Origin of the sequence: Acinetobacter sp. YH12131 (assembly GCF_013418635.1) — a bacterium.
GTDB classification, from domain to species: domain Bacteria; phylum Pseudomonadota; class Gammaproteobacteria; order Pseudomonadales; family Moraxellaceae; genus Acinetobacter; species Acinetobacter towneri.
On record NZ_VPBQ01000004.1, the window covers coordinates 173,014 to 214,105 of the forward strand.

General features: G+C 40.7%; 35 protein-coding genes and 8 tRNA genes (1 of these 43 cut by a window edge). 30 read left to right on the plus strand and 13 right to left on the minus strand.

What is annotated here, in order from left to right:
- The 3 genes from FTU66_RS05085 to FTU66_RS05095 form a co-directional block, all read right to left on the minus strand.
- On the minus strand, nucleotides 1-1,422 hold the beginning of the coding sequence (locus tag FTU66_RS05085; protein ID WP_180112423.1) for an efflux RND transporter permease subunit. It extends 1,683 nt beyond the left edge of the window; the window shows 1,422 of its 3,105 coding nt (coding positions 1-1,422); its start codon is at nucleotides 1,420-1,422; its stop codon lies off the left edge, out of view.
- Nucleotides 1,423-1,485: 63 nt separating this feature from the next.
- Complete coding sequence (locus FTU66_RS05090; protein WP_180112424.1) at nucleotides 1,486-2,619, minus strand: efflux RND transporter periplasmic adaptor subunit; 1,134 nt, start codon at nucleotides 2,617-2,619, stop codon at nucleotides 1,486-1,488.
- Between the two features lie 49 nt (nucleotides 2,620-2,668).
- Complete coding sequence (locus FTU66_RS05095) at nucleotides 2,669-3,313, minus strand: hypothetical protein (protein ID WP_154320463.1); 645 nt, start codon at nucleotides 3,311-3,313, stop codon at nucleotides 2,669-2,671.
- 275 nt (nucleotides 3,314-3,588) lie between these two features.
- On the opposite strand from FTU66_RS05095, the gene pilG reads away from it, so the two are divergent.
- The 6 genes from pilG (at nucleotide 3,589) to FTU66_RS05125 (ending at nucleotide 12,241) form a co-directional block, all read left to right on the plus strand.
- Complete coding sequence (gene pilG, locus FTU66_RS05100) at nucleotides 3,589-3,972, plus strand: twitching motility response regulator PilG (RefSeq protein ID WP_004975524.1); 384 nt, start codon at nucleotides 3,589-3,591, stop codon at nucleotides 3,970-3,972.
- Between the two features lie 32 nt (nucleotides 3,973-4,004).
- Nucleotides 4,005-4,373: a PleD family two-component system response regulator gene (locus FTU66_RS05105; RefSeq protein WP_004975526.1), complete on the plus strand. Its 369-nt coding sequence runs from the start codon at nucleotides 4,005-4,007 to the stop codon at nucleotides 4,371-4,373.
- A gap of 3 nt (nucleotides 4,374-4,376) precedes the next feature.
- Nucleotides 4,377-4,913, plus strand: coding sequence for a chemotaxis protein CheW (locus tag FTU66_RS05110; RefSeq protein ID WP_004975527.1), 537 nt, complete (start codon nucleotides 4,377-4,379; stop codon nucleotides 4,911-4,913).
- 46 nt (nucleotides 4,914-4,959) lie between these two features.
- Nucleotides 4,960-7,035, plus strand: a complete 2,076-nt coding sequence (locus tag FTU66_RS05115) for a methyl-accepting chemotaxis protein (protein ID WP_180112425.1) — start codon at nucleotides 4,960-4,962, stop codon at nucleotides 7,033-7,035.
- A 169-nt stretch (nucleotides 7,036-7,204) separates the two neighbouring features.
- Entirely contained in the window at nucleotides 7,205-11,779 is a 4,575-nt protein-coding gene (locus FTU66_RS05120; RefSeq protein WP_180112426.1) for an Hpt domain-containing protein, read from the plus strand.
- A gap of 3 nt (nucleotides 11,780-11,782) precedes the next feature.
- Nucleotides 11,783-12,241, plus strand: coding sequence for a hypothetical protein (locus tag FTU66_RS05125; protein WP_167846162.1), 459 nt, complete (start codon nucleotides 11,783-11,785; stop codon nucleotides 12,239-12,241).
- Between the two features lie 83 nt (nucleotides 12,242-12,324).
- On the opposite strand, the gene dapE is transcribed toward FTU66_RS05125, so the two are convergent.
- The 3 genes from dapE to FTU66_RS05140 all read right to left on the minus strand — a co-directional run bounded on the left by dapE (nucleotide 12,325) and on the right by FTU66_RS05140 (nucleotide 14,752).
- Complete coding sequence (dapE, locus tag FTU66_RS05130; RefSeq protein WP_180112427.1) at nucleotides 12,325-13,458, minus strand: succinyl-diaminopimelate desuccinylase; 1,134 nt, start codon at nucleotides 13,456-13,458, stop codon at nucleotides 12,325-12,327.
- Nucleotides 13,459-13,600: 142 nt separating this feature from the next.
- Nucleotides 13,601-13,747 (minus strand): entericidin A/B family lipoprotein, encoded by a 147-nt coding sequence (locus FTU66_RS05135; RefSeq protein ID WP_096901466.1) that lies wholly within the window; start codon nucleotides 13,745-13,747, stop codon nucleotides 13,601-13,603.
- A gap of 120 nt (nucleotides 13,748-13,867) precedes the next feature.
- Nucleotides 13,868-14,752 (minus strand): DUF1853 family protein, encoded by an 885-nt coding sequence (locus FTU66_RS05140; RefSeq protein ID WP_180005966.1) that lies wholly within the window; start codon nucleotides 14,750-14,752, stop codon nucleotides 13,868-13,870.
- Between the two features lie 87 nt (nucleotides 14,753-14,839).
- Between FTU66_RS05140 and FTU66_RS05145 the strand changes: the two genes are divergently transcribed.
- From FTU66_RS05145 to FTU66_RS05195, 11 genes are all read left to right on the plus strand, one after another.
- Nucleotides 14,840-15,220 (plus strand): YbaN family protein, encoded by a 381-nt coding sequence (locus FTU66_RS05145; RefSeq protein WP_004968265.1) that lies wholly within the window; start codon nucleotides 14,840-14,842, stop codon nucleotides 15,218-15,220.
- Between the two features lie 9 nt (nucleotides 15,221-15,229).
- The gene (gene elsL / locus FTU66_RS05150) at nucleotides 15,230-15,754 is read left to right on the plus strand and encodes a cell wall-recycling L,D-carboxypeptidase ElsL (RefSeq protein ID WP_004968267.1); all 525 of its coding nucleotides are present in this window, start codon (nucleotides 15,230-15,232) and stop codon (nucleotides 15,752-15,754) included.
- Between the two features lie 273 nt (nucleotides 15,755-16,027).
- Nucleotides 16,028-16,103: transfer RNA gene (locus tag FTU66_RS05155), tRNA-Val, on the plus strand.
- 26 nt (nucleotides 16,104-16,129) lie between these two features.
- A tRNA-Asp gene (locus FTU66_RS05160) sits at nucleotides 16,130-16,206 on the plus strand.
- A gap of 51 nt (nucleotides 16,207-16,257) precedes the next feature.
- Nucleotides 16,258-16,334 (plus strand) — tRNA-Asp (locus FTU66_RS05165).
- 21 nt (nucleotides 16,335-16,355) lie between these two features.
- A tRNA-Val gene (locus FTU66_RS05170) sits at nucleotides 16,356-16,431 on the plus strand.
- Nucleotides 16,432-16,445: 14 nt separating this feature from the next.
- Nucleotides 16,446-16,522: transfer RNA gene (locus FTU66_RS05175), tRNA-Asp, on the plus strand.
- A gap of 101 nt (nucleotides 16,523-16,623) precedes the next feature.
- Nucleotides 16,624-16,699: transfer RNA gene (locus FTU66_RS05180), tRNA-Val, on the plus strand.
- A 64-nt stretch (nucleotides 16,700-16,763) separates the two neighbouring features.
- A tRNA-Asp gene (locus FTU66_RS05185) sits at nucleotides 16,764-16,840 on the plus strand.
- A gap of 101 nt (nucleotides 16,841-16,941) precedes the next feature.
- Nucleotides 16,942-17,017, plus strand: a tRNA-Val gene (locus FTU66_RS05190).
- Nucleotides 17,018-17,111: 94 nt separating this feature from the next.
- Nucleotides 17,112-17,573: a DUF2750 domain-containing protein gene (locus FTU66_RS05195; protein WP_004977378.1), complete on the plus strand. Its 462-nt coding sequence runs from the start codon at nucleotides 17,112-17,114 to the stop codon at nucleotides 17,571-17,573.
- Nucleotides 17,574-17,598: 25 nt separating this feature from the next.
- On the opposite strand, the gene FTU66_RS05200 is transcribed toward FTU66_RS05195, so the two are convergent.
- From FTU66_RS05200 to yccS, 4 genes are all read right to left on the minus strand, one after another.
- Complete coding sequence (locus tag FTU66_RS05200) at nucleotides 17,599-18,417, minus strand: YdcF family protein (protein ID WP_154320468.1); 819 nt, start codon at nucleotides 18,415-18,417, stop codon at nucleotides 17,599-17,601.
- A gap of 167 nt (nucleotides 18,418-18,584) precedes the next feature.
- The gene (locus FTU66_RS05205; protein ID WP_180112428.1) at nucleotides 18,585-21,203 is read right to left on the minus strand and encodes a sulfite reductase flavoprotein subunit alpha; all 2,619 of its coding nucleotides are present in this window, start codon (nucleotides 21,201-21,203) and stop codon (nucleotides 18,585-18,587) included.
- 155 nt (nucleotides 21,204-21,358) lie between these two features.
- Nucleotides 21,359-21,919, minus strand: coding sequence for a YcxB family protein (locus FTU66_RS05210; RefSeq protein WP_004977388.1), 561 nt, complete (start codon nucleotides 21,917-21,919; stop codon nucleotides 21,359-21,361).
- 147 nt (nucleotides 21,920-22,066) lie between these two features.
- Entirely contained in the window at nucleotides 22,067-24,241 is a 2,175-nt protein-coding gene (gene yccS / locus FTU66_RS05215; protein ID WP_131261543.1) for a YccS family putative transporter, read from the minus strand.
- 251 nt (nucleotides 24,242-24,492) lie between these two features.
- Here yccS and FTU66_RS05220 point away from each other — a divergent pair, with 251 nt between their 5' ends.
- The 3 genes from FTU66_RS05220 to gltS all read left to right on the plus strand — a co-directional run bounded on the left by FTU66_RS05220 (nucleotide 24,493) and on the right by gltS (nucleotide 29,209).
- On the plus strand, nucleotides 24,493-25,677 hold the full coding sequence (locus FTU66_RS05220) for a multidrug effflux MFS transporter (RefSeq protein ID WP_131261542.1): 1,185 nt from the start codon (nucleotides 24,493-24,495) through the stop codon (nucleotides 25,675-25,677).
- A gap of 401 nt (nucleotides 25,678-26,078) precedes the next feature.
- The gene (locus FTU66_RS05225; RefSeq protein ID WP_180112429.1) at nucleotides 26,079-27,353 is read left to right on the plus strand and encodes a DcaP family trimeric outer membrane transporter; all 1,275 of its coding nucleotides are present in this window, start codon (nucleotides 26,079-26,081) and stop codon (nucleotides 27,351-27,353) included.
- Nucleotides 27,354-27,967: 614 nt separating this feature from the next.
- Complete coding sequence (gene gltS, locus FTU66_RS05230; protein WP_180112430.1) at nucleotides 27,968-29,209, plus strand: sodium/glutamate symporter; 1,242 nt, start codon at nucleotides 27,968-27,970, stop codon at nucleotides 29,207-29,209.
- A 92-nt stretch (nucleotides 29,210-29,301) separates the two neighbouring features.
- On the opposite strand, the gene chrA is transcribed toward gltS, so the two are convergent.
- The gene (gene chrA / locus FTU66_RS05235) at nucleotides 29,302-30,528 is read right to left on the minus strand and encodes a chromate efflux transporter (protein WP_180112431.1); all 1,227 of its coding nucleotides are present in this window, start codon (nucleotides 30,526-30,528) and stop codon (nucleotides 29,302-29,304) included.
- A 269-nt stretch (nucleotides 30,529-30,797) separates the two neighbouring features.
- On the opposite strand from chrA, the gene FTU66_RS05240 reads away from it, so the two are divergent.
- The 3 genes from FTU66_RS05240 (at nucleotide 30,798) to FTU66_RS05250 (ending at nucleotide 33,177) form a co-directional block, all read left to right on the plus strand.
- Entirely contained in the window at nucleotides 30,798-31,772 is a 975-nt protein-coding gene (locus FTU66_RS05240) for a patatin-like phospholipase family protein (RefSeq protein ID WP_179989456.1), read from the plus strand.
- Between the two features lie 355 nt (nucleotides 31,773-32,127).
- A complete protein-coding gene (locus FTU66_RS05245; protein WP_004977313.1) occupies nucleotides 32,128-32,298 on the plus strand; it encodes a hypothetical protein in 171 nt (56 codons plus the stop codon).
- 357 nt (nucleotides 32,299-32,655) lie between these two features.
- Entirely contained in the window at nucleotides 32,656-33,177 is a 522-nt protein-coding gene (locus FTU66_RS05250) for an acyl-CoA thioesterase (protein WP_004977311.1), read from the plus strand.
- 184 nt (nucleotides 33,178-33,361) lie between these two features.
- Here the strand turns inward: FTU66_RS05250 and FTU66_RS05255 are convergent, their stop codons facing one another.
- Nucleotides 33,362-33,574 carry a hypothetical protein gene (locus FTU66_RS05255; RefSeq protein WP_004977309.1) on the minus strand — a complete coding sequence of 71 codons (213 nt, stop codon included), beginning with the start codon at nucleotides 33,572-33,574 and terminating at the stop codon, nucleotides 33,362-33,364.
- A 521-nt stretch (nucleotides 33,575-34,095) separates the two neighbouring features.
- Between FTU66_RS05255 and FTU66_RS05260 the strand changes: the two genes are divergently transcribed.
- The 4 genes from FTU66_RS05260 (at nucleotide 34,096) to FTU66_RS05275 (ending at nucleotide 38,144) form a co-directional block, all read left to right on the plus strand.
- Nucleotides 34,096-35,118: a GTP-binding protein gene (locus FTU66_RS05260; protein ID WP_180112432.1), complete on the plus strand. Its 1,023-nt coding sequence runs from the start codon at nucleotides 34,096-34,098 to the stop codon at nucleotides 35,116-35,118.
- Nucleotides 35,119-35,210: 92 nt separating this feature from the next.
- Complete coding sequence (locus FTU66_RS05265) at nucleotides 35,211-35,741, plus strand: YaeQ family protein (RefSeq protein WP_004977306.1); 531 nt, start codon at nucleotides 35,211-35,213, stop codon at nucleotides 35,739-35,741.
- A 58-nt stretch (nucleotides 35,742-35,799) separates the two neighbouring features.
- Complete coding sequence (locus FTU66_RS05270) at nucleotides 35,800-36,141, plus strand: FKBP-type peptidyl-prolyl cis-trans isomerase (protein WP_004977304.1); 342 nt, start codon at nucleotides 35,800-35,802, stop codon at nucleotides 36,139-36,141.
- A 161-nt stretch (nucleotides 36,142-36,302) separates the two neighbouring features.
- Nucleotides 36,303-38,144, plus strand: coding sequence for a GGDEF domain-containing protein (locus tag FTU66_RS05275; protein ID WP_257222055.1), 1,842 nt, complete (start codon nucleotides 36,303-36,305; stop codon nucleotides 38,142-38,144).
- Between the two features lie 24 nt (nucleotides 38,145-38,168).
- On the opposite strand, the gene FTU66_RS05280 is transcribed toward FTU66_RS05275, so the two are convergent.
- Complete coding sequence (locus FTU66_RS05280; RefSeq protein WP_004977299.1) at nucleotides 38,169-38,489, minus strand: co-chaperone YbbN; 321 nt, start codon at nucleotides 38,487-38,489, stop codon at nucleotides 38,169-38,171.
- A gap of 152 nt (nucleotides 38,490-38,641) precedes the next feature.
- Here FTU66_RS05280 and FTU66_RS05285 point away from each other — a divergent pair, with 152 nt between their 5' ends.
- The 3 genes from FTU66_RS05285 (at nucleotide 38,642) to FTU66_RS05295 (ending at nucleotide 40,934) form a co-directional block, all read left to right on the plus strand.
- Nucleotides 38,642-39,634: an NAD(P)H-quinone oxidoreductase gene (locus FTU66_RS05285; RefSeq protein WP_179996988.1), complete on the plus strand. Its 993-nt coding sequence runs from the start codon at nucleotides 38,642-38,644 to the stop codon at nucleotides 39,632-39,634.
- 300 nt (nucleotides 39,635-39,934) lie between these two features.
- Complete coding sequence (locus tag FTU66_RS05290; RefSeq protein WP_131262037.1) at nucleotides 39,935-40,114, plus strand: hypothetical protein; 180 nt, start codon at nucleotides 39,935-39,937, stop codon at nucleotides 40,112-40,114.
- Between the two features lie 313 nt (nucleotides 40,115-40,427).
- A complete protein-coding gene (locus FTU66_RS05295) occupies nucleotides 40,428-40,934 on the plus strand; it encodes a hypothetical protein (protein ID WP_180112433.1) in 507 nt (168 codons plus the stop codon).
- The last annotated feature ends 158 nt before the right edge of the window (nucleotides 40,935-41,092 follow it).

Below are 41,092 nucleotides of genomic sequence, written 5' to 3' on the forward strand. Positions count from 1 at the left end.
CATGGAAATCAGTACGGCAGTACTGACGGTTACACCAAATTGATAGAAAAAACGTCCGATAATCCCGCCCATAAATGCTACAGGTAAAAATACCGCAACAATGGTTAGCGTGGTGGCTAAAACCGCCAAGCCAATTTCTTTGGTGCCATCTAAAGCAGCCGTAACGTGGTCTTTGCCCATATTGGCATGACGCACGATATTTTCACGAACAACAATTGCATCATCAATCAATAAGCCAATACTAAGCGAGAGTGCCAGTAAGGTCATCATGTTGATGGTAAAGCCAAATGCCCAAATAAAGGTGAGTGTACCGAGTAGGGCGATGGGCAGGGTCAATCCTGTAATGGCGGTAGAACGGAATGAACCGAGAAACAATAGTACAATCAGGACGGCTAGAATCGCACCCTCAATAATGGTGCGCGCTACATCTCGGATACTGCCTCGAATCCCTTTAGAAGAATCCGCCACGACTTTTGCAGTCATGCCTGCAGGCAGTTGGGTTTGAATACGTTCCAAGGTTTTGTAGGTGTTATCGACCACTTCAATGATATTAGAGTCTGAGCTACGCAAGATATCGACAGCAACCGCAGTTTGCCCATTTAAAAATGCACTGGTTTCCAGCTCTGCCTGACTGTCTTGAATTGTGGCAACTTGTTTTAAAAAGATTGGCGCACCATTTTTATTGGCAATAATTAAATCGCCAAAAGCCAGAGGATGAATGACTTTGGATTGGATTTCGACCACCAATTCACTATTGGCTTGTTTGAGTGTGCCGCCAGGTACTTCAATATTTTCAGCTTTGAGCGTGTTGATGACCTGATCTACACCTAAGCCAAAACTCATTAACTTTTGTGGATCTACCTCAATCCGAATTTGTCGCTGTGCATCACCCAATAAATTAACAGTTCCGACACCAGACACAGTGCGCAGTTGCGGTACAACTTGTTGATCTAAATAGGAACTTAAATCACGCAAAGACATTTGTGAGGATTCAAACACAATCGACATGACTGCATTGGCAGTTGGGTCGTAGCGCTCCACCACTGGGTCTTGAATTTCATCTCGAAAGCCTGCACTGACAGACGAAATTTTATCGCGTACATCTTGTGCCGCCACTGCCGAAGGAACATCTAAATTAAACTCGGCAATAATAGTAGATAGCCCTTCACTGGATTGTGAAACCAGTTGTTTGAGTCCAGAAATGGTGTTGATCTGATCTTCCATTTTCTTGGTGATTTCAGATTCAACTGTTTCAGGTGATGCACCCGGATAACTGGTATAAACCACTACAAACGGAAAATCGACGTCAGGAAATTCTTCCACGCCCATACGTTGCCATGAAGCCAAGCCAAGCACCATTAGACAAAACATCATCATGATGGTAAAAACGGGATACTTGACGCTAACTCGGGTAAACCACATAACAACGATCCTGATTTTTTATTTATTGGACATCTGCACTACTGCATTGAGATGAAATTCAATTTATTGAGGGTTATTTTGAATGATCACCTGCTGCTGAATTTGATCGGGGTTGAACACCACTCGACTGACTAGATCACTGCTCTGTAAGCCTTGAATCACAGCAGTATTGTCACTATAGCGCTGTTCTAAAACTGTGATATCCACGCGGGCAATTTTTTGATCTCGAATCACCCAAACATAAGGTTTGTTTTGGATATCGTGAATGGTATTGAGTGGGATGATTTGCCCTGAAATTGTCGTGTTCGCTAAAATATAACCATCCACAAATGCCCCAATACTTAAAGAGGGAAGACGCTCAAGCGGGGTCGCAAAAAATTCAATTTGACGACTGGCTAAATCCGCAACAGGAGAAACACGGCTAATTTGTGCATTAAATGTGTTTGCTTGTCCTTGGAGTTGATATTCAATTTTTTGACCAATTTTGAGTGCGGCTTGTAAGTCGCTTGGTAATTTGGCTTGAATTTCTAATTGGTTCGGATCGACGACTTCAAATAAGGTTTGTCCTGCAGCCACAGTTTGCCCAGGCTCAACCTGACGTTGGGTAATGACACCGTGAATTGGACTGGTAATCGTGCCATCCTGATCGGCTTTTAGTGCAATATCGACATTGGCTTGTTGGGCGCGTACATTTTCCATTTGCGCACGATAATCTAACTGACTTTGCTCATATTCCACTTGTGAAATAAAACCCTGATCGAGCAAACGTTTTTTTCGTTGCATCATGTTGTGGGCTTGGTTGGCTTGCGCTTGCGTTGCAGCTAAATTGGCGCGAGCTTGTGCTAAACGCGCAGCATTATCCTGATTATTTAAGCGTAGCAAGGTTTGACCACGTTGTACGCTATCGCCCACTTTGACATAGACTGAGGTTGCTGTGGCAGTCACCTGTGCTTGAATACTGCTTTGATTCACAGCACGCACTGTGCCTGTAAAGGCAGTTTTACTGATTGCGCTGCCTTGTTGTGGTGTCACTAAATCTTGCTGAATGAGTTCAATTTTTTCTGATACTGTTGTTTTATTTTCAGTTTCTGTTTTTTGGCAGGCACTCAGCAAAATACATAAACCGATTGCACCGATACGAAAAATGGGTAAATGCTGCCGATTAAACCTAACTGCGATACGCTGTGCAATGTGCATGCATATTTGTCCTTATTGATTGCCAAAATGACAAGGTAATTCAAATCAACTATTCAAGTGCTTTTAAGCGAGTAATAATTCTGTCGTATTCTGCTTGTGTATTTCGATAGCTTGTTTGTAAAGATTGAATCATATCTTTTTTAAGCTCGATGTTTTTTAAGTTATTGTCCAAATTGGTTTTTAGTTGTGCAGGCACAGGTTTGACCTTGCGTAAATATTCCATTTCTTGACGTTTAAAAGTAATACGGTCGTTTTGCAACTGTTTGAGTTGTTCTTGTTGGAAAATAATTTGCTTTTTAATATGCGCTAAAGCGTTATTACGTTTGGTGATTGCAGTTTGACTATTGGTATAGGCTTTTTTTAAACGCTGATCAGATTCCATTTGATACGCTTGAGCAGCACGTTGTGGGGCTTTTTTAATATCCATTTCAGTGTTGTATGGACGTGCGCGCTGAATCACTTGCATGTTACGGTCTAATGCTTCATAGCCATGACGAATATGATTAGGTGTCACATTACTACTAATATTTGCAACGCCATGTTGATCATAATAGCGATACCACACCGCTTTGTTCTGGCTGTCAGCCATGAGTGGGGCAGAGGACAAGAGCAGTAAAGCAAGCATGCCCAATTTAAGTGACTGCTTATTTTGTTTTAATTTGACAGCGAGTGATTTTGCAAAAAAAGTGCTCACGTTGTCCCCCACAATAAAGTTGACTAAATTACTTAAATTACACGTAATAATAGTGTTATATTAGATCAAAATTAGGAATTAAAAAAATACAACCGATAAAAAATATCAATGGTCACAAGAAAGTGTGAGCGGTTTGGTGATAATGGTGTAAAAGTGTAGATTTACACTAAATATGTTCATTGAAACTACAAGTAAAGATATGTTAAAAATACGATCAATGTGTAAGATTTTTCTACTCAGTTGCTTGTACAAACAAAAATGGGAAGGGTCATTGAATGGACGATAAATTCCAAAATCTAAAAGTCATGGTGATTGATGATTCAAAAACCATTCGCCGTACAGCTGAAACACTTCTGCAGCGTGAAGGTTGTGAAGTGGTTACCGCAGTTGATGGATTTGAAGCTTTATCCAAAATTGCAGAATCAAATCCAGATATCGTATTCGTAGATATTATGATGCCACGCCTAGATGGTTACCAAACGTGTGCCTTAATTAAAAACTCGCAAAACTACCAAAACATTCCTGTCATTATGCTATCAAGTAAAGATGGTTTATTTGACCAAGCCAAAGGACGTGTAGTAGGTTCTGATGAGTATCTGACTAAACCATTTAGTAAAGATGAATTATTAAACGCCATTCGTAACCACGTGACAGCATAATTATTAGTTAGTTAGATTTATTGGGGAAAATAATGGCTCGTATTCTTATTGTAGATGATTCACCTACAGAAACATTCCGCTTCAGAGAAATCTTGACCAAGCATGGTTTTGAAGTCATTGAAGCAGCGAATGGTGCAGATGGCGTGACCATGGCGCAAGCTGAATTACCAGATTTAGTATTAATGGATGTGGTTATGCCAGGCGTGAATGGCTTTCAGGCAACACGTCAAATTTCGCGTGGTGATACCACTAAACACATTCCAATTGTAATTGTGAGTACCAAAGATCAGGCAACTGATCGTGTTTGGGGGAAACGCCAAGGTGCAAGCGATTACTTAACCAAACCTGTTGACGAAAAACAATTAATTGATGTGATTAATCAACATCTAAATGCAGGATAAGCTATGGCTGCAAATGGTTTTATTGAATTACTTCGGTTATCTAAACGTGGTAACAAAAACTACGTTAGTACCGAAAATGAGGTAAACCGCTGGTCAGGCATTGCTTTTGAGATGATGGGGCAATATTTTGTTGCTCCATTGGGAGAGGTTTCTGAGGTTATTTACCCACCGAAATACACACCAGTTCCGAACACCCAACCTTGGGTGGTCGGTTTGGCCAATATTCGGGGTAGATTGCTCTCAGTTTCAGATTTGGCACATTATGTTTCTGGGCAAAGCAGCCAATATTCACCTACTCAAAAAGTAATGTGTATTAGTCATAATGACCATTATGTCGGTTTAGTTGTAGATCAAGTTTTGGGTATACAGCACTTTAATAAGAAAAGTTTCTTTTCTAAACACAATGATTTAGATAGTAATTTACAAGAATATTGTCAGGGGTATTTTCACCAACATAACCAACAATGGCATGTTTTCTTATTTAGTCGTTTATTGCAAAACCCAAAATACATGAACGCATCTATAAAATTTATAAATTAACTGTCGCGCACCTAAAAAATGAAGGCGTCAATCGGGGAGAAGCTGCATGGGCTTTAAACTTAAAAAGAAAAATTCAGGCGAAGAAACCGTTCGTAAAGCAAGTGGTCCAGGTTTTTTTGCAAAATTACAGGCGCGAACAGAAGAGTTTGCGAGTGTATTTGGCGAAACAGAAAAATCTAAGCCACTTATTTTAGGCGCAGCTTTTTGTATCATCTTATCGCTTTTCCTGTTGTTATACCTTTTTTATAGCGTGCCGCGTAATAACGATTTTACCCGTAGTTTGGGTGATTTACGTCTGTTGTCACAAACCATTTCACGTCAAGCAACCGAAGCGACTGCATCAGGTACGCCTGAATCTATTAAAAACTTAACAGATTCACAAAAAGCCTTTGCTGCTCACTTAGAAACAGTGAAGGATATTCATGCCAGCACAGATACACTGCGTGAAGTGGAAACACAGTGGAAATCGGTTTCTGAAAATATTGATTTGATTGCTTCGCAACAAAAAATCATTAACCAACTCTATGACACCAACATTGCAATTGGTGAAACCATTCCGGGTATTCAGGCTGAATATAACTTGATGGTTGACCAAATGGCACGTCAAGACATGCCAAGTAGCCAGGTGGTTATTGCAAAGAACCAAGTATTCATTGCAGAACGTATTTTACGTTCAATCAGTTCTGTATTAACAGGTACAGACAGTTCACGTGAATCTGCAGATGACTTTAGTGCCGATACCGAAACGTTTGGTGCTTACTTGGCAGCACAGTTAAATGGTAGTGCGGAACTTGGTGTACAACGTATTACTCAAGAAGATTTACGTAGTTCATTAGAAGGTATTCAAGCAGAATATGAAGATGTATTGAAATCTGCTGCTGCAACGGTTTTAAGTAACTCAACACAAATTGTAAAAGTACGTCAGGCATCATCTTCTATTTTTGATCAGTCAGATAAGCTTTTAACCAATTTAAATAAATTGTCTAGCGGTTCAGGTTGGTCTATTGCAATTCCTGCAATTGGCTTAATTGCAGCATTACTTGCGTTCTTATTCTGTGTATTCAAACTCTTGAACTTACGTGGTGAAGCCGATAAAACTCGCGTGGTTCGTCTACAAGATGAATATGACCGTAACCAGAACGCGATTTTACGTTTACTCGATGAGATTGCCGACCTTGCAGATGGTGACTTACGTTCATACGCAACAGTATCGGAAGACTTCACGGGTGCAATTGCAGACTCGATTAACTTCGCAATTGACCAATTACGTGACCTTGTATCGCGTATTCACGAAACATCGCACGAAGTTGCACAATATACGGCAACCACACAGAACATTACCAACCAGCTTGCTGAAGCATCTGAGCATCAGGCGCAAGAAATTGCAGGTGCATCTGCCGCAATTAACGAAATGGCAATGTCAATTGACCAAGTATCTGCCAACGCTGAAGAATCAGCAGTGGTAGCAGAACGTTCAGTACATATTGCATCGAATGGTGCAGACGTTGTAAACCGTTCAATTGAAGGTATGGATATCATTCGTGAGCAGATTCAAGAAACCTCTAAACGTATTAAGCGTTTGGGTGAATCTTCACAAGAGATTGGTAACATCGTTGCCTTGATTAACGATATTGCCGACCAAACTAACATCTTGGCATTAAACGCAGCAATTCAGGCGTCTATGGCGGGTGAAGCAGGTCGTGGTTTCGCAGTCGTAGCCGACGAGGTACAGCGTCTAGCGGAACGTTCAGCATCTGCAACTAAACAGATTGAAACACTGGTTAAAACCATTCAGACTGATACCAACGAAGCCGTAATTTCGATGGAACAAACCACATCGGAAGTTGTACGTGGTGCGAACTTATCTAAAGATGCGGGTGTTGCACTGGATGAAATTCAAACGGTATCGACCAACCTTGCGAAATTGATTTCTAACATTTCGGATGCTGCAAAACTTCAGTCTGCTTCTGCAGGTCACATTGCAACCACGATGAACGTTGTACAGGAAATTACCTCGCAAACGACCAGTGCAACTTTCGATACTGCACGTTCGGTATCTGAGTTGGCCAACATGGCAGAATCATTACGTGAATCTGTAACTGACTTTAAACTACCTGAATAAGCGGGATTCCAGCTTGGGGAAAGGTGTACCTATACACAGTTATGGGTACACCATCATTCAGAGATAAAGCATCGCAAAGATGAACTTAACTTTTGGGTTAGGGGCATTCAGGATGGTTACAATTAAGTTGAAGTGCCTTTTGGTGCTGAAAACGTAAGAAGCCTTAGCTATGAAAGAAATATTAAAAAATTTAGTCGAAACAATGACGCTTCCTGAAGATAGTTATCTTGAGCAAGATGCGGAAATTCTTGAAATTTTTGTCGAAGAAATTGAAGAAATCTTCGAAGAATTAAATCCATTATTTACTACTTGGTTTGCGAACCCAACAGATCAAGAAACTTTAGTGACTATTCGTCGTCACTTTCACACTTTAAAAGGCTCGGGTCGCATGGTGGGTGCGAAGTCTGCGGGCGAATTGGCATGGACGGTTGAAGATACTTTAAACCGTGTGCTTTCGGGTGCGGTAACACTCAATACTGATATTCAAAAATACGCAAAAACTGTTTTAAATATTTATCAATACAAGCTTTATCCAATTTTTAAGCAAGTCGGTTTAATTGATCTTGATTTACGCCCATTGGTGCTTTTAGGACAACAATTACAGCAAAACCAAAGTCCTGAACCTGCATTGGAAGAGTTGCTGGTTTTAGCAGATCAACTGACTGCCACTGATATGCCGACAGGACTAGAATTGACGGATGCTGCAGTTGAAACAGCAGCTGTCGCAGCAGTTGAATCATCAGAAGATGTAATGACTGCTGAAGAAATGCCGCAGACAGAAGTTGCACAAGAAGCGGCTGCTGATGCGAGTCTATTGGCTGAAACTCTGGCTATTTTTGTAGAAGAAGCTGAAGAGCATTTAGCGACCATTGATCAGTTCTTGGCACAAGATCAGATTCACTCACAAGACTATAATGGCTTAATCCGTGCATTACATACACTGCGCGGCAGTTCGTCTATGGCGCAAATTGATCAAGTTTTTCAAGCCAGTTCTAAAGTTGAAAACTTGTTTAAAGCGTTTGTACAAGATGAAATTGAATCCACCTCTAAAGAAACTGCGCTGTTGGTGCAATATGCAGAATTTGTCCGGGATTATCTGCATGTACTTCGTCAAGGTCACTGTGATGGTTTAGATGTAATCTATGCAACTTTTAATAAAGCATGGGATAGCTACGGCTTTAGCACCAGCGATACAGAAGACTCTAATCCTCAAGGTTTAGTATCGAAGCTAATCGAACTGAATATTGATCGTTTACTTGATGCCGAATTTGAATTTGATAAATTGGCGCAAGCGCAATTCCCAAGCTATTTAGAAGAACTCAGCGCACAAGCGCAATTGTTGGTAGAGCATACCGATAACCGTGCGTCTGTGGGTATTCATCAATTTACTGAAGAACTTAAAGCTGCTTACGACAGTGTTTTAGCCAAACCAATTCTGCTTAACTCTGAATATGGTTATGAGTTATTTGCACAGGCACACCAAGAGTTTATTCATTTATTCGATACCTTGGCTGCGGGACAGCGTGTTACGGTTACAGAAGACATTCAGAAAACCTTAAATGACTTAACTGCATTTGTGCAGCAAGACATTGATGCAATTGCACTTGAAGCTGCTGAAACATCAGTGAGCGACAATGCTGTAGAAACAACAGTTGTTGCAGAACCTGAAGCGGTGCCTGCTGCAGTTGCTAGCGAAAATTCGGGCACAGTGAATTTGGCGCAATTGTCACAACGTATTGCATCAGATCAACAAAACATGCATGCCGATGATGCCAACAAAGACTTCGATCCTGACTTGCTGGATATCTTCTTGGAAGAAGCAGAAGAGCTTTTGGTGGGTATGGATGAAGATGTCAATACTTGGTCAAAAGACGCCAGCGATACTTCGGCTTTAAACAACTTAATGCGTTATTTGCACACTTTAAAAGGTGGTGCAAATATGATTTCTGCGACGCATATTGGTTTAATTGCACACAACCTTGAGTCGATTTACGAGCGTATCATTAACAACCAAATTGTTGTTTCACCTGCGTTAATTCAAATTATTCGTTTGGTGCAAGATGATATTGCAGACCGTATTCAGACCATTCGTGATGAGCGTGTGGACTATGCTGCGCCAGAGTCGATTGCAATTTTAGGCAACATTGTTAGCTTGGCACAAGGCGATGCAGATGTGTCAGTTGCAAGTGCGACAACCGCAGCGCAGCCTGAACAGACTATTGAGGCAGTAGAAGAGGTTGATGCACAGCCTGAGTTGGCGGTAGAAGCGTTGCAAGATACAACTGCAGATTTAGCTGAAGATGACGCAGTTATTGCTGATGATGCACATTTTGAAGACGCTGCTGCTGCGGCATTTGAGCCGATCACAGAAACTGTAAGTCTTGAAGCAAGTGCTGAATCTGAAGATGAGCAATTACATTCAATTGTGGTTGAGACTTTCAGAGAAGAAGCGGAAGAAATTTTGGATGCTGCAGATCAGCGCTTGAAACAATGGTTTGAACAGCGTAGTGACCGAAGTATCTTGCTTCAATTACAACGTGCGGCGCACAGCTTAAAAGGCGGTGCACGTATGGCTGAAATTGAGTCTGTTGCGCAAATCGCCTATCAACTTGAAAGTGCCTTTGAACAGTTTGCTGTGCATCAATTTAACTCAAATGTTTATGATGCTTTATTGCAAACCACGTTGGCGTGGTTGCGTGATGCAATCTTCAAAGCAGATTACAGCAATTATGACAGCTTAAAATCTAGCTTGTCGGCGATGCAGTTTGTAGATGTATCTGCGCAATTGCCCGAGCGTTTAACGCATACCGACTTGTTATCGCCAAGCCGTAGTTATGAGTTTGTTCAGGGTGATGGTACAGAGCCACCTGCAATGTCGGGTGAGTGGGGCGAAACCACACAGCTGGATAATAGCAATGAGATGATTCGTATCTCTGCCGATTTAGTCGAGAAGATGATTGACTTGTCAGGCGAGAACTCGATTAACCGTTCACGTATTGAAATGGAGCTTGGGCAACTAGGCGGTACGTTGAATGAGATGGAATTGGCGATTAAACGTCTTGCCGATCAGTTACGTCGAATGGAAGGCGAGCTGGAATCGCAAATTATTGCCAAGCACGGTTCTGAAAACTCACGTTATGCAGACTTTGACCCATTAGAGATGGATCAATATTCATCGTTGAATCAGTTGTCTAAATCTCTGGCGGAATCTGCATCGGACTTGGTGGACTTTAAGAGCACCTTGGCTGAAAAAATTCGTGATGCTGAAGGTTTGTTATTACAACAATCACGTATTCAGGCCGAAATTCAAGAAAGCTTGATGCGCACACGCCTTGTACCATTCTCACGTTTATTGCCACGTTTACAACGTATTGTGCGTCAGACTTCATCGACCTTAAACCGTCCAACAGAATTGGTGGTTTATAACACTGAAGGTGAATTAGACCGTACCATTCTAGAGCGTTTGGTGACACCGTTTGAACACATGCTGCGTAATGCGGTCGACCATGGTATTGAAGACCCTGCACAACGTGCTGCAGCCAATAAACCTGAAGTTGGTAAAATTGAACTGAACATTACCCGTCAAGGCACAGATGTTATGGTGACTTTTGTGGATGATGGTAAGGGTATTGATGATGCCAAGATTAAAGAAAAAGCATTGAGCTTAGGTTTAATCAAAGCCGATCAGAATTTAGATAAAAATGAAATTCTGCAATACATTTTCCACCCAGGCTTTACAACAGCGCAATCAGTTACACAAATTTCAGGTCGTGGTGTTGGTTTAGACGTGGTGCAAAGTGAGATTAAGGCGCTCGGCGGTCACGTTTCTGTAGATTCAACATTAGGTCAAGGCACAACCTTTAGTATTCGTGTACCAACGACGGTTGCGGTATCCGATGCCTTAATGGTTAAAGTTGGTGATCAACAATTTGCTGTACCGTTGGCGCAAATTGACCGTATTGTACGTATTGCACCAACCACTTTGGAATCTTACTTCAACAGCAATGAAGATTTCTTCCAAATTGACAACCAGAACTACAAGTTACGTTACTTATCTGAGTTCGTTGGCAATCAGCCATTACCGCGTTTAAGCCATGTGGGTCATTCACTACCTGTTCTGTTAATTAAAGGCAGCACAGGTCAAACCATTGCTTTACTAGTCGATCAGTTGATTGGTTCGCGTGGTCAAATTGTTGTGAAACCAATTGGACAACAGTTCTCAAGCATTGGTGCAATTGCAGGCGCAACTATTTTGGGTGATGGTCAAGTTTGTTTGATTTTGGATGGTCAGAACATTGCCCGTCAAATTCTTGCAACGCAACGTACTAAACAAGCCAGCGATCAACGTGATAGCCAACGTCGTGATACACGCCGCTTAATTATGATTGTGGATGACTCAGTCACCGTACGTAAAGTAACTTCACGTCTGCTTGAGCGTCAAGGTTATGACATCGTGACTGCCAAAGATGGTGTCGATGCCATGGAGCAGCTTGAAAACGTCAAACCTGACTTGATGTTACTGGATATTGAAATGCCACGTATGGATGGTTTTGAGGTGACTAACCTTGTACGCCACCACGACATGCATAGCAATCTGCCGATCATCATGATTACGTCACGTACAGGTGAAAAACACCGCGAACGAGCGTTTAGCTTGGGTGTGACGCACTACATGGGTAAACCGTTCCAAGAGGCAGAATTGCTTGCCAATATTGAACAATTATTAGCAGTTAGTCAGGGGTAAACGATGAGTCAGACGAATAGTCCAAATTTACTCGGGCAAATCAGTCAGCAAGAGCTGCAACATTTAATTACCGTATCTACCGGTTTTATTGATGCTTATATTGTTGAATGTCATGGTAAACAACCAATGCTGATACCTCAAAATATTGTGTTGTCAGCGCTGGATAACGCCACTCAAGTTAAAACTGTGGAATGGCACGAATCGCAATTGCCTGTTTATGCGGTCAATGACCCAGAGAAAAAAATGGGCGTGGCACTGGTCATTGAAGGCGATGAAATGGAGCAGCGTTTTGCTTTGATGTGCAATGAAATGCCTAAAACCCTGCGCTTGCGTATTTCTGAAGTGGTAGATGATGACCAGCAAACCACGACTGATCCTGCGGTATTCCAATATGTCCGTATGGGTGAGCAGGTCTTTCATGTACCAAATTTACAATACATTCAAGAAAACTTGACGGCTTAAACGCAATTTTTCTCCGTTGTAAAATAGAAAAGGAACTCAAAATGGAGTTCCTTTTCTGCTTCATGCAACTAATCTTATAGGGTTTAAGTCAATAACCCTTCCAAAATCTGTTCATAAATTTCTGCTAATGGCTCTAAATCAGCCACATCAACATGCTCGTTAATTTGGTGAATGGTGGCATTGAGTACGCCTAATTCCAACACTTGCGCACCTGTTGGCGCAATAAAGCGACCATCAGATGTACCGCCACTGGTCGATAATTCTGTTTCAACACCTGTGACATTGCGAATGGCTTGACGTGCAGCATTAACCAATTCACCTACAGGGGTTAAAAATGGCAAACCTGAAAGCGTCCAATCGATTTCATAATCCACTTGATGGCGATCTAAAATTTCCAAGACGCGAGCTTTTAGTTCATCTGCAGTCACTTCAGTCGAATAACGGAAGTTAAAGGTCACCGTCATATTGCCAGGGACAACATTGGTCGCGCCTGTTCCTGCTTGAATATTTGAAATTTGAAATGAGGTGGCAGGGAAGTATTCATTGCCATGATCCCACACCGTTTCACACAGTTCCGAAATCGCTTTAGACGCGGTATGAATCGGGTTAATTGCCAAGTGTGGATAAGCCACATGACCTTGTTTACCCTTTACCGTTAAGACACCATTAAGCGAACCGCGACGCCCATTTTTAATAATATCGCCTAATTTATGGGTACTTGAAGGTTCACCCACCAAACACCAAGTCATTTTTTCATGACGTGCTTCCAACGTTTCTACAACTTTTACGGTGCCGTTAATAGAGGGGCCTTCTTCATCTGAGGTGATTAAAAAGGCAATTGAGCCTTTGTGGTCAGGATGTTTGGCGACAAAGCGTTCAGAGGCAACGACCATGGCTGCCAATGCTGTTTTCATGTCGGCACTGCCACGACCATAAAGTTTGCCATCACGAATTTCAGGTACAAATGGATCGGTATTCCATGCGTCTAAATTGCCTGTCGGTACAACATCGGTATGACCTGCAAAGCAAAAGACAGGTGCTTCTGTACCTTTACGCGCCCAGAGGTTATCTACATCGTCAAAACGCATAGATTCAATCTTAAATCCAATTTTTTCTAAGCGTTCTGCCATGAGGTTTTGACAGTTGTGATCGACAGGAGTGACAGACGGTTGGCGTAAAAGCTGAAGGCTTAAATCCAGAGTAGCAGAAGAGGTCATGAGAGTTTCAGACGTTTATCAAGAGTAAGTGCTAATAATAGGGGAATAATGCAACAAAAGTGAAATTTTAGCGTGAAAAAAACCTTGTCCGAGAACAAGGTTTTTTGTGGTTTTTGTGAAGATATTCCTGAAATACTCAGAATTATTTGCGAATTTCTTGTTGGGTTTTTTCAGCAGTATTACTCACCGCATGACCTGCAGAAGATACGTCTTCGCCCACGCCTTTAATTGTATTACAACCCGTTAAAACAAAGGCTAATAGTAGTGAAGTCGCTAGAATTTTTTTCATGATCATCTCCAATATGTTCTAGATAGATTATTTTGATGTGTTTTTTAGCTTAGGAAATAAACAGAATAATAAATAGGCAACTTTTATGGTGCTTACGTAATAAAATGTTGAAACAGTTATTCAGCGTGTTAATGGTGGATAGCTAATCAGCGGTGCAGCACGATACATATAAAATTGTGAATGTGCCGCCCGATAATACAAGCCATCTCCCCACCATTGATTAGGATGGCTACTGGCTTGAGCATTTTGACAAATCCATTCATGACGTTGCAGGCGATAAAACTGTTCTGTTTGTGCAGGAATATCACTCCCCCAAAGACCTAAACGACGAGCGCGATTAACCCAGTATGGCACAAGTGTTGTAGATGATTGTGCCAAGTGATGTATGGCGAAATACAATTGTCCTTTGAGTACTGCAAAACGGCGTTGAATCGGCACATCCAAGGCTTGCTTAAATTGAAATTGCTTTTGACTAAAATGATTCAGTTTACGCGCTAAAGTATCGGAGCGGTTTAAACCATACCAGTGTGCCAAAGAGCAATCCGCTTCGGCTAAGTAGTATTTTAATGCGACTTCCCAGTGTTCAACCTGCTGCGTGTCATGGTTGTGCAGTAAAAAATCCAGTTCACCCACAGTTTTAGCACCATCAATAATTTGAATACTGTGCCCCAATAATTCGAAGGGATGATAGTCACGATCACGCAGCCAAAACCACATCAACATTTCAAAGCGTAAGCCTAAACGGGTACTTTTCAGTTGATTTAAAAAATCGTAAACCGCTTCGGGATGTGAATCTAAATAGGCTAAACGTGATTGATAAGCGTGATAATGGTGTTGCCAAAAAGTATCTGAATGGAATTCAAAAGTATGTTGAATGGGCAATTGCTCAGGCACAGCACATAAAATATTCGGACTTGCCACACTAAAAGCCAACTGACGGATAAGCGGGGTTTTGTAGGTCAGCCATACTTCGGGCAGAAGCTCGGGTTGATGCAACTCAATCATTATGAATCCATGCTGAAAAATGCAGAATTACAACGGAAAATTAAAAAACGCTTTATACTACCGCAATTCGTAGTTTAGGACAGTGGTATGCAAAGCTTGTTATGGCGAAGTTTAGTGGTGATCTTTGTCATCCTTGGCTTTATTGGTGCATTGTTGCCGGGTATGCCTACTACAGTTTTTTTGATTTTAGCAGCTTGGGCATCGTCACGCGGTTGGCCGCAAATGGACAACTGGTTACTGAATCATCCTAAATATGGCAGTACACTCAGAGATTGGCGCGCCAATGGTACTGTACCGCGTAAAGCCAAATGGTTTGCAACGATCATGATGAGTATTAGTGCCGTGATCATGCTGTTCACAACTGCGCCCGTTGCGGTCAAAATTTTTACCAATACCACCATGTTGGTGGTGTGTATTTGGTTGTGGTTACGTCCTGAACCACAGCCGCCCACGAAAGAAGAAGAATAGGGTAGCGCAATGTCTTTTTTATACACACAAGCAGATATTTTGATTGATTTAGCCGAGCAAACTTTATATTTGCCGAAGCATCAGAAACTCTACGTCATCTCGAGTGGTGTGAATGGCATTGGTGAAACTGAAAATAGTGGTAAAACACCACGTGGCTGGCATGAAGTCGCTTTAAAGTTTGGTGAAAATGAACCTGAAAATGCAGTGTTCATTGCACGTCAACCGACAGGGGAAATTTACAATTTAGATTTAGCTGAACAATTTCCTGAACGAGACTGGATTTTGAGCCGCATTTTATGGCTCAGTGGTTTGCAAGAAGGTTTTAATCAAGGCATCGGCTGCGATACTTTTCAGCGTTATATTTATATACATGGCACACCAGACACAGAACCGATGGGCATTCCTGCATCGCATGGCTGTATTCGGATGCGTAACCACGATATTTTAGAATTGTATGAACTGATTCCAGAAAAAGCCTTGGTTTATATTTCTGAACACAAGCTAGATTTAAATAGCTTAGGGTTGCTTGGTTGATGGTGCGTTGATGGTGCGAGTTAATTGAATAAAGTTGTATCTATCACAACATAAAAAACCAACATATTGAGCAGATAGATTGCAGAGCTAACAAGTTGAAAAGCACATTAATTTTGCTTGAAAACTAAAATAACTTGCAGAATTTGTTTGTTTTTATAGCGGATCACCTATTTTTTAATCACTCAGTCACAAAAAACTGAAAACAAGCCGAAAAGCGTTTGACAGGCGGTAAAGATTCTCTATAATGCACCTCACAAACGATAAAGACGTTAAGGGCGCTTAGCTCAGTTGGTAGAGCGTCTGCCTTACAAGCAGAATGTCGGCGGTTCGATCCCGTCAGCGCCCACCAAGCCTTTACGTTATAGATTCTTACGTGCAGCGGTAGTTCAGTTGGTTAGAATACCGGCCTGTCACGCCGGGGGTCGCGGGTTCGAGCCCCGTCCGCTGCGCCACTTAAGATTCTTTAACCATTGTTTGTACCACAATAGTGACTTTGTGTAAGTGCAGCGGTAGTTCAGTTGGTTAGAATACCGGCCTGTCACGCCGGGGGTCGCGGGTTCGAGCCCCGTCCGCTGCGCCATTTACATAAAATTGCTTTTGAGGGCGCTTAGCTCAGTTGGTAGAGCGTCTGCCTTACAAGCAGAATGTCGGCGGTTCGATCCCGTCAGCGCCCACCAGATTCTTTTGCGATGCAGCGGTAGTTCAGTTGGTTAGAATACCGGCCTGTCACGCCGGGGGTCGCGGGTTCGAGCCCCGTCCGCTGCGCCATTCAAAAGAAAAGTTTAGGTTGCCTGATAGACTTAAACTGAAATGATGCAAAGTTTGACAGTTTTGCAAAATCAGAACAAAATGTTGTTTTGATCTTATCAGGGCGCTTAGCTCAGTTGGTAGAGCGTCTGCCTTACAAGCAGAATGTCGGCGGTTCGATCCCGTCAGCGCCCACCATATTTTAGTATTTATGCTTGGCATACATACAAAAAAGACCTTAATTGCTTACGCAATTACCGTTGCAGCGGTAGTTCAGTTGGTTAGAATACCGGCCTGTCACGCCGGGGGTCGCGGGTTCGAGCCCCGTCCGCTGCGCCATTTTTCATTCCCTGATGTGAAAAATGTATTTCAAAGTTCAAGACGACGTTCTTTGCTTGTCTTGCATCATAAAAAATAACGATGTTATTTTTTAATCTTCAGGGCGCTTAGCTCAGTTGGTAGAGCGTCTGCCTTACAAGCAGAATGTCGGCGGTTCGATCCCGTCAGCGCCCACCATATCCTTTCATCCTCATTTATCTTATATTACTTGCGTATTGCAATAAATTCGCCTAAAATTTTTATTTAATAATAATACTAATATCCGTGACTTATGCGAAATCCTTATCAACGTAAAGCTGCATCTAAGCAAGCAACGCAAACTTATAATGCACAAGATATTTACAAGCAATTTATTGAGACCATTGTGTCTCAGGGGCATGTTTTTGCATTGTATGAAGATGGCTGGGCGCTCTGTGCCACGCCTACAGGGCAACGTGCTTTTGCAATGTGGCAAAATAAAAGTCTGGCAAAACTGTTAATTAAAGACAATTGGGCCAATTATCAAGTCGAAGAAATTTCACTGAAAGATTTTATTGAAAAAGTGATTCCATTTTTACGTCAGGAAGCCACCAATATTTCGATGAATCTAAGCCCAGAAGGGCAGAATGTATTGGTTGCCCCTGAAAAGTTATTGCTTGATCTAAAAAATTATTTGTATCAGGTGTATATGCAAAAACCTGAATTTTTTAAAGATATGCAAATTCCTTTACCACGCTCGATACGTTTGAATTAAGCGATCTGCTTGCTAGATTTTATTTTTAATACTCATTCAGCAGCCAACCACTGATATAAGCAAAATACTCGCGTAACCATGCGTTATAGCGGGTATAGAGTGGTGTCGTTGCACTGAGCATGCTGAACTGTGTGTATCCTTGTCGTTTGGCAATGGCTGCTGCACGTGGTGTGTGAAAGTCGCTGGTGACAATTATAATCGGTTGGGTTTTATCTGTGCCTAATGTATGCAGCAAGGGCTGACTGTTTTTCAAATTAAATGCCGTACTGGTGCTTTGGGTTTCCAAGATAATGTGTGATGCTGCAATTGCATAACGTTGTTGCAAATAATTAGACATCACCTGTGCTTCAGTGAGTTGTTCCGCAAATGCAGGGCCACCACTAACAATGAAATAACTTTGAGGATGCTCCAAGGCATACGCGGCTGCTGTATCCAGTCGTTTGGCGAGCGTGGGCGATGGTTGTCCATTTTCAATGCCACTGCCGAGTACAATCACCACTTTAGCATTGTTGGTTACAGTATTTTGCTGCTGTGTACTGAAATGAATATAAGTAAAAAAGATCAGCAGGCTGATGCACCACAGCCAAAATACGCCCCAACCGAATTTCCACAGCCAATCTAAGCGTGTATGTTGTTTTAAGTAGCTTTGAATCCAAGTATAGAAAATGGCATAACACAGCAGCATCATGCCTATTAAAACAGGTAAAACGGTGCCGAAATGAATTTTCTTTAAGCTGATGAGATAGGCACCATCCAATACTAAAATTAATCCAATTAGGCTACTCAATATTCTTTTAAATAGACTAAATTGTGTTTGTACGTGACTTGCTTGCATGCCTTGCATAATTTTATTGTACTGTGATGCTGTACAAACAGTATAGCCGAAGCTGCTGAAAAATTTTGCCTCAACTGAATTATGTTTCGGCTGAGGCTATGGATAAAACTTGGGTGAATTGCCAAGTTTTAGCTATAGAGCTACAGCGCAAGCCATTTAAAAAGTGTCAACAAATCCTAATACACATCTCGGCGATAACGTCCTTGCTGACGTAATTGTTCCAGTTGAGTTTCACCTAGAATATCTTTTAAGGCTTGGTCGACATCACTGGCCATGCCTTGAATGCTACCGCAGACATAAATCACGGCATTTTGTTCAATCCAGCGTTTTAATTCTTCAGCCTGTTCGCGTAACTTATGGTGTACATAGACTTTTTCGGCTTGATCACGGGAAAAGGCCAAATCAAGGCGTTGTAGCATACCTGTGCTTTGCCAAGCCTCGATGGTGTGCTGATAAAAGTAATCGTGCGCTTGCTGACGTTCACCAAAAAACAACCAGTTTTGGGTGTAATTCAGGCGGGTACGTGCATGCAATAAGCTCATTAATCCTGCAAGCCCTGTACCGTTGCCAATACAAATAATTGGGCGGTCATCATCAATTAAATGGAAAGATGGATTATTGCGAATGCGTAATGCGATATTTTGCCCAAGTGCAGCATGTGCAGTTAACCAACCTGAACCTAAGCCAAGCTCGCCTTGAGCATCGAATTTTTGACGCACCACAAGTCTTAAAACCTGTTGTGAAGGAATACTGGCAATTGAATATTCACGACTAGGCAAGGGTGAAAGTTGTGCCAATAATTCATCCGCAGTTTTAAATGTCTGAATTGGCGCGGTGAGGTCTTTATCTGCCAAAGCCTGTACTAAGGTTTGCTGACCATCAGCAAGAATTGTATTGGCATCGAGTTGATGCTGTTTTAAAAAGGCGTGAATCCGTGCAGTGCTGTTTTCAGGCTGAATTTCTGCAATATCACCTGCAGACCAATGTACATCATGTTGTGCTAACAGTTCAATATTGAAGGCGGGTGCGCCTAAACTGTTGGGATTTAGCAAGTCACGTTGCTGTAAGGTCCATGTATCAAAAGTTTTTTCGATATGCATACTTGGTAAGTCAAGTTGTGTGACCTGTACCAAAGCCTGATTCCAACGCTGTATGTCTGCAGGATTGGCATTATTTACTTCAATGGTATTGAACAAGGCATGTGCTTGATTACGTTGCAGCCATGCAGCAATCGTATGTCCAAAACGGCAGTAATGATCTGCATATTCACGTGAACCTAAAGCCAGTACTGCATAACGCAAATGACTCAGGTCACAGGTTTGCGGTAGGATTTTTTTCACAAAACTTGAGGTCAAATCGGGTGCATCACCTGTGCCATAAGTGCTAGCAATACATAACAGTTGGGTGGTGTTTTTAAGATCTTCAAGGCTGAGATGTTGCAGGGCTTTGACTGTGACAGGCTGATGTGCTTCTTGCAGACTAGTAGCGGTGCGCCATGCCAATTGTTCGGCAGTACCTGTTTGGCTGGCATAGACAATGAGCCAGTGTGCAGCATTTGGGTCGATTTGAAATTGAGTCTGGTTTTGACGTGCAGCAAGAGTCAAACGCTTTTGTTTACGACGTTTTAAATACAGCATCCAACCTGTGACGAAAAACAGCGGCATCATCAATGCAGAAAGCATGGCCAAAAATTGATAAACAGGTCCAAAGAAACTACCGCGATGCACAGGTAGCATACTGCTCATGATTTTTTCATTAAGCTGTTTGTTTGCATATAATTCAAGTTGAGTAATACGCGCTTGTTGATAATTAAAAGTTGCGCTATTGCGGGCACGTTCATGTTGTGGAATGACATCGACAAAGTTAATTTCAATTTCACTATTGGCATGTTTAGGCACGTTAAAAGTGATACTGGAATAATCCTGCCCCAATTGCTGCGGGAAATGTTGCCATGCCTGGGTCAAAGCAAGATTAATTTGTGCCTGATCCAGCGTATTTTTCTTGGCTGGTTTTTCTGTATTTGGGCGATCTTTAGCAGTCTGCATTTGCGTTGCTTGATGAGGTACTTGAGCGTTTGGATTTGCAGTTTTATTGCGCCCATCTGCTTGCAATTGTGCTTGTGGTCTTTCCACGCCCATGACTTTAAACATACCATTGCGCCACCAATCATACGACCAATATAGCCCTGTGCATGCCATAACAAGATAGAAGATCACTACCCATGTACCCACCACAGCATGTAAGTCCCAAATAAAATTGCGACCTTTGAGTTGTGGTTTAATCGCAAACCATTGTTTGAATGAATGGCGTTTTGGCCAGCGTAGGTAAATGCCACTTAACACAAAGAACAACAACATGAGGGTACATGCAGCGGTTATTTGTTTACCAATAGGCCCTACGGTTAAGTTGCGGTGTAATTGCTGAATAAACTGGAAAAATTCACGTCCCCGAATTTCAGGCAACACTGCTGCCGAGTAAGGATTAATCAGGATATTTTGTCCACGTTTTGCACCTTCTTTCGCAATATTGATGGTTGAAGATGCAGCCGGGTCTTTTGCAACGGTGATGCTATTAATTTTATAGTCAGGTTGGGTACGCTGAAAATGTTGATAAATTTCTGCAGGGCTTAGTTTGGCTTTCTGCTCAACTTGTACCTGATAACTGTTCGGATTCATCCATTTTAGAATTTCTTGTTCGTAGGAATAAATCGCACCTGTCACGCCCATGAGTGACAAGATCAGTCCTGCAGTAATACCAAGGAACCAGTGAATTTGGAAAAAGGCTTTCTTCAGCATAAACGTTGGTTGTTGAGTATGAATTGTGATGCAGAATAATGCAGAGATGAAGTTAATGCAAATGCTATTTATTCTCATTATCGTTCATTGTTTTAATTTTAAGCAAAAAAAACCTCCATCACAGGGGATAGAGGTTTATTTTTAAATAGGGATATTTAGATTTGCTTGGCTTCACCTGCAGCTTCAGTCAAATGCTTGCGAATGGTGTTGAACGAAAAGTTCTTGCTGTCCATACGCTTAGGCAGAATATAAGCACCTTGCTGACCTTTTACTTTGAAGTTCATCAAGATAAACTCAGGGGTATTGTACCATTCATACACATCTTTCCAGCCAATTGCACCCACGCCTTCTTGAGCGCCCATTTGCTGACGCATCACGATACCGTGCGGCTGTACGCCTAAACGAATCCCTTTAATTTCTTGAACAGGAAATTCATTCATTTTTCGCTTAACGTACCATTCCAAGCCGTATTTACGCACGAGCAGGTAGAGCACCACACAGACAATGGCAACCCAGCAGAAAATTGTCGAATAATTTTTTAATAGCAGAATGCCTAAAATGGAAAGGGCAACAATCACACCCATAATAATCCATGCTTTCATGCCAATTTTATTGGTACTGCGCCAAATTACCAGTTGTGCGTGACGTTGTTCTTCTTCAGAAACTTCGTAGATCACAGGCTGTAGGGTATAGGCGTATAAACTTTTCGCGGTCATAGTGAAACTAACAAATTTAAAACTATAAAAAGTTTAGCATTAATTGCTGTCATGCAGTGAGTATATTGTCGCAAAATCATGCTAAGGTCGGTGAATACTTGTGCAGCTTAGGGCGAATAAGTAGGCACTGACCGTTTGCAGGATTGTTTATAAAGACGCCAGTTCAGTTGCGTCCTGATCATGTTCGTGGCTTAAACTTTGTTTTAAGCGACTTAATTGTTGCAAGATACTCATCATCAAAGATAATTGCTGCAAAATAATTAATGATTTTTGATCTTCTTCTTTGTTTTGGCTTAAACGCTGACGAATGGTTTGCAACATGTTGTGTGCACTTAAATCTGGCGTTTCATCTTTCAGTAAAGCACCTTGAATATCGTCCATTGCTTGATCGAGCAGTTGCAAGACTTCCTGATCGTCAATTTTGTCACGATGCGCACCAAGTGCAGCAATATAGCTAATAAAGGTGTGATTTAGACACAAGAACTCAAAGGCTTGAGCTTTTTGATTGGGGTCAAAATCAGGTTCGGTGGCGAGTGTTGAAATCAGTGAAGCAACTTCTGCATCGGTATTATGAGCAGCACGGCGCACGACACGATAATTCAAACCGTTGTTGCGTCCATTTTTATATTGTTCAATCACTTCTGCCAAATAGCCACATTGCGCGGTGAGTGAGCGGCGAATCGTGCGTGATAGACGGCGGAATTTCCAATCGGGGAAGATAAAACTCACGCCAAACCATGCTAGCGCACAACCAATTAAGGTATCGACCATACGTGGTACGGCTGCAGCATAGCCTAAACCCTCTAGGTTAAAGTTCATCAGCGCCAAAATGGTCATAAAGGCAGTGGCTTGTGCATATTGTTTACTACGCAATTCAAAGAACAACATGCCACTAATCACTAAAACCAGTAATTGTCCTTCTACAGATGGTACAAAATATAAAATGGTGTAGCCGACTACAATCCCTGCCAACGTCCCAATAATACGCAAACGTAAACGTCGTTTGGTGGTGTTAAAGTTGGGCTGCATCACAAACAGGGCGGTCAGTAAAATCCAGTAGCCATATTGAATATTGGTGACTTGCACAAAAATATAGCCAATCAATAGTACAATCGACAAACGAATGGCGTGGCGGAACAAGACCGATTCTGGGGTTAAATGCTGCTTGATCCGAATGACAATATCATCCCAACTTTTTAAGTCGTCATCTTTCAGTTGTTGTTCAATATGTTTTGATTTATCCAGTTTAATATTGCGTTCGGTTTCAAGGTTACGCAATTGAGCATCAATAGATTTCAGGTTTTGGTATAGGGCAAACAATGCATTAATCCAGACTTGGTCATATTGCTGTTCACTGCGCAGTTTTTCTAAAGACTGTTTAAGATTTTCAAAAGCATGTTTAAAACGCTTGTTATGCACATAAGGTTTACGGTGCAAAATGCTTTCGCTTAAATCTTTACAGGCTTTGCCCTGAATCGACAAAATGCGTTGGAAGCGAAATAAAATATCGCTGTGCTGAAATATTTTCGCCAGTTTTTGATAATCAATATGTGCAGAGTCGGCACGTTCGTGAATGTCTTGTGCGACAAAGTAATACTGTAAGCTACGTCGGGTATCTTTTTGCCCGCGGTCACCTTTTAAACGGGTCAGTAAAGCGGTTTTTAAGTCGTTAAAAATCGCAATTAATTTGCCATTTTCAAGTGATAAATCAATGATACTTTGTTGATAACTCGGTGCAGTCATATCCACATCAAATAGATTTGATTTGGCAAATAAAAAATCACCCAAAGAAGAATAACTGAGTGAAAGTTTGTCTTGTAAGGCACGAACAGGGAACAGTAAAAAGCTGATGGTCGAAATTAAGCCGTACCAAATTGCGCCCGAAACCAAAAGCAGCGGCTGCATGTACCAGTCATCAAATAGGTTGACGCCAAGCATGGAATAGACTGACACCACCAAACAGCCATAAGAAATGGTGGCATAACGTCGTCCGAGCGAACCGAGCAAAATTAAGACAATACACGACAGGATTAAGCCTGTAGCAAATAAAATAGGATGCGGAAATAAAAACTGAATTGATGTGGCGGTAACAAAGAAACCAATATAGGTATAGAGCTGATTGACAATACGCACCGAAAAACGGTCATCAATATCACTCAAACCTGCGGCAAGCACACCTAAAGTTAAAGGAATAGTGGCAAGCTGCATCCCCATAAAATAGGGAACAAAAGCAGTTCCCGCAAATGCAATGAGCATGCGGATGTTATACATAAATGTGGTGTTATAGGTCGCTTGTTTGAGCTTTATCAGCCAAGGTTTCAACATCATTCCTTTAAGTAAACTTTTCTGTCTAAACAGAGATTTATGCTGCAAGATGAAGGTTTGCGTACATTGTAACTGTAGATGAGATGTTTAGAGTGCCTAATATGTGAAAATTCATCTTTGATCACAACAAATCATACTATGGAGCGTGTAAGCTTGTCTGTACATCTGTCATTTCATCATAAAATATGAGCATATCGAAAACGCTGCCAAGTTCAAGCAGTACGCCACCATCTAGGCAACAACCCAACATGCGGCAATATTCGACTGCGTGGATTTTATTGTTGGCGTTATTGACTTCGCTTGGGCCTTTATCGATTGATATGTATTTGCCTGCCTTGCCCGTTATGGCAAGCGAGTTTGGCGTATCGACCCAAATGGTCGCAAACAGTTTGCCTGCCTACTTTTTAGGTTTGGCATTGGGTCAACTGATTTACGGGCCGCTGAGTGATCGGATTGGACGTAAGCCGCCTTTATATTTTGGCTTGGCACTATTTTCACTCGCCAGTATGTTGTGTGTGTTTGCACAAAATGAATGGGGACTGATTGCTGCACGTATTTTGCAGGCTTTGGGTGGCTGTGTGGGTGTGGTAATTGCACGAGCAGCTATTCGTGATCGCTTGGATTTGCAAACATCCGCTCAAGCTTTTTCGAGCATGATGATTGTGATGACCATTGCGCCCATTATTGCACCTACGCTGGGCGCATGGGTACTTAGATGGATGAATTGGCAAGCTATTTTTGTAGTGCTGACCTGCGTTGGAATTATTTGCTGTTTATGTGTGCACTTCTTTTTTAAAGAAACTTTGGCGAAAGAACGTCGTTTAAATTTGAACTTTCAGCAAGTACTGACCTTATATTTTGCCATTTTAAAAGATCGTGATTTTCGTTTTCCAATGTTGGCAGGCTGTCTGACTGGTGGGGCATTGTTTTGCTATATCAGCGGTTCAAGTGCAGTCATGATGGATCAATATGGCTTGAGTGAAACAGCTTTTGCTTATGTGTTTGGTGCCAATGCGATTGGTATTATGCTGTTTTCGACCCTGAATAAAAAAATCAGTGGCAAATTGGGTGTGTTACAACGCTTAAAATTGGGCAGCATGATTCAACTGAGTGGTGCGGTCATTCTACTGCTTGCAGGTAGTTTGGGGTATGCACCTTTGGCATTGGTGATGGTCGGTTTATTTCTTGCTGTGTCTGGGATTGGTTTTACAGGCCCGAATGCTATGGCACTGGCAATGGCAAAACAGGGCGCACGTGCAGGAACAGCCAGTGCGGTCATGGGCAGTGTGCAATTCTTTTGTGGCTTGATTGGTGGGGTGTTACTCAACTTTTTAACAGGCAGTGCTTTGCTGAATATGGCTGTATTAATGCTGCTATTTATTGGGTTTGGGATGTTTGCCGTTTTTCATATTTTGCAACCTCAATCAGACTGAGTTGGGGTCAATACTTTTTCAAATGGTGATTTTTTTCGAAAAAATCGGGCTTTTAGACAGAACTGAAATATATACAATAGTCTAATGGTGGTGTAAATACTTGAATAATCAACCTATTTAAAGTATTGAATTTTATATGGTTTAATTGTTTGAATCTGTAATTATGATTAATTGTGATTTCTTATTCGGGAAAACTGATTTTAATAAACGTCATAACTTGATAGATTTAAGCCTGTAATAAATGACACAAATTGTAATATTTTTAATATTGATGTGTCTTTGTCTATTGGGGCAAAAGTGTGTTGATTTTTAAGCCATTTTTATAATTCGAAGTGAAATCGATAGATGACGAACAAAATCATCATGCACGGATGCAGCGTTGTTTTATTTTGGAGAAATGAATGAGTCAATTATTCAACGGTCAGTTTATGATCAAAGGTTTGGCGATTGCCGTTACAACATTAATGGTGGGTACTGCTCACGCAGCAAAAACTGAGCAACAACAAATTCAAGAACTTCGTCAAGAAGTTGAAGCGTTGAAATCGTTAATTCAGCAACAACAGCAAGTACAACAACAGCAGCAAACTCAAATTGCCCAAGTACAACAGGCGAAACCTGCTGCACCTGCAAGTGCATTAAGCAGCTTAAAGTCTAAATCTGGTGCAGACGTATCTATTTATGGTTCGATCCGTGGCGATGCGAACTATATTATTGATGGTGCGGATAGTGACTTTAACAGTACTCATACTGTGGGTAATGCAACAACTAAATCTACAAAAGATAAATTACGTGCTACACCAAAAGTTACTCGTTTTGGATTAGATTTTAATACGCCAATGGGTGACAACAAGCTAGGTGGTAAAATCGAAGTTGATTTTGCAAGTTCTGATAATGACAAATCAGAAAACTTACGTATCCGTCATGCTTATTTGACTTTAAACAACTGGTTATTTGGTCAAACTACATCGAATTTCTTGTCAAATCATGCACCAGAAATGATTGATTTTGCGACTAACATTGGTGGTGGTACAGCACGTGTGCCGCAAGTACGCTACAACTATAAATTAGCGCCTGCGACACAATTATTCGTTTCTGCTGAAGAAGGTAATAGTTCTGGTACTGATATTACTTATCGTGTACCAAATTTAACGGCAAAAGTGACTCAAGCTTATGCAGAAGGTAAAGGTTCTGCTTCTGCACGTGCATTGGTAGAACATTATAAAGCTACTTCTGGTGATGATAAAACAGGTTGGGGGGTGGCTGCAGGTACCAACTACCAAGTTTCAGAACCATTAAAAGTGTCTGCTGATGTATCTTATGTACAAGGTAACAGCAACTACTTATATGGCAATAACTCTGCGTATGTACTTGATGCTAATAAGAACATTGAGCAAAATGAAGCGATTGGTGTACAAGTGGGCGCAACTTATAAGTTCTCACCACAACTGCGTTCAACTTTAGCTTATGGTGCTTTATTTGCAGATGATGGTACAGACTATGCGCGTTTAAATGATGGCGCTAACGAGAAAGTACAACAAGCGTGGATTAACTTTATCTATTCACCTGTAAAACCAGTCGATTTAGGTATTGAGTATATCAACGGTGAGCGTGAAACTTTCAAAGGTCAAAAATTCAGTGATGATCGTGTAGGTTTCATGGCACGTTATAGCTTCTAAGTCGCTACTTTTGAGCAAAATCCAAAACAGAGCTTAATTTTAAGCTCTGTTTTTTTATGTATAAAATTTATAGCATTAATTCAATAACTTAAATTTTATCCAGTTTAAAGGAATGTTGTAACTTTCTCTTATAGCTGAAAACAATCATTAAAAATTATAGAAAAAACGCAGAAAATAGCAGCTTTTTGTCAAAAAAAATGCATAATGATCGACCTTTAATCTTGCTGTTTTTTATCAAGTGGTTGATTATCTTTAACGGAAGGTATTTATCCACCTCAGATATTTTGGAGCTTATATGAGATTACCTCTCAGTGTTAAGCCGATTCAGTTGTTTGCACTCGAAGTCACCCCGAAAGTGAAAATGCTGTCTTTTGTCTTTCTTTTCTTCTGTTCTAGGCAAACGCAGATGATAACGCTTGAGTGAAACCAAAGGATGGGTTGGTTGAGCGAAATGCATACCTCTTAAACTTCGGTCAAATACGATACTGTTTACATACTTTGTATTGCGGCATTTTTTAGTTGATTTAGAGTCATAGTGATGCAAATGCTTTGGTTTGCATAGACAGTTCTTCATCATATTAAAAATAATCTGCAATCACTATATGGATATTGCCATGGAATTTACTTTTAATGCGTTTTATACGCTGATTGCTGCGGTCATCGTCCTGCTCTTAGGGCGACTTTTAGTCAATAAAATTGATTTTTTAAAACGCTATAATATTCCTGAACCTGTTGCAGGTGGTTTGGTTGCCGCTATTGTTTCATTGTTGGTGAATCAATTTTGGGGTTATAGCATTACCACCAGTAGCGCATTGCAAACTAGCTTTATGCTTATTTTCTTCGCCTCGATTGGTTTAAGCGCGAACTTCACAAAATTGCGTCAGGGCGGAATCGGTTTAATTATTTTCTTGATTGCAATTTCCATATTTATTGTGTTGCAAAACATTGTCGGCATTAGTCTTGCAACATTGTTAGGTATTGATCCACTAATTGGTTTAATTGCAGGTTCAATTACCTTAACTGGCGGTCATGGTACGGCAGGTGCGTGGGGTGAAATTTTAGAAACCCAATATGGTATTCAAGGTGCTTTGGCACTGGGCATGGCAAGTGCGACCTTTGGTTTAATTATTGGTGGTTTAATTGGTGGTCCACTGGCTAAAACTTTAATCAACCGTCATCAATTGGCTGTACCACGTACCGACGAACAAATTGAAAAACGCGATAATACGCCTGCGGATCAAGATTCCAATGAGTTTATTCCATTTGAATATCCGCATCAGGTTCGTTTAATTACAGCAGATAATGCAATTACTACTTTGGGTTTATTTGCTGGATGTTTGGCATTTGCCGAATTTATGACAGGCGCTGCCAAAGGCAGCATGTTTGAATTACCAACTTTCGTTTGGGCATTGGCGGGCGGTGTGGTTCTGCGTAATGTCTTAGAAAGTATTTTTAAAGTTAATATTTTTGACCGTGCGATTGATGTGTTTGGGAATGCATCTTTATCGTTATATTTGGCGATGGCGTTGTTGTCACTCAAACTATGGCAATTGGCCGATTTGGCAGGTCCGTTGATGGTGATTTTAGGTGCGCAAGCACTCACAATGGCGTTATATGCTGCCTTTGTAACCTTTCGTATTATGGGGAAAAACTACGATGCAGCCGTGCTGGCAGCAGGACACTGTGGTTTTGGGATGGGGGCAACGCCAACAGCAGTCGCCAATATGCAGGCCATTACCAATATGTATGGTCCATCTTATAAAGCGTTCTTGATTGTGCCGCTGTGTGGTGCATTCTTTGTCGATTTAATTAACGTTGCGGTGATTCAATCTATTCTAAAATTCTTTGGTGGCTAAGCTCCAAAGCATTCAGGCTTGATTCAATCATCCACAAAAAAATGCCAGTTCAATTGAACTGGCATTTTTATTTGATCGATAGCATTTTTAATTTAAGCCATGAAATGCAAGAATGCTGTATAGACCAGAAAACTACCAATTAGACTGAGCCAAACAGGTAGTTTGGATTTTAATAATCCAATCACCAAAACAATAAACAGCAGATCAACAATACTCAAAATATGACGCTGTGCCATTTCGAGCACCATATACAGCAGCAAACCGACTACCGCTGCATTAATCCCTATAACCGCATGACGAATATAGGCTTGCTGCATCAACCAAGACCAATAAGGCAAAGTCGAAAATACTAAAAAGAAAGATGGCAGAAAAATCGCCAACGTGGCTAAAGTCGCATTCAGCAGCATAGATTCTGTCATTGGAATCAAACTGCCCAAATATGTTGCAAAGCTGAACAGTGGGCCAGGCACCAATTGCGCCATGGCATAACCCAAATCGAACTGTTCTGCACTGACTAAGCCTGTGCTAACAAAATCTTGATGCAATAAAGGCAAAATGACATGCCCACCGCCAAAGACCAAAGATGCGGCTTGATAGAAACTTAAATTGGCTGCATAGAGTAATTGAGGTTGCAGCCAGTTTAGACCTGACAGCACAATAAAGGGTGCAACAAAAAGTACTGCCCAAAATACAGCATAACGACGATGTTTGAGTAAATGTGCCGCAGTAAAATGCGTATCTGTCGCCGTTGTATTGGTGGATGATTGTGCAGCAGTTGGTGCTGCGCGTTTCGCCATCCAAATGCCAAAACAAGCGGCAATCAGAATCACTAAAACTTGATTGAAGCTCAATGGCACCAGATAAATAAATAGGGCAGAAGCAAACATTAAGGCATATTGCCAAACCGTTTTACAAAAACTGCGCAACATTTGCCAAAATGCCCAAGCCACCACGGCCAATACGATCAGTTGAATACTGTGAAAGCTATTTGACGACAGTACATCTAAATATTGATGTCCCAAAACTGCAACCAATGCCATAAACAACGCTGAAGGTAGGGTGAAACCCAACCAAGCTAGGACTGCACCCCAATAGCCTTTTTGCAAATAACCAATCGCTAACCCCACCTGACTACTAGTTGGGCCAGGTAAGAGTTGTGCAAGTGCGACAATTTGTGAATACTGGGATTCATCTAGCCATTTGAGTTGTTGCACAAAACGCTGATGGAAAAACACCAAATGCGCTGCAGGCCCACCAAAAGACAGACAGCCTAATTGCAGAAAAATCCAGAATAATAAGGAATAAGAAGGTGTTGGCATATAATTTTAGACAGATTCGACTTGTGCGCCACTGTAGTGGCTAGACGTGACAGTTTAACGAATTACTACAAGGATCGGTTAAAATAATAGATAGACTATGGGCGGTCATGCAAGGCGAAACAAATAGCATCAGTGGCATGGTTAAGATGGTTGCTGTATCAAGTTAGCTGATCAACCTTGTCACGATTGGCGGTGAAATATCGACTGAAACCTATGGATTCAAGAAGGTCATTATGAAAATTGGGTATGTATCTCTTACAGCATTATTGATGGTGGGATGTCAGGCAGTGCCATCACAGCAGCAATTTTCGACTCAAACTTTACTTGAGTCGCAGCCCGTGGTTGAAGCAGAGTCACGCCTGAATCAAATTGATTTTCGTCAGTTAAAACAACAAAAAAAACGTCCAATTGTTGCATTGGTTTTGGGCAGTGGTGGTGCTCGTGGTTATGCACATATTGGAGTAATTGAAGTACTTGAGCAGTACGGTATTCATCCTGATTTTATTGTGGGCAGCAGCGCAGGCAGCATTGTCGGTTCAATTTATGCCAGTGGTAAAAATGCACAGCAATTACGTGAAATTGCCATGAATATGAAAGCCAATGATGTGCGGGATGTGACTTTAGATTTAAAAGGCTTTTTTGATGGTAAAAAAGTTGAAAATTATGTCAATGCACAAGTCGATCAACTCCGTTTGGAGCAATTTAAAATCCCGATGTACGTGGTGGCGACTGAATTAAAAGAAGGCAAAAAAGTTGTATTTAATTATGGCAATACGGGTCAAGCGGTGCGTGCGTCAGTGTCTATCCCAAGTATGTTTGTACCTACTAAAATTGCAGAACATGAATATGTCGATGGTGGTTTAGTGAGCCCTGTACCTGTCAAGGTTGCACGCGATTTAGGGGCAGATATTGTGATTGCCGTGAATATTTTGGCGCAGCCTATTCATACTGAAACCAGTAATGTGTGGGGATTGTTTAACCAAAATATTAATATTATGCAAAAGCATTTGGCCAATGAAGAATTGAAACTGGCAGATGTGGTCATTCAACCCGATTTACGTGAAAAAGCCCATATTTTTGATGTGAAAGGGCGCGAAGCGACCATGTTGGCAGGCGCAGAAGCAACTGCAGCGCAATTAAATAAAATTGATCAGGTCTATCAACAGCATCATTATGCGCATGGGCATAGAATTGTAGACTATAAAGTGAGTAATACTTTTGGGCTTTATGGACAGTTTAAATAGCTGTCCAGATCCTTCATTTAGGTCAATTCAATGAAATCAACAGATTTAACTTAAGTCTAATTAGGTGCTTGATAAAAATAACTTTAATGTTAGATTGCTTAGATTTATTCTTTGTAAGTATTTGATATTATAGTTTAAAAATAAAGATACCCTAAAGATATCTAAATACTGAGATGAGGTGTTTAGACTTAAAATCAATTTTTTAGCGTGTTCTTTCGCACTGTTTCCATTTATTCTATGCAGCATTTACTGAATTCGTTTTTTAAGCAGTTTACCAATTGAACATGCTTCCAAGACGGCCTAACTTTTGTGCTTCAGGACTTTAAAACTTTATAAAAAATCGAGGGGATACTTCATGCACGGCTTTGAAATTGGACAGCAGGTGAAACTTGCTACTATGGAGCAAGTTATTTTTACAGTGACGATGATTAATCCAGATGGTTCTTATGTGATTGAAGCTGCACTGAGTACCGAACAAACTTTGACTTATAGCAATGTGTCGCAGGAAATGCTGCGCTTGGTTTAAATGTCGCAGCGAAGTTTGAAAATTTACGGGGAAATTGAACTTTTTTTGTGTAAATTCGCCGAAATTTGCTTGAATAATCCATTGAATAAAAGATTTTAGATTGTTTTTTGAACACTTGAATCAGGGGGATTCACGTAATATTCAATTTGAACAAATATTCTAAAAAATCAGAAATGGATTAAAAAATAACAGCTTGGGAGTCTTAGTCTTTAGTCTTATAATTTTAAATAAATGTTATCATAAACAATATAAATAATAATGATGCAGTTGTTGCCGAAATGAACATTCAAACTTTTATAAACGCGATATAATAATAGGCTCATATCTTACTGTCTTTAAAAGAGTCTAGAGAACGCGATGTCACCATTAGATCAAATTGCCCCAGTGTTAGATGACCAGTCAGAATTAACCATGACCGTGTTAATGACACCCGACATGGCAAATTTCTCAGGGAATGTACATGGTGGAACAATTTTAAAACTATTAGACCAAGTGGCGTATGCATGTGCAAGCCGCTATTCGGGTAGTTATGTGGTGACCCTTTCGGTTGATAAAGTGAACTTTAAAGAGCCGATTCATGTGGGTGAATTGGTGACTTTCCTTGCTAGTGTGAACCATGTCGGTCGTACTTCAATGGAAATTGGGATTCGTGTAGAAGCACAAAATATTCAAAAGCGTACAGTGCGCCATACCAACAGCTGTTACTTCACTATGGTTGCTGTCGATGAAAATGGTAAACCAAAACAAATCCCTGCGTTGAAATTAGACAATGACTGGAAGCGTTGCCGTTTTGAAGCAGCAGAGCAGCGTAAAGTAGCACGTTTGCAAGAAAATCATCATCCATCTTGCAGCATTTATAAGAAAACTGAACAAAACTAAGTTTTCATCAAATTTAGCTGAAAACCTGTTTGCAATTGTAGACAGGTTTTTTTGTGCCTATTTTTTAATTTTGTCCAAGGCAATATTGATTAGTTATGCAGATAAACAAAAACTGAGTAAACCGAGAGAGTGGCGGAAAACTCAGTTTTTGTATTCGATTTACATTTTTAAATGTATCTAAGTTTTAAGGCTGTTGCGTCGATGCAGCAGGGGTTTCAGTGCTTGCTTCAGATGCAGGTTGTGCAGCAGCTTGTTCTGAAGCTGGTTCAGCCACAGTTTCCTGCGTTGAAACAACCACTTTTTCCTGTTCTGTTGCTGTCGATTCAGCCTTTGCAGCAAAAGTAGTTGCAGTGGCAAAAGCAAAAGTTGATGCGAGTAAAATTTGTGTCAATTTCATGGTTTGGCATCCTTATTTAAAGTTTTTCATGAGTAGTAGGGAGTGCTCAGCACAAGCATTAAGTAAAAAAACTTATTGCGGCTAAAGTGTTCAAGTCAGTCATCACCTGATTTGAACGGGCTGAACAGGAACTCATGCTAAAGAGCCAAAGCTATGGGATCAATGCTTGCAACAAAGCAAAACAATGACGGTTACTTGAACCGCACAATGATGATGAATAGGTCGTAGTTTGGTAATTTTTGTTTTAAATATGCAGTCAAATCCAATCAAAATGGCTGTGTTTTCCGCAATAAAATTGCGTGGTTGGCAATAAAACATAACATCAAGCGGCTAAAACTCGTGTATTTCCCCAAATAAGTTGCAGATCATCACGTAATAAATGTAAGCGAATTTTTCAAATCATGATGGTGATAGATGTGCTGAAATGAATAAATTTCAGTGTGTTTAGATTCAGATTGAACTAATCGCTAAACTTGCTTAGCATGCTTGAGTTGTTTGAAATTCAATAAAGTGAGCTTATTTTGAAATTAATTGCACCACAAAAAGCAGTCCCGACGCATATTATTTCTGGTTTTCTCGGTGCAGGAAAAACCACCTTATTGAAACAGTTACTCAGCCAAAAACCAGAACATGAAGTTTGGGCGGTGCTGATGAATGAATTTGGACAAATCGGGGTCGATCAACAACTCTTACCTCAGCAACAGGGTTATCAAGTCAAAGAATTATTGGGCGGTTGCTTATGTTGTAGCAGCCAATTGCCTATGCAAATTGCTTTGTCGCGTTTATTGTCCGAAGCGAAGCCTGACCGTTTATTCATCGAGCCGACAGGTTTGGGGCATCCTGCGCAACTCTTGGAACAACTGACCGAACCACATTGGCATACGCATTTATCGATGCGCGCCTTGGTGACGGTAGTAGATGGTTCGCGTTTGCATGATCAGGCGTGGACGCAGCAAAACCTGTATGCCGATCAGCTCAAAGCTGCACAAATTATTGTGGTGTCACATGCAGACCAAATGCAGGCGGCAGATGAGCAAGCCCTCATACAACTACAACAGGAATATCAAGCCTACGCGCAAAAATGGTTGAAAGCAGAACAGGGTCATCTGGCTTTGACCGAAATGGATATACCGTATGTCGGTACACAGCGTAAAATTCAGCCGTTGCTAAAATTGCAACAGAAGGTCAGCTCTACAAATCTGCAAGAGTCTGCAGAAATCAAACAATTGCCATATCACTATGTCGAAACTGCACAAGGATATGCAGTCGCAGGTTGGAAATTGCCTAAACGTTGGCAATTCGACTTTTATCCCTTATTAGATTTACTCTGTGAACAGCAAGATTGGCTGCGTATTAAAGGAATTTTTTATACCAATCAGGGTTGGAAAAGTTTCAACTTCAATCCGCAGCAATTTAATTATCAATCTACCGATGAAGGCATAGACAATCGGTTGGAAATTATTTATCAAACCGCGCGGGATTGGGAAAAATTTGAGGCTGAACTATTGGCGTATCGGGTCGATGCTGCTGCGGTTCTAGACTGAAATCTATACGTTATCGGGCAAACGATACAGCAAAATCACAGAAAATCCATTATGCTTAGTGGCAAATTTAAACATAGTTTTAGGAATAGACAATGGCGCTGAAAGCGACAATTTATAAGGCAGATTTGAACATTGCCAATATGGATGTGCATCAATACGGTGACTATCAGCTCACCATGGCATTGCATCCTTCTGAAACTATTGAGCGATTGATGGTGCGTATTTTGGCATTCGCACGTTATGCAGATGAAGCTTTGGAATTTACCAAAGATTTATTTGAAACCGATGAGCCTGCTTTGTGGGAAAAAGACTTAACAGGGCAGTTAATTAAGTGGATTGAAGTCGGTTGCCCAGATGAAGACAAAGTCAAAAAAGCCAGTTCGCGTTGTAAGCAAGTTGCGATTATTGCTTATGGTTCATCGGTAGATGAATGGTACAAACGTAACAGTAAAATCAAAACTTTAAATAATGTTGAAGTGTGGCAACTATCGCCAGCGAGTACCGAAGCCGTTCAAGCTTTATGCGAACGTACCATGCAATTGCAGTTGAATGTAATGGATGGCGAATGGACATTGATTGGCGATCAGGCACAGGCTCAGATTGAGTGGACACAGTTGCAATAACACTTGCACGAGCTGGAAATTATCTTAAACATCGAAGTGTAAATATTTGGAGATGAACATGAGTGCAGAATTAGAAATTATTGATTTGGTGGTGGGTGAGGGGAAAGAAGCGGTTAAAGGCGCTTTAATTACTACGCATTACACAGGCTGGTTGGAAGATGGCACCAAGTTTGATTCATCCTTAGACCGTGGTAACTATTTTGAAACCGTGATTGGTACAGGTCGTGTCATTAAAGGCTGGGATCAAGGCATCATGGGGATGAAAGTGGGTGGTAAACGCAAACTGATCGTACCTGCGCATTTGGCTTATGGTGAGCGCAAAATGGGCAATATCATTCCTGCTAATTCTAATTTGATTTTTGAAATTGAATTGTATGATGTGAAAACACGCGATCAATAAACACCTTTCAACTTAGCCAAACCGCTAGAATTTAAGTCATTCATCCGATGCCAGTAAGGTCTAGCATAAATGACTTAATTTTTTACTTCAAATTTAGTGCAAGAACGATTAGATTAAAAAACAAGCACAATAGGACTTTTGCATTTTTGAATTTCACTCGGATGTGGCACAAGTGTGCATTACTCTTCTTAATTTTACTGTGCAGTGTACTCACACCACCGCGTGTGTTGGCGCAGTATGAGTCTGCACCTGAATCTTACTATCTACATCAACAACTGCTCAATTCTGTTCAATTTACTGAAGATCAATCGAGTATTTTGACTGGGCGATGGTTGTTTTATCCGCAACAATTGATTCAAGAACCCAGTGCGGTACTGGCATCGAATACCGTTGAATTGCCTGCTTCATTTGAAGATTTAATGGGCAATGCCAATACTTACGGCACTTTTATTGGGCACTTTCAAATTCCAAAAGAATTTCTAGGCAGACGTATTGCGATTTGGATTCCCAACCAATATGGCGCCTATCGGGTATTTTTAAATGGCGATCCACTGGTGCGTGTTGGCACAGTCGGTGCAGATGCGAGTAGTCACCAAACCGAAAATGCCCCACGAATTGCATATTTTGTTCCTGAAAGTGAATATTTTACCCTGACCATTCAAGCGTCTAGCTTTCAGAGCTTGCAAGGTGGTTTAAAAAATCCAATGAAAATTGGTTTAAGTCGCACCATCAATCAACAGTATCAGCGTTTGATGATGAGTATTGCCATGATTTGTGGGGCAGTACTTGGTATTGGTTTGTTTACCTTGATGTTTTCGGCATTTAGTCTTGCAAATGGTGGAAAGACCAAGCGTATTTTTATTTTCGGCATTTTTATTGTTTTTCTGGCATTACACAATTTATTTTCTGCACCCTATGCCTATACCACTTTCCTGAATTTAAGTTGGTCTTGGGGAATAAGACTCGAATATTTATTTAGTTTTTTAGCGATTTTATTTTTCCTGAGTTATATGTTTTTGCTCAGTTCGCGCTATTTGCATCGTTGGGTATATAGCGCGGCAATGCTGTTATTGAGCTTTAATATTGGGGTGACGCTGTGGGCAGAACCCACTATTTTTCAGCAGTTGGCATTTTATAGTTCTTTTTTCTTTGTGCTGATTTTGGCAAATTTTGCTTATGGATTTTATCAAACCCTGCATTCAGGAGAGCATTATTCTAGAATCAATTTTTGGGCAGTAATTATTCTGTGTGGCACATTTATTCATGATTTTTTATTAATGCTGAATTTGGTCAATTCCATTCATTTATCTTTTATTTCGACCAGTGTTTATGCATTGCTCATCATGTTTCAGCAGGCACGAAATTATGCCTACCATAACTTACGCATTGAACGCTTGAACCAAAAACTGATTCATTTAAACAGCTCGTTAGATTTAAAAGTGCAGGAACGCACTGAACAACTCAGTCTTTTGAATGAAAAACTGGAAATACAGATTAAAACCGATGCATTAACAGGGGCATATAATCGCCGTGCATTAAATGAAGAAATTCAGCGTTTGTATTTTGAAACCTTGCAAAATAAGCGACATATTTTGGTCTTTGCGATGCTCGATGTCGATTATTTTAAAAAATACAATGATCATTATGGGCACTTAAAAGGCGATCAAATTCTGCAAAACCTAGTTAAAGTTTTACAAGATACTTTGCCTAAAAATGCGTTTGTGGCACGTTATGGGGGTGAAGAATTTGCCATTTTACTGCACGATATTCCGCAACCTGCGATTGCACCACTCATGCAAAAGGTCTTGCAGGCTGTGCGTGATGCAGCTTTTGAGCATGTAGCACGAGAAGACCATAAACAATATGTGACTTTAAGTATCGGTGTAGCGTGGATGACTCGCGCACAAGCGTATACGCACGTGGATGATTTTATGAAAGCTGCAGATGCGCATTTGTATCAAGCCAAACATGCAGGACGCGATCAGGTAGTAATTCAAACTTAATATGTTGACGCTACTCTACATGGCTTAAAGATAGCTCTGAATTTTTTGTTGAAGTTGTACGACAGAAACATTGCCCGACAGTCGTTCAACAATTTGCCCATCTTTAAAAATCAGAGTGGTCGGTAAACCAAAGACTTGATAACGCAAAGTTAAAATTGGAGATTGATCGACATTCACTTTGCCAAACTTTACCGAAGCATCAAAAAGTTGGGCAAGCTGCTCAAAAAATGGTGCATTTTGAACACAAGGCGTACACCACGTCGCATAAAAACGAATCACCGCAACGCCTGTTTCATATTCAAACTCACGGTAATTATTTTCGTTGTATTCCACAATTTCTGACATCACATACTCTTTAATCATAAATAAAAATTTAATCACGCATGAAACACCACGGCATGAGAATTATACCTAAGTTAATCTGGGTTTTAATGCTTTGCTGTTTTATGTTCAAATAGTCAGAATTCATATCAGCATCAAACAATCAGGGATTTGCCATGACACAAAACACAATGCAGCAGATTATTATTACAGAACCAGGTGGCCCAGAAAAATTAGCCTATGAAACGGTTGCAATACCTGAGCCACAAGCCAATGAGGTTTTGGTCAAAGTACATGCTTTTGGTTTGAATCGTCCTGATATTTTACAGCGTCAGGGTCTGTATCCTATGCCTAAAGGCGTGACGCCAGTGCCAGGTTTAGAAGTAGCAGGTGAAGTAGTTGCTGTGGGTGCAGATGTTAGCCAATTTAAAGTTGGTGATGCAGTGTGTGGCTTAACCAATGGTGGTGGTTATGCAGAATATTGTGTTGTGCCTGAAAGCCAGACTTTGACAATTCCAACAGGTGTCAGTTTTGTACAAGCCGCTGCGATACCTGAAACATTTTTTACTGTGTGGGCCAATGTATTCCAAATGGGTAAAGCCAAAGCAGGTGAAACGGCGCTGATTCATGGTGGAACCAGTGGTATTGGTACAACTGCTTTAATGCTGTGCAATGCCTTAGGTTTAAAAACCTTTGCAACCGTAGGTTCAGATGAAAAAGTACAAGCAATTTCACATCTCACCACAGCAATTAATTACAAGACACAAGATTTTGAACAAGTGATTAACGAAGCGACAGACAATGCTGGGGTCGATGTCATTTTAGATATTGTTGGTGCGCCGTATTTGGAACGTAATTTAAACTTATTACGTCGTGATGGTCGCTTGGTGTATATCGCATTCTTAGGTGGTGCAAAAGCCAAAGAAGTAAAACTTGGTCAAATTATGATGAAGCGTCTTACCATTACGGGTTCGACCATGCGCGCCCGCGATACTGCAGAAAAAGCTGAAATTACCAAAGGTTTGCAAGAGATAGTTTGGCCATTGTTAGCCAAAGGTGAATGTCTGCCTATGATTTATAAAACCTTTCAGTTTGATCAAATTCAGCAAGCGCATGCCGAAATGGATACAGGCGAGCATGTGGGCAAAGTAGTGGTCGAAGTGATTTAAAGACTCAAATTTAAAATCAACGTACATAAAAAAACTGACCGAGTGTCAGTTTTTTATGTGTACTTTATAGAGGATTTTAACAAAGATTTTTTGAATCAGTTTTAGCAATTATTTTAATCATAATTACATAAATATTCCTTTAAACTACAATTCAACACAATAAAATTTTTCCAAATAGTCAAATATTAAGGAGGTGTAGGACACACCCTGTCAATAATAAACCTTATCTTTATATTCATTGAATTCATTCTCAAGATTACAAAACGGTTCATGTAAAATAATTTGATAGAGAGCAGGCTTATGAAAATTTTATCTGCATATACGACAAAGCACAGTCTACGTGCATTAAAACGGTTACACAAAAATATTGTTCGTCAGCAAATCAATGTTGGGAACTTAAATAAAATGTATCATGCGATGCTACATTTAGAGCGCTATATTGACCGCCTCGATCATGATAAACGCGAAAACTTGTATTAAGTGTAAAGAGCAACCTGTTAATTATTTTTTACTAAAAAGTACAAGTGAGTTGAAAAGTTAAACCTGTTATTTATTGGATTATTCATTTGAAATAACGGGTTTTAAATAGACGGTAAAATTCAGGAGAAAAACTAAGGGAACAATAAGAAATTTAAAATAAACAAGGATGATCAAAGCTGAAAGATCAATTTTAAACTGCTGCACTGTAATAGGTGCAGCACTGCCTTGTGTGAACAATTGCTTCGGAATGTGTCGAGCTTTTAGCTAAATTGTGCGAAAATAGCGTTTTGCTATTTTTGTCCAAGGGCAGTACATGATTGACCAATCTCCTGAATCATTAAGTGATATCGAAATACTCGACATTTTGCAGTCTATGAAAAGTGATGAGCTAGACACAGAGGCAAAAGAAATTATCCGTAATGGTGGGAAAGCAGGTCGTCAGGAAGCGCATAAAGCAGCGTTGGTGGCACTGAATCAATCATTTGAAAGCAAATTTGTAGAAGCGGTGAGTTTGGCTTTGCAGTTAAATGAAGCGCAAATGAAAAAAATTCGTTATAAAAAAGACCGTGTGCGTATTTTAAAAGCACGTGGGATTGATTATTTAGCCATTGATGGCACAGAAACTGCACAAGTATTGGCTCAGGTTGCACAAGCGATTGTGCGTGAAGATGCTGTGGTAACGCATGATTTGCACAATATTTTCCCATTCTGGAAAGAAGGCTGGCCGATGGTGCAATTTGATAATGTTTATAAAATCTTAGCTGAAGATATTGCAATTCATTATCAAGCGGTATTAGATGAATTGATTAAGCAATACTAATATTTAGATTGTTCCCAATAAAAAAGCACTAGAGGGCGTTCAAAATTCTGTGTCAGTAAATTTGACTAGATTTTAATTATATCATCTAATCGACCTTCAAAGTAAATGGATAATTGAGTAATCGTTTGTCCCCATTCCTGAATAGGCATTGTCCATTT

Excerpts from the sequence above, each read along its gene's own strand:
- FTU66_RS05090 (WP_180112424.1), bottom strand. The coding sequence starts at position 2,619 with ATGCACATTGCACAGCGTATCGCAGTTAGGTTTAATCGGCAGCATTTA.
- pilG (WP_004975524.1), top strand. The coding sequence starts at position 3,589 with ATGGACGATAAATTCCAAAATCTAAAAGTCATGGTGATTGATGATTCA.
- FTU66_RS05105 (WP_004975526.1), top strand. The coding sequence starts at position 4,005 with ATGGCTCGTATTCTTATTGTAGATGATTCACCTACAGAAACATTCCGC.
- FTU66_RS05110 (WP_004975527.1), top strand. The coding sequence starts at position 4,377 with ATGGCTGCAAATGGTTTTATTGAATTACTTCGGTTATCTAAACGTGGT.
- FTU66_RS05115 (WP_180112425.1), top strand. The coding sequence starts at position 4,960 with ATGGGCTTTAAACTTAAAAAGAAAAATTCAGGCGAAGAAACCGTTCGT.
- FTU66_RS05120 (WP_180112426.1), top strand. The coding sequence starts at position 7,205 with ATGAAAGAAATATTAAAAAATTTAGTCGAAACAATGACGCTTCCTGAA.
- FTU66_RS05125 (WP_167846162.1), top strand. The coding sequence starts at position 11,783 with ATGAGTCAGACGAATAGTCCAAATTTACTCGGGCAAATCAGTCAGCAA.
- dapE (WP_180112427.1), bottom strand. The coding sequence starts at position 13,458 with ATGACCTCTTCTGCTACTCTGGATTTAAGCCTTCAGCTTTTACGCCAA.
- FTU66_RS05135 (WP_096901466.1), bottom strand. The coding sequence starts at position 13,747 with ATGAAAAAAATTCTAGCGACTTCACTACTATTAGCCTTTGTTTTAACG.
- FTU66_RS05140 (WP_180005966.1), bottom strand. The coding sequence starts at position 14,752 with ATGATTGAGTTGCATCAACCCGAGCTTCTGCCCGAAGTATGGCTGACC.
- FTU66_RS05145 (WP_004968265.1), top strand. The coding sequence starts at position 14,840 with ATGCAAAGCTTGTTATGGCGAAGTTTAGTGGTGATCTTTGTCATCCTT.
- elsL (WP_004968267.1), top strand. The coding sequence starts at position 15,230 with ATGTCTTTTTTATACACACAAGCAGATATTTTGATTGATTTAGCCGAG.
- FTU66_RS05195 (WP_004977378.1), top strand. The coding sequence starts at position 17,112 with ATGCGAAATCCTTATCAACGTAAAGCTGCATCTAAGCAAGCAACGCAA.
- FTU66_RS05200 (WP_154320468.1), bottom strand. The coding sequence starts at position 18,417 with ATGCAAGGCATGCAAGCAAGTCACGTACAAACACAATTTAGTCTATTT.
- FTU66_RS05205 (WP_180112428.1), bottom strand. The coding sequence starts at position 21,203 with ATGCTGAAGAAAGCCTTTTTCCAAATTCACTGGTTCCTTGGTATTACT.
- FTU66_RS05210 (WP_004977388.1), bottom strand. The coding sequence starts at position 21,919 with ATGACCGCGAAAAGTTTATACGCCTATACCCTACAGCCTGTGATCTAC.
- FTU66_RS05220 (WP_131261542.1), top strand. The coding sequence starts at position 24,493 with ATGCGGCAATATTCGACTGCGTGGATTTTATTGTTGGCGTTATTGACT.
- FTU66_RS05225 (WP_180112429.1), top strand. The coding sequence starts at position 26,079 with ATGAGTCAATTATTCAACGGTCAGTTTATGATCAAAGGTTTGGCGATT.
- gltS (WP_180112430.1), top strand. The coding sequence starts at position 27,968 with ATGGAATTTACTTTTAATGCGTTTTATACGCTGATTGCTGCGGTCATC.
- chrA (WP_180112431.1), bottom strand. The coding sequence starts at position 30,528 with ATGCCAACACCTTCTTATTCCTTATTATTCTGGATTTTTCTGCAATTA.
- FTU66_RS05240 (WP_179989456.1), top strand. The coding sequence starts at position 30,798 with ATGGTGGGATGTCAGGCAGTGCCATCACAGCAGCAATTTTCGACTCAA.
- FTU66_RS05245 (WP_004977313.1), top strand. The coding sequence starts at position 32,128 with ATGCACGGCTTTGAAATTGGACAGCAGGTGAAACTTGCTACTATGGAG.
- FTU66_RS05250 (WP_004977311.1), top strand. The coding sequence starts at position 32,656 with ATGTCACCATTAGATCAAATTGCCCCAGTGTTAGATGACCAGTCAGAA.
- FTU66_RS05255 (WP_004977309.1), bottom strand. The coding sequence starts at position 33,574 with ATGAAATTGACACAAATTTTACTCGCATCAACTTTTGCTTTTGCCACT.
- FTU66_RS05265 (WP_004977306.1), top strand. The coding sequence starts at position 35,211 with ATGGCGCTGAAAGCGACAATTTATAAGGCAGATTTGAACATTGCCAAT.
- FTU66_RS05270 (WP_004977304.1), top strand. The coding sequence starts at position 35,800 with ATGAGTGCAGAATTAGAAATTATTGATTTGGTGGTGGGTGAGGGGAAA.
- FTU66_RS05275 (WP_257222055.1), top strand. The coding sequence starts at position 36,303 with ATGTGGCACAAGTGTGCATTACTCTTCTTAATTTTACTGTGCAGTGTA.
- FTU66_RS05280 (WP_004977299.1), bottom strand. The coding sequence starts at position 38,489 with ATGTCAGAAATTGTGGAATACAACGAAAATAATTACCGTGAGTTTGAA.
- FTU66_RS05285 (WP_179996988.1), top strand. The coding sequence starts at position 38,642 with ATGACACAAAACACAATGCAGCAGATTATTATTACAGAACCAGGTGGC.
- FTU66_RS05290 (WP_131262037.1), top strand. The coding sequence starts at position 39,935 with ATGAAAATTTTATCTGCATATACGACAAAGCACAGTCTACGTGCATTA.
- FTU66_RS05295 (WP_180112433.1), top strand. The coding sequence starts at position 40,428 with ATGATTGACCAATCTCCTGAATCATTAAGTGATATCGAAATACTCGAC.